We start from the raw sequence: 57,671 nt of genomic DNA, 5'->3' as shown, positions 1-57,671 counted from the left end.
TATCCCCATGGTTTCGGCAACAAACAAAGGGCCGGGCGTTGGTGGAATCAATGAATGTGCCATCACACCCCCAGCTATTACAGCCATTAAGTACAACCCAAACTTTCTCGGGTTTTTAATGCCCAAAGATTTTATTACTGGTATCATAAGATAAAAAACCGTATCGAAAAACACTGGAATGGCCAAGGTAAAGCTGCTAAATAACAATGCAACCGAACTGTTTTTCTTTCCAAGGACCCGTAATAGCCCACGGACGATTCTTTCTGCTCCTCCACTCCTCATTAAGGAAGTGCCTATTATTGAAGCCAGTGCTATTAAGATTCCTATTTTTCCACTGGTATTTCCAAAAGCTACACCTAGCCTTTTCCCGAGACTAACTTGTGAAAACTTTAAAGCTTCTTGCTCGCCCATTCCTGTGCTAATAGCAAAACCGTAAATCAGTTCGGGTGGGGTTAATAATGCCGTTACCAAAGCTGCCAATAATAATGATATTACAGCGTGTAGCCGAAGTACTAATATACAAAACAGCACAACAGCAGTGCCAATAAGAATAATTATAATTGGATCCATAATATTTTGCTATCGATCTAATTCTAGCGCAGCCAAAATAAAAGGTCCGAGCGCATGAGAATTATCTGTTAAAATAGGTTCGCTCATATAATATTCAAACGATCCATCTCTATATGGGTTTCCACCTAGGCCTGCACTTTTACATACCTGAGTAATGTGGACCTCTCCGTCATCATCAACCTTAATAAGTTCCTCAATTATTCCATCAAACCCCTTTAATGCCACATTTTTATAGCCTTCCGGCAAGTAACCTTTATTAACTCCTTTTGCAAGGGCATAGGTTAACATGCACGACCCAGAAGCTTCCAAATAATTAGGTTCTCTATTCGACATATTAGGCACTTGATACCATAAACCTGTTTCATCCTGATATTTTTCAATAGCTTCAGCCAATTGATTTAAATAGTCAATTAAAAGCTGTGTATTTTCATTATCTTCCGGAAAATAATCCAAGGTATCAACCAGTGCCATGGCATACCAACCTAAAGCACGAAGCCAAAAGTTTGGTGCAGTTCCTGTTTCCTTATTTGCCCAATCCATTTGCTTGCTTTCATCCCAAGCATGATAATACAACCCCGTTTCCTTATCCAAAGTATGGTCGTGAAGTAATTTGAAATGATGGACCACATCATCCAACTTTTCACCGTTTTCAAATTTGGTATTATATTGAGCATAAAAAGGTTGCCCCATGTACAAACCATCCAACCACATTTGATTTGGGTAAATTCTTTTATGCCAAAAACCTCCTGAGTGCGTTCTTAAATGTGTTTCTAATTGGCTTCTTAAGGTTTGTAGTGCGGTAAGGAATTTTTGGTCATCAGTTTTTTCATAAATATCAAACAGTATTTTACCTGCATTGATATTATCAATATTATAATCCTCTAGTTTATAATTTTTAATTTCTCCTTCGAAATTAATCAGTGTATCGGCATAATCCTTTCCATAATTGAAGTAGATTTCATTACCCGTTACTTTATAAAGTTTTTGAAGAGACAAACAAAACATGCCAATTTTATAATCCCATTTTGTTTCTGTTTTGTCATCAATTTGCCAAGCGTTTGGATATCGGTGAATAACCGATAAAGCCATGCGCTCAGACCATTTTAAGGAATCTGGAATTAAAATTTCTTGGACATTGCTTTGATTGCTTTGACTTTGATCTTTCTGTTTACAACCAATAGAAACAAATACAATAAATGCTAAAAAAATAGCTTTCGATAAAGTGATTGTTTTAAAAACCATACATTAAAATTAGTTCAGTTAAGCCAATGCTATATTGATTGACTAACTATTAAAAAATAGCCCGCAACAAAGTAAGTAGCGGGCCATTTTAAAATTAATTAATTGTTTTTACTACTCTAAGGCATGTCCGTAGCCTTGTGTTAAATTTCCGTTAGAGGTACTTAACGTAGTATACCCTAATGGCATAATGTAGCGAGGTGGTACACCCGCTGCATACGACCCATCTGGATACCCCAAGAAAAAGTCATCTGTATACTCTGCCTTATTGTTAACAAGGTTTATACCCCAAGGAGATAACTGGTAGCCATCAGCTAAAAGTGCTAAACCTTCTACACTTGCAGGGTCGATATATCTAAACATACCATGTTGAGCGATATGGTTCATTTGAAGCTCTGGCGTTAATGTTGCAAGATAATCTCCCCATTGATTGCTCGTACCTCTCCATCCTGGGACCAAAACTGGATAAGTTGGATCCGACTCGCTCAAACCTTCTGGTGTTTGGTAAGTCATCAAATCCAAAGAGGGATCAACATCTTTAATCTTAACTTTTTTAGTGAAAATATAACTTGAAATTTGAACACCATTTGAAAAGGTATAATACCCATCAGTTTCCAAACCAGCAATCATTGCACGCATGTTATCACGCATTTCCTGAATATGTTTTGGAAAAGTTCCAAACAAAATGGTATCCCAACGTCTTTTACCTTCTCCTCCCATTTCAAGTTTAAGCTCTTGCTCAATACCTTCTAACAGTATTTGACCAGACATAGCATCTACATAAGAATTAACCATAGTTGCTTGATTTGCAGATGAAAAAGCACGGGAACGCACTTTTTTGAAATAGGTTTTTGCAGTTGTCTCATCGCCAGTTGCCGCAGCAGCATAAGCTAAATCCAACATTACTTCGCCTAAACGAACTTGTTGCCAGTTTACCCCAGATCTACGTTGAGAAAAAACTGGAGGATCTGCCATACGAGACTCGTCAAATTTATTACTGGCTAAACCACCTCTTTCACGATTACCACGTACCCAACTCATTAATATTTCTCCAGCCTTACCAGTATTACCAGTAAAGCAAGCGGTTACATCTCGACGTTTATCTGCTGGATCAAAATCATTATAAACATAATAAGGGTTTATACGACCTTGTCCGTAAGCCTTGTTAGGATGGTCATTACTTCCCGCACCACCTGAAGGACGCCCCCAAGAATAAGGCCAATCTGAATTCTGGAAACGTGTGTATCCACACTCAAATAACGATTCAGGACTAATCTCCAAATCCAATAGGTATTGGAAGTTACGTTGGAATGGATTGTCAAATTGTGGCCCCCTATCATCGGTCTCAATTAAGTATGCAGAACCCAAATTATTAAGGGTTTCAAGAAAATATTCTTTGGCTGTAGCCATATAACTTTGCCAATTGCTATTCCTAACGTATTTAGCTTTCCATTCTGAACTTTCCTGTCCCCATTGTTCAAAAGAAATACCTTCATAATCAAAATCAGTACGACGCAATTGGAAACCAGCGGCATCAAATGCCAATCTTGCAGTCAAATAATAAGCATAAGACCCTGAAAATATTTCAGCGGTTCTACCATTCTCACCAAGATTATACATTAGCGGCGCAGCTTTTTTAAGAGCTGCTATTTCACCATCATAAATTTTATCACGAACAGTATAACCCAATGTATCTGTTTGAGCTGTGCTCGTAATAGGATATGTGTAGTATGGTACATCACCAAAATAGCTAATCAATAATTTAAAATTAGTTGCTCTATGGCAAAGAGCCTGACCATAAAGGTCAGTCCAATCATTTGCTACACCTGAGGTTAAAGCCTGTTGATATTCAGGCTTGCCTTCAATAGCAGCCATCATAATATTGGCTCTGGCAATTATTTCATACCCTTCATTCCAGGTATTAAGAGAATTACCGTCATTAATGTCATAAGGAACTGGAAAAAGACCCATTGGTATATGACGGGCTTGAGCAGAATAAGGCTCTGGATGATGTTCCGCATCAGACCCAACTGACACCACATCGTAATACAAATTTTTGTCTAAATCATGCCAAATATCATACAACCCATTCAAAACCTTTTGAGCTTCATCAGGCGTTCCAAATACAAAAGAATCATCAACACTCGAAGGTGCCTGTACTTGGAGGAAATCTTTATCACATGATGTGTTCACCAGAACACAAGCAGTGAGGATTAAATAAAACAGTTTTTTCATAATTTATTTTTTTTACATTAAAATTCAACATTTACTCCAAATGTAAATGTACGTGGACGTGGATATGCATTTAAATCAAGTCCAGGAGTTGGTAAATTAAATGCATTGAAAGCACCTCCTTGATTACTTTGTTCGTTAACATTTATTTCAGGATCGAATCCATCATAACCAGTAATGGTAAAGGCATTGTAAATAGAACCATAAACACGGAATTTATTAATGCCTACTTTGTCAATCACAGATTGAGGAATGGTATACCCCAAAGTAAATGTATTAAGTCTTAAATAAGAGCCATCCTCAATTCCAAAAGATGACGCTACGCCATTTTCAGGATAAGGCAAAAAGGTCGTTGCGTTGGCATTAAGTGCATCTAGAGCCGCTGGATCTGTAACATGCACCAAATCACCATTTACAATATCGTAAATTTTATAGGCACCTGCAAGTTCTTTGTATCTATTTCTGTACAACCCTTGCTCTTTAGTACCTCTATAGGCATTAACATGAGAGGCGTTATAGATATCATTTCCTACACTGTATACAAAGTCTAAACTAAAATCAAAGTCTTTATAATTTCCCGAAAGGTTAAAACCTCCAGTAAAATCTGGATTAGCATCACCAATTACAGTAATATCTTCGGTATTAATGATACCATCACCATTAAGATCTTTCATTTTTTGTACACCTGGATATTCAGACTGTCCTGCAGGTTTATAAGCTACGGTACCGTAAACGGTTCCTAAAATACCCGCTTCGTAAGAAGGAACACCAGCCTTTGTGGTGTGTGTGTTAGTGTTTGCATCGTAATTAAAATCATCGGTTGTATACCATCCGTCATATTGGTAACCTCTAAATAACCCTACAGGCTTACCTTCTTCAAGGAAATAATCCTCTCTAGGGCTAAAATAAACACCACCAAATCCTGAACTATATTTTCCATCGATACTTTCATCCAATTCATCAACATTACCCTTGTTGATATTGATATTAAAGCTTCCATTCAAATTAAAATCTGCCGATTTTATAATATCTGCACTCATGGACAATTCAATACCTTTGTTACTGGTTTGCCCTATGTTAGAATAAGAATATTGAAAACCTGAAGTTGGAGGCACAGGCTGAATCATGAGCAAGTCCTTAACGGTATTTTTATAAAGTTCAACTGTACCGCTTATTTTACTTCCAAATAACTGAAAATCAATACCAAGGTTTCTTGAAATAGTAGTTTCCCATTTTAAATCAGGGTTAGCAATACTGGTAGTGGCAGGCACATAACCTGGTTGCTGCACCTCCATTAAAGACCATCTAACAGTAGAAGGACGCCAGTTTTGCAGCCATAACTCAGCGCTAATACCATCATTACCTACTGAACCATAAGAAAAACGTACTTTTAAATCATCTATCCAACTTACATCTTTTAAGAAATCCTCATCAGATGCACGCCAAGCAATAGCTCCTGCAGGAAAATATCCCCAACGGTTATTTGGCGCAAACCTAGATGATCCATCCGCACGAAACGTACCTGTTAACAAATACTTCCCTTTATAACCATAATTAAGACGCCCAAAAAGTGACTGAATTCTATTTGGAGTATCCCCAGCAGAAGAAGCTGGTTCTGAAGGTGCTACCGAATATGAAGCCATATTATTCCATGCACGTTCGGCATTAAATGAAATAGGGTATTGAAATCCTTCTACACGAACTCGTTCACCTCCTGAATCAGAAACTTCATAACCGGCCAATGCACTTACTTTATGATCCTCACCTAATCCCTGAACCTCATAGTTCAAAGTGTTTATCCATCTGTAATCCCATCTTTGAATTTGCTCAACTCGAGCATCACCACCTTGACGTGGATTTCCATCACTGTCAAGACGATTTCTTGCGATTGAACCCCACCAGTTTTTATTATTTAACCAACGTGTGGCCAATTGACCCTCGGTTTTTGCAGTCAATCCGGGAATAACTTCCCAGCTTAAAGATCCGTTTCCTACCAAAGAACGTCTTAATCCAACAGATTCCGTGTCATTTAAAACAGAAATTGGACTAAAAACATCTTGAAGTACATTGTTATAATCTCCCAATTGGGTATTACTGGTTACATCGCTATCACCTAAAATGTAGTCTGAGTCAATGGGTCGGAAGTAATAAGCTTCAGAATCTCCATCATTATTACCAGATTTTAATTGGGAAAAACGCGTATTAACAGAAAGTTTCAACTTATCACCCAAATTTTGATCTATTCTAAATTGGGCATTTGTTCTTTCAAAATAAGATCTTACCTTGTTACCCTCTTGATCAAAATAATTGATAGCAAACAAATACTTCGTATCCTCAGTACCTCCTGTAACACTTACATTATGGTTATGGCTGAACGCACTATTATAGAGATCTTTGTTATAATCTCGACTAGGAACAGTTTTATAATAATCTATACCTGCCGAATTGCTACCTTCAAAATCACCGATTGCCCATAATCTCTCCCAAGCCTCACTATAACTAGCACCAATAGCCTCAGCATAGCCCCAGTTATAGGTAATGTATTCGTAACCGTCCATGATTGGCACGTACTCAGGAATCTGACTAAATTGGGTAAACCCATCATAGGTTACCTTTGTTTTGCCAATTGAACCTCCCTTGGTTGTTATTATGATAACACCGTTTGCACCACGTGCTCCATAGATGGCCGTAGCAGCGGCATCTTTCAATACATCGATGCTTTTAATTTGTTCACCAGGAATATCATCAATTCTACTAACGGTAAAACCATCTACAAGCAAAAGTGGTTGATTACTTTGAGTGATGGATCCACCACCCCTAACACGGATTGAAATATCTGCTCCTGGACGCCCATCCTGCGTTACAATACGCACACCAGGCAATTGCCCTTGCATGGCTTGGGCCGCATTGGCAACAGGAATAGCAGCAAGCTTTTCACCTGAAACCGAAGCAATGGCACCGGTAAGATCACGTCTGGTTGAACTACCATAACCAATAACCACGACCTCATCCAACACACCAGCTTCCTCTGACATCTTTACATTTATAGATGTTCTGCCGTTAACACTTATTTCTTGGGTTTTGTACCCTAAATAACTGAATACCAGTACGCCATTTGAGTCTACACTGATAGAATAATTTCCGTCAAAATCAGTAGTGGTTCCTGTTGAGGAGTTTTTCACTATAATGGATACCCCAGGTAGCGGAACACCAGCATCATCTGAAACTGTACCCGAAACATTTGTTTGAGCATAAATTGGCAAGTACAATAGCACTCCCAATAGAAAGAAATAATGTTTTAAATTCTTTTTTGTTTTCATACTTAATAGTTTAGTTTGTCTGTTTTGTAAGTTGTTTTTTAGTTAAATTTAGTTGTTGTTTTTGCATACGCATTAGTTTTAAATTAAAGTTAGTTTCGAAAAAAAAATTTTTATTGAAGTGAAGTATTTTTTATGTTATCATCAAAAACAAAATGAAGTTTCAAGAGCACAAATTTTCAAAGAACCAATTATATTGTTAAAATAAATTGTTTAAAAAATTAACACACTGACAACCAGTTAATTTGAAATTTAAAATCAATTTATTCTGTAATCGATTACAATAATATAAAAATTTCAATCTTTAACAAAATATTATGATATGTTTTATTAAATAGCTAGAAATTTAATGTTTAAGCCTCAATATTTATTGTGGATATTAAAAAAGACCAAATAATTATATTGGATTTTCCCTCAAAAGCGGCATTTCTTGAAAAATCGATAAATTTTTAACTTTCACCATGTGCATATATTAAAAATTTTACTCCATAAAGCGTTAGCAAATGCTTTTGATTCAACCTTTTCTATTCGCTTAAAATATATTTTTTTAAATTTGGCACTTTCTTTTTAAGCTCTTCAACTGCGAGTTTTGCAACTTCATTTGCTCCAAGTTTTGACAAATGGGTATTGTCTGCTTTCCCATTTTCATAATAGGGATGTTCTCCTACTTCAAAGTGCAGGTGTAATTTCTTTGAGCCTTCAACACCGTACAAATTTTCCAAATGTTCCGTAAAATATTGAAGGTCAATAAAGGGTACGTCATATTCTAAGGCAACCCATCTTGTTTCCAAAGGGTATTCTCCATGAGTGTCTATTAAAGTTCCGAATTCGTTAAAATTCCGTCTAACAATTGATGAAAACAATACAGGATTAGCACCTTTTTCTCTTGTTTCATTTACATATTTTATCAAATTATGACGATATGTAACATGTGGATTGGTGTATCTATCAGGCGATTTGTACTTCTGGTCGTTATGTCCAAATTGAATGAACACATAATCATCTTCTTTTAAGGTTTTAAGGATGGAATCCCAGCGGCCTTCACCGATAAAACTTCTGCTGCTTCTACCATTTACTGCCCGGTTATCAACCGTTACACTATCATTGAAAAATTGATGTAGAACTTGCCCCCAACCATGTTCTGGGTTTTCTTCAGGGTTCTTCTTATTGGCCATGGTAGAATCACCAATCATGTATACTGTTATCGAAGGATTTTTTTCTGTTTCGGATTCATTTTTTGAGTCTATTTCTTTGCATGCCATTGACGCAATAATCAATAAGCAAGCAATGGCTTTAAAATTTTGCATACCATTCTATTTTTGAATTGTTATTTGAATCTCCCAATATATTTTTTATTGTATATTTTTTTGCCTCCCGCTTTGTTAATTGATGTGACCAATTAACTCTTTCCGAAGGCTTAAAACCTATTCCTTTACAATTGTATTCTGCGTATAGAGTTAAAGATTCAGCATCCTTTTTAGACCAATTATGCCAACCTTCTGGTCTGATATGCCCTCCCATATCGCAATCAATAAAAACTGTTTTTGCGTATAAGCGCCACGGCCTTCCTAAATACACTTGATTGACATTTTCATCTGCAGTAAGCTTGCAACTTTTAAATACATAGCCAAACATTTGACCTTGAGGCGTTGACGCTGCCGTTATATAAGAATCTGATTTGCTGTGGATTGTACAATTTTCAAAAAGCACGGTGGCTTCTCCAAATATAAAATCTACACCACCTTCAATGTAACAATCTTTAAAATACTGTTTGAAGCCTTCCCCGGCAGTGTATATTGTGTCTTGGTATCCCAAAAATGCACAATTTTCAAAATAACATCGGTTCGCATTAACTGAAAGTACCACAGCCTGTCCAACGGGCCCTGATGTATTTTCTATGGTGAGGTTTTTGGCAATAAAATCGTCGCCTTCAACTAAAAGGGTTGATGTATGAAAAGTACTGTTTCGCCCCAAGCTTATTTTTTTAAAGAAATCATCAAAGGTAATTATGGTGTTTTCTTTACTTTCCCCAAGTAACGAAACATGCGTATTCCAAGAATAAACATGCACTTTCTCATGGTAAACACCTTTCTTAACATTGATGATTACGCGTTGGTAAGGAAAAGCCTTGGAAGCATAGATGGCTTCTTGGATGGTTGTAAAATCGCCGCTTCCATCCTGTGCAACTACCATATTATATTCCTCTTTAGGCTTTTTATTAAAATTAGGCCTGTCGTACTTGGCTTTCCATTCTGGATATTGGTTTAACACCTCGCTAGGGTCATCGGTATACCAAGCATAACCACGTCTTCGCTCCAAACCAATTTCTGCCATGGTTTCTTTTTTTATACCATCTCTATCACAAAAAAACGGTTTATTGTCTTCTAAATTCATAAAACGCGCCCATAATGGTTTCGCATCAAGGTCTTTCACAATCTTTTTATCCACGAATCTGCCTTCCTCATTTACAATGTATTCTTGCCTTATTCCAGTTAATTTTACATCATCAAACCATGCAACTGCACTATTTACTGCATCAATGATTTCTTGTGAGGGGTTTTCAATAGACATTAACAACAGTACAATTCCAGCAGATTCTTTACCACTTAGTGATGGCAACTCATAACTTCTAGCTTTTGACGGTTCAAATGTGTTTTCATCGTGCTGTGCACACCAACTTGTTAACACGCCGTTTTGTTTGTACTGCGTTCTTAAGATACATTCAATGCCTTTGTCAAAAGCTTTTTCAACTTTTGCTAGAATTTCAAGCGAAGGTTTTATTGAGATTCTTTCTGGATTATCTTTTAAATCTTTTAGAAGATTCATAATATTCACCATGGAATCGTCATTGTATGTGATATGGGTATAATAACCTTCCTTTAAAGGAAAAAACTGTGGCCACCCGCCGTTTTCATATTGTGCCTTTAAAACATAGTCTAAACCTAAGAGAAATGCTTTTTTATAGCGTTCATCTGGAACTTGACTGTACATTTTTGATAGGAAACGCATTTCCTGAATGGTGGCGCCATTATCGGTAGTGACATCTTCAGTGCTTTCCTTTAATCCCAACAATTTTTCTTTTTCACTTTCACTAAGAGGTTCCTGCATTTGAATGTTTTTGGGCCAACCACCGATATTCCTTTGATAAAGCAAAACATTTTCCGCTATTCTTTTAGCCTCGTCCGAGGCAAACCAAGGACCTTCATTTTGGTGGATGATGCGCCTCCATGACGTACGATGCACTTGGGCTTGTAATTGAGAGCAACAAAAACTCAACAATAAAACAATTGTAATCAAAAATTTATTAACCTTCATTTTTCTTTATTTTCAATATTCGATTAAAGTCTGACTCATTTCCTAATAAATTTAAAACAACAAGCTTCATTTAAATTATTACATGAAAACAAAAGGACACCTATTTAGGCATCCTTTAAATGTTTTTCTTAAAAAATTATTAGTCTTTTATTTTGTAAGCAATTTAACAGACTTTTGCCCTTCAGCTGTTTTTACCGTAGCAATATATAGCCCAGATTTAAAACTAAAATCTGTATCGTTGCTAGTTTTTAATGATTTTACCAAGGCCCCTGTCATGCTGTAAATATTGATTTCAGTGTCTAATTTAACATCAGAAACATATATTCTATTGCCTACGGCTCTAACATTAGTACTAACATTGGCCGCAAATTTATTTAAACTAAGTGTTGTAGTTCCAACATTAGCACTAACCTCAATTTTATATAAACTGAAATTATTAGAACCAAATATATAAATATTACCAGCGCCACCTGGGTAAGAACTACTAACAATATAAGGGGTACTACTATCTGTAGCAGTTTGCGATGCTAAAACCCCTGAGCCGTCAGTAACATAAAGTGTACGCTCACTTGAACCTCCAGATCGGGCCCAAACAGTGATATCACAAGGTCCAGTAACGGCAAATTTTAAATAACGTACTGTTGGCGTATATTGACCCGAAGTTGGATCTGCTCCGCCGCTTCCGTTTGTTTTTAAGCGATTTGTAGACACAAAACCATCTCCAAAATCAACACTACTTCCATCCACTTGCCCCATATTAGTATTTGAACTGTGTGGGTATAGTGCTAAATTATCAATGATAACAGGGTCTAATCCAATACCATCATTCAATGGCCAAGTGCCTTCATCTGAAAAATTCCAGGTCTTTTGGGCTTGCATTGTTACTGTAAAAAACAGTACAGGCAAAATAATTAAAAGTAATTTTTTCATCATATAAAATAGTTTTAGTTTAAATTCGACCACAATATTGTAATCGATTGCCTAATTTATGTATTTTTTTTTTTATATGAAATTGTTTTAACTATTTATTTTCCCAAAGATACCGACAAAAAAAAACCACTATTTGATATATATCAAATAGTGGTTTTTAAAAAATAATTAGCTATTAATCAGCTACTCTAAAGGTATAAGTAGCACTAATTGACGTATTTACTCCATCACTTGTCTCAATATGCCAGAAATAAATAGTTCCCGACTCGACAGCAACATCAAGACTATTATCAGTGATATCTTTATGACTTTCAGGAACTTCTTGGTTACCATCCACTGTATCAATAAAAACGGTATAAGTAACATCGTCACCATCAGCATCAGAGCTTTCCCATTCGAGGGTAACATTACCTTTTACTGGAGTTATGGTTACCCCAGAGGCTGGGCTTAACAATGTTGCAGGAAAAGGAACGCCATTTGCTTCTCCATCTCCCGACACATAGAATTTCCAAGTTTCGGAAGAAGTGATCACATCGCCCGAATTTTTAGAAGAAACAACCCAAGTATAAGGATATCCTCTTAACAGTTTTACATTTTTTGTAGTTACCTTAAGGTTAAGTCTCTTTGTTTCTTCTCCTGTAGTCATATTAGTTATGATAAGATCATATTTTTCAGTATCAGCGGATGTTTCCCAACTAAAGGACACAGTAGCCATATCGTCCACAACTTCTCCTATTTCGCATTCTTGATTGTTTACAGGCAATCCTAATACAGCTGTTCCTGGAGTTGTATTATAGAAAGGGCCTGCATATTCATCATAAGGACTTGTGTCATTAGTTACTTCATCACTCGAACAAGATATAACAAGTGTACTGGTTACAAAAACCAAAAGCGTTCTGAATTTTAATATATATTTTGTGGTTTTCATAATTGATTATTTTTTAACGATTTTAATTGATTTTCTAACAGTATCTCCATTTAGTTGAAGGTAATACAAACCATCTCCTAAATTTGACAAATCAAGGTCTAAAGTTCTGGTTGAGGATAGATCTTTACTTGAGACCATATACTGCCTACCTTGGATATCAAACACCGAAACCTCAACCCTTGAATCCTTACCGTTAACATAGACCTGAAGGTTACCTGCAGTTGGGTTAGGATAAACTAGCACTTCTTCAGATAAAAATATGCTTTCTGAATACTTACCTTGACAAGCGGAGTCTGTAGAAATCTCCAAATTGTTCTGACCTGAAACCAAATCAATAACAATTGATGATTGGCTTGTTGTTATTACCTGACCATTATGGTTAATGTTATAACTATCAGCACCAGATAATGATATCGTAACTTTATTTCCTGCCCGGCCTACTTTAGACGACACTTCGAAATTAGTTGGCCCCTCGACAGTCACGTTAAAACATTGCTCATAATTATCTCTACCATCAATGGTTATACAAACTTCATAACTTCCAGCACTTAACCCTTCAATAGTAGTAGATGATGAAAAGGCAGATGCCGCTCCTCCGTTCACAGATACGTTAAACGTATAATCTGTATTTTCGGAAGTAATATTAATCCATCCATCATTTTGTCCCTGACAACTCACGGAATGTGCTGTTATGCTGAAGTTGTTATTCGGAAGTTCAAATACTTCACATCCAAAAACATTTACTGTGGCACCTTCTGGAGAATTAGGACAATCATCCTCACTATCAAGAAAACCATCTCCATCACTATCATCACAAGTATCACCAATACCATCATTATCAAAATCCGCCTGATCAGGATTAAAGGTATCATTACAGTTATCATCGGTATCAACCACACCATCATAGTCGGAATCTTCTTCAGCATCAAGTTGCGGAATTGGATCCCAACCGTCATTGCCTTTTGTGAAATTAAAGGTACTTATCTCTGTTCCATCTGTTAGGGTCGGTGATGTCAATACTGTTGACCATCCTGCACGATTAGCCGAGTTATCTTCACCCGATTCTTCCATAGTTCCATATTCATACATTCCTGGGGATTCACCACCTAATGAACTAGTCCACCCAACAGGGTTGATTAAGGATTCCCCTTCACGACCCGGATAAGCTGATTTATCAATGGTTGTATTATAAAATACGACTTCACTTGATACCGCACTCCAAGGACGTCCAAAATAACCGGGCTTGCCCCAATTAGCAGAAGCCGTTTCAACACCTGGAATAGGTGATTTTACATGACATTCGTACATTAAGTAGCCTCTTTGACCAGTACTTTGTTGGGCAGCTGTTATGTAAGCTTCGTCGCTACTTGTATCGCTAGTATTTAATACAAAGTCTGTTTTATAGAATACCGCATTCATGGCACCATAAATATAATCAACGGCTCCCATCATCGCACCTTTATAAACTACAACTCTAGCAGGAGCAGCACCGTAGAAAGAATCTTGACGACCAATAACTCGACAGTTATTTAATATGACTTTATCTGCACTTGAAGCAATTCCTATGGCCGCTGCTTGAGTAACATAACCTGCTCCTCTATCTTGTACTGCTGTATTACCATAATCCTTTGGTCTTTCAGGAACTGCTCCTGGTTCTTTTGCTAAAACGGTATCTTCAGATTCCTTTTGAGAAATGTATTGGTTGAATGAGTTTTCAAGAATAATATCTTCAACAGTAAGCCCTGTTGATTCAACTACAACCGTAGCATTCCAGTAAGAACTACCTCCACCAGTACCTTCTCTATTTGAATACGTGGTATAGCCATTAGCCGTATTAACCGCTAATGCTTCGGCACTCCATTTATTATCTGGTCCTTGGCTAAAGAAATCATACTTTTGAGCATAATAAGAAGTAATTCTTACCGCCCCATCTTCAATATCAACGCCTTTATTCAACAAACCTATACTTGGTATGATTCCCGCATTTTTTAAAGTTACATTAGGGCTGCTTATTACAAGCATTTCTTCATAATTACCTGGGTCAATCATTACAGTTACGCGCTCATTATTAGGGCGATCCATTGTAGCTATTTCGTCTAAAGCTTCATTTATGGTAGGGTAATCTTTATCTGTACCTACCGTAATAACAGGTCTGTAAGGGGTAATTGGTACAACTTTTATTGATAAGAAATATGTATTTCCTCCAATAGCAACATTAACATACCCATCTGTGGCACCTGGATAAACATACTCCCCTATAACATTTACACTTGTACTATTTGAAGTATTTGCAATGGTTGCCCCACCTTCAATAGTATAGTTTGAAGCATAATAATCTTTAAGAATAACTTTATCTCCAACATGCACAGGAATAGCAATGGTAGCTCCAGCACCAGCATTCAAATCACCATTAGAGCCTCTAACATTAACGCTCCCTGTAAAGATAAGACCTTTATAAGCAGTAGCTGGTCTAATATCCCTATCCTGAAATACCCATTCGGTTACTGGGCTAAATGTTAAGTCTTTTGTTGTATCACTTCCTGATACTGTTAAATTTGAAGTTAATGCCATTTCTATTGGATATTCATCCAATCCACCATCATAGATTACTTTATAGACACCATCTCGTAATGCAATATTTGTCACATCTGTAAAGCTATATGAATAACCTTCTTCATTTAAATTTTCGAATGTTAAATTTAGTAAGCTTAATTGCGTGGCATCCAGATCCGGTGCATTAATAGAAACACTATATAAAGGTTTAGGCGTAAAATCTATATCGGCAGTTTGAGTTCCAGAAATAGTTATGGTATTTGCCAAAATCTCATAATCATTAACTCCCTCTGCAGTAATAGTATATTCTACATCAGCCTCAAGATCAACACTGTAAGTTGATGTTCCGGCATCTATGGTGACAATAGGTTTATAAATCTTATTAGATGCGGGATCTGGTGTATAGGTTAAGGCAAGATTGCTTAAATCTGGTAAGCCAGTAATATTACCCGTTACACTATATAGAGTAACCAGTAAAACTTGAATGTCATAATTGGTGGTTTCCTGGTTTACAGTTAAACTAGTTCCATTGGAAATGAGATATCCATTGGCCCCCTCCAAACTAAGTTTGTAAGTGTATTCAATAGGCAAATCTATACTATAAGTCCCGTTGTTTACCACTGCAGAAAATGTTTTGCCCGACTCGTTGGTAAAGTTAATCGCATATCCCGCAGGAATACCGGATGCATTCGATTCATCAACATTACCAGATAAAGTTACATAGGCAGCATCTTTTCGAAGTATTCTATAAACACTCATTTTATCATTTGAAGAAAATAGTCTATATTCTCCGGCAGCCTTTGCTACAAATGTAACCTCAGTTAATTCTGTACCTACAGAGATGACGTCATCTTGAACCGAAGGGTCCGACACATATTGAAACTGTATATTATCAACAGCCGCATCTTGACTTACCATCGCCACTGTCACTTCATCATCTTCACCTAAAGAAGCGAATGTGAAAGACCTACTGTCCGAACGACTATTACTATAAATTCTACCAGTATAATCAGGATTAGAAGTACCAAGATTTTGGTCCCAACGAGTAAGGTTAGTGTTTAATGTCCTTAAACGGTCACTTGTACTACTTGAACTGTTCCAAGTTAAGATACCTTCAGTAAAAGTGGTTGGTGTATTAATACCAGCAGTACCTGGAGCAATACCTGGATACCAGGCATTTATTTTATCTTCAGTGAGCATGTTGTTGTAAAGCACAGGGTCAAATTGTTGTGCCCCAAAGTCCCAAACATCTGTTTTAATAAGTTGCGCGTCAAGATTAGTAACCGTAATGGCCGGCGTATAAGCATTGGAACCATTAAATGTAAAATATAAGGTAGTTGGACCACCAGTATAGGTAAATTCATAAAAACCTGTTTGGTCTTCAGTAGTTTTTACATCCATCGCACCTAATTCACTTCCTCCAGAAGTCGTTCCTCCACTCATGGTTCCAGAACTATATACCGAACCATAAAAACGAACCGTACTTTGAACACCTTCAACGTCTACCTCTAAGATATTGCCCTCTTTAAAAACGATACCATAATTTTGGCTATGATAAAGCGTTGTTTCCAGTGAGGTTCGTAATTTTCCATCCGGACTGGTACCAGAAGAAAGAGGTGAAAATTGACCAGCTTCATCATGTGCAAAAGCTATTTCCCTATCAATACCACCAACCGTTTCACCAAAATAATAGGTTGTATATGGATAAATAACCTCCATTTTTGGCGTATATGCGGCATTACCACTAAACGTAAAATATAAAGTTATTGGTCCGCCTACATAGCTAAACTCATAAAAACCTGTTTGGTCTTCAGTAGTTTTAACATCAAGCATACCCAATTCACTACCACCTGAAGACGTCCCTCCACTCATGGTTCCTGCACTATATACGGAACCGTAAAACCGTACCGTTGAATTCCCCTCGACATCTACTTCTAAAACATTGCCGTCTTGAAAAACGATACCATAATTTTGACTGTGGTATTTCGTTGTTTCCGTGGAGGTTCTTAATTTTCCATCTGGACTTTCACCAGAAGAGAGTGGCGAAAATTGACCTGCTTCAACATGCGCAAAAGCGATTTCTCTTTCAGCACCATCAACCATTTCACCAAAATAATAGGTTGTAATTGTTTGTCCCTGCACTGCCAAACTGGAAAAAAACAGGGGGATTAATAACAATAAGGAAAGTTTTTTCATTTTTAAAGTTAATTTAGTTAATGTTTAGTTGTATACTATTAATCAAATCATTGATTGAAAAATAATGTTATTAAATAGGTCTTAAGAAATTTTGGGCATTTCGATCTTAAGAAACCGATAAAGAACGTAATAAATTAAAAAATCATTTTATATTAAGCAAAGAAGATAATAACTTATTAATTCTACAGGAAAATTGCAATCGATTACACAAATATATTAGAAAACTATTAATTTCCAAATTATTTGATCTTAATATTAATAAATATCACGGCTTATTATTCCATTTGAAAGTGCATTCCTAATAAAAGCTTATCGTTCAACCCTTGTAAACACTTGTTATCAGACTTTTTTTATAATACTAAAAACTCTGAAAAACATTTTTTTAAGAATACATTGAAGAAATCAAAATTCAACATTAATTTTCTTGCTAAGGGAAATATAATCCGAACACAATACTTAAGATCATTTCATTTTTGGTAAAACCATATTAATACCCTAAATCCATATATCATAAGATTAAAACATTTCTTTTTTTATTTACTTCATCGCTTTATTAGTTCATGTTCATAAAATAATTACATTTGGACAATCGATTACATCTAAATTATGCGAAAGACAATATATTGAAAAATTTATTCTTTTACTCGGCTTTTCTTTGGGTTACCTTTCATGCAGCAGCCCAAAATGTTACTATAATGGAATCTGGTGGTTGGTTAGAGTCTGCCTTCCTTAAATGGGCTCCCGTTGTTGGAGCAGACAGTTATAATGTCTACTATTCCGGTGAAGGCATTTCTAACCAAAAAATAGACGACCAACTTATCAGATGCTACGATGGTTATTTTAGAGCCGATATTTTAGGGCTAAAAGCTGGTACTTACACAATAAGTGTAGCAGCCGTAATGTCAGGTGTTGAAGGGTCTTTGACAACCACCGAAACCATTGCGCTTGAAGCTCATGACCGCACAGGTTTTGCTTTTTCCAACGGAAGAATTCCGGGTGCATATAATTTAGATGGCACACCACAAAGCGATGCTGTTATTCTATACATCACTGAAAATAGCAAAAATACCATTGAGTTAAATGTTACAGGGGCAAATGCCAATCCATGCATTGGATTACAAACCATATTGGATGGATTTAAAAAAGGTAACGACACAAGACCACTTATAATTCGCTTAGTTGGTCAAATTACAGACCCTTCCTATCTTTTGAATGGGGACATCGTCATTGAAAATAAGAATAACGCTTCAAGCCATATTACCTTTGAAGGCGTCGGTGATGATGCCGTAGCAGATGGATGGGGCATTCGTGTGAAAAATGCAACCAATATAGAAATCAGAAACCTAGGCTCAATGAATTGCAATAGCGATGAGGGTGATAATATTGGGCTTCAACAAAACAACGATTACATTTGGGTGCATAACGTAGATTTCTTTTATGGTGACGCCGGTGGCGATGCCGACCAGGCCAAGGGTGATGGCGCACTTGATTGCAAACGATCAACTTATGTTACATTTTCGTATAACCACTTTTGGGATTCTGGAAAGTCAAACCTTTTGGGCTTAAGCGAAGACCCTAATGATGACCTATACATTACATACCACCATAACTGGTACGACCATTCAGATTCACGACATCCTCGAGTTCGCTTTTATTCCGCCCATATTTATAATAATTATTATGACGGAAATTCAAAATATGGTGCAGGTTCTACAAACGGTTCTTCCTTATTTGTCGAGGCCAATTATTTTAGAAATTGCAAATACCCTATGTTAACCTCCATGCAAGGCTCCGACGTTTATGATGAAAACACGGGAACAAATGATTATTCAAATATGCCCACCTTTTCCAGTGAAGATGGTGGAACCATAAAGGCTTTCAACAATTATATGGAAGGCGCTAGACGATTTGTGCCTTATGGTGATGCTGGTTTTCCAAATTCCACAGTAGATTTTGATGCTTATGTTGTTTCAACCAGGAATGAAACCGTTCCTGCCAACGTCACATCGGCTTACGGAGGAAATATTCACGACAATTTTGATACCAAACCATCTATCATGTATGCCTACACGCCAGACTCACCAGAAGAGGCAAAATCCAAAGTGATGCAATATGCTGGACGAATGCACGGTGGTGATTTCAATTGGACCTTTAATAATGCCACCGATGACACATCTTATGCCGTGGACACAGCCCTAAAAAGTGCTTTAACAAACTATAATACAAGTTTGGTCTGTGTGCAAGGCGATGTTGGCCCAGAGCCAGCTCTTGTATTAACGGCCAATGCAGGAGATGCCTTAGTCAACTTAAATTGGACGGTCACTAATTACGGTGCTGCTTCTTATGAAGTATTTAGAGATATAGATGCCGATCCTGCAGGAAGAACCAAACTGGCAGACATTGGTGATCCAAACACATTAAACTATTTGGACAATACAGTAACCAATGGAACAACCTATTATTACTGGGTGGTTGCTGATAGCTCTTTAGAGTCCAATATAGATTCAGCAACTCCCTCTGAAGGCGGAACGGGTACTGGGGACGAAATCCATAATTTTACAGAATCTGGACTGAGCAGTACGTTTTATTCCATTTCTGGTAATCTTTCAGACTCCAAAGGTACGGTACTATATAATGGACTTACATTAACCCAATGTTTAAAAATCGAATCGAGTACCAGTATCACATTTACAACTACCGACGCATCTAATTTAACGCTTGTGTTTAATGAGGGCTATTCTGGTGCTATTAAAATAAACGGAATAAGTTATAGTATTACAGGAGGGGTACTTTCAGTACCATTAGCTACTGGCAGCTACGAAATAACTAAAGACAGTGTGGCCAACCTGTACTATATGAGTATTGAATACGACGCCTTGGGTCTGAACGAGATCTTGAAAACCAAAATTAAACTATACCCGAATCCGGTAAAAGACCAATTACACCTATACTCTAATCCAGAAATAGGCAAGGTTGAAATTTATAACCTCATGGGCGTGTTGATTTTAAACATAGAGGGCCACAATATCCATTCTATAGATTTAAGCCAGCTGAGTTCGGGGTCGTATTTAATTAAAGCCTTCACTCATGATGGTGTTACCGATAATTTAGTTATAAAGCAGTAATTTGGTGAATTATTTGCTTTTATTGATTATTTTAAGTGCTTTATTCTAATTGGGCATGAAAATCAATTTTTTCTTTCAAAAATGATGGACTTATGGAAAATTACACCTTTTTTATTTGGATTGTCAAAAAAATATAATAAATTCGTGCAATCGATTACAAATTATAACTAAAATTATTCACTAAACTAAGTAATTTATGACTAAGAGACTAATCCTTTATTGGTTCCTCAAACCCAACGTAAGAGAAACCAACAAATCGTATTTGAAAAAGTACCATTTCGTTTTGCTTTATTTTGTTTTTGCATTATGTAGTACTTATATGATGGCTCAAAATAAAACCGTTAATGGTGTTGTGACTGATGGTACTTTAGGAGGTGGGTTGCCTGGAGTATCTGTACTTGTTAAAGGCACTGCTAAGGGTGCTGCAACCGATTTTGATGGTAACTACACACTAACTGATGTTTCTCCCAATGCCACCTTGGTTTTCTCATATCTTGGGTATATCACTCAAGAAGTGCCAGTAAGTAACCAATCGACAATTAATGTTACTATGGAAGAAGATATTACATCTTTAGACGAGATTGTTATTGTTGATTATGGTTATGGAAAAGTAAGAAAAGATGATATGACCGGTTCTACGGCCAGTATTTCTAGCAAAGAACTTGCAAAAATCCCTGTAGCCAATGCGGCCGAAGCCCTTTCGGGAAGATTACCCGGTGTAAACGTAACTACCGCTGATGGTGAACCCGGAGCAGATATTCGAATTAGAGTAAGAGGAGGGGGGTCAATCACCCAAGATAATTCACCGCTTTATGTGGTTGATGGATTTATAGTTGACAATATTAATGACATTCCACCTAATGACATTGCAAGTATTGATGTTTTAAAAGATGCCTCAGCTACAGCTGTATATGGAGCTCAAGCCTCTAATGGTGTAATTGTGGTAACCACCAAAAGCCCTGTAGAAGGAAAAATTGCCGTTTCTTACAACAACTTTTTAAAGTTCAACACACTGCCTGAAGAACGTAAGTATGATGTTTTAAGCCCTTATGAATTTGCTTTGGCCAATTATGAACACTCTATCTTACAGAGCGAAGCTCGATTAAGAAGTTTTGAAAAGTTTTTTGGAGTTTACGAAGATCTGGAACTTTACAGACAAAAACCAGCTACCGACTGGCAAGATGAGTTATTTGGTAAAACAAGACTTTCACAATATCATAATGTTACAGTTGGTGGAGGAAGCGAAATGACTAAAATTAACCTGAGTGTATCTCACAACGACGAGCAAGGTTTATTGGATAACTCTGGTTATAAAAGAACAGCGATTAACTTTAAGTTAAATCAAAAAATATCCGACAGACTTACATTTGATGCCTCTACCAGAATCACCAGTACTGAGAGGGCAGGAACAGGAGTAAATGTAAAAAGTGCCGTTCAAACCAGGCCAACAAATGGTATTGCTGATGAATTGGACATTGATTTTACCCAGGTTGATGGTGATAACGATTTTCAGCAATTTATTGAAAGTCTAACAACACCTGTTGAGCAAATAACAAGACAAAACTGGAGAAGAAGACAATATAACCAATATGTTCTTAATACTAGTCTTGCTTGGGCCATAACGGATGAATTAACCGCAAAATCGACCTACACATCCCAAAAAGATTTTTATGAAGAACGAAGATTTTGGGGACCATTAACAGGAGAATCGTTTAATAATGGTGGTAGTATGCCATTAGGCCAAAGAACAATTACAGAGTCTCAAAATTATAGATGGGTGAACACCTTAAACTATAAAAAAGAATGGACTGACTCTAAACTAGATTTATTGATCGGTCATGAAGCATCGTCTGATGGAGGAAAAAGTAATTTTGCTCGTTTTGAGGACTTCCGTTTATCCATTACCCCCGAAGAATTATTCGCTAATACGGCCTTTGGTCGATTAGACCGAATCAGTTCTTCTGAATTCACAGACTCTAACAGATTGTCCTTCTTCACACGTGCAGATTTTCAATTGCAAAACAAATATGTATGGACATTAACCGCTAGAGCCGATCAATCAAGTAGGTTTAAAAAAGAAAATCGTTTAGGTATTTTCCCTGCACTAGCTTTTGCTTGGAAAATTGAGGAAGAAGATTTTATGGAAGGCGTAGGGTTTGTTGATAAATTAAAATTAAGAATTAGCTACGGAGAAACCGGTAATGATAGAATTGATCCTACTTCTACTCAATTTCTTTTTGAGGGTACCACTAATCGCGGTCCAGGTTTTGGTAATGTTTTTAATGTATACTATACCCCAAGTAGTTCCTCCCTTTACAACCCAGATTTAAAGTGGGAGACTACTACAACAAACAATCTTGGTTTAGATTTCTTATTGTTTAATAAACGTTTAAATGGTAATTTAGATTATTATAAAAACGAAACTAGAGATTTATTACTACAATCTGCTATCCCGAATAATACCGGGTTCAATACCCAATGGGGTAATATTGGTACCACTTCTAATGAAGGAGTTGAATTAGGGTTAACCGCATATCTTATCGAAAATAAAGACTTTAGCCTATCAATTAACGGTAACATTGGGGTAAATAAATTTACTATTGATAGGTTAGATGGAACCAATGAACGTTTTGAAATCTCCAATTGGGCCAGTACCGATTTAAAGGAGATTACTGATTACTACTTGCGTGTTGGTGGTCCAATTGGTGATATTTATGGCTATGTTACTGATGGCTTTTATTCCACGGATGATTTCAGGAATGATGATGGAACTCAACGATATGATCCTGCAACAGGAAAATATACACCAAGGGATGATGTACCTGATTCTGGACCAGTGGTGGGTAACGCGAATATTAGACCCGGATTTTTAAAATTAAAAGACCTCAACGGAGATGGCATAATTGATGGCAATGATAGAAAGGTAATTGGAAATACACTCCCAGATTTTCAAGGAGGTTTTGGTTTTAATGCAAGATATAAAGGGTTCGATTTATCGGCGTTCTTTAATTTCCAAAAAGGCAACGACGTTTATAACACCGGTAAGATTCAATACAACCAGTTTAGAAGAATTACCTATGGAAACCTATTAAATACTATGAATTCTGCCAACAGATTTACTTATATAGATCCTGAGGGGCAATATACAGGAACACCTGGCGCTGTCGTTACAGATTTAAACGACTTAGATGAATTAAATCAAGATAAAACCATATGGTCCCATGCCAGTCATGGTGTAGCACAAGCTGTTATCCATTCGTGGGCCGTTGAGGACGGTTCCTTCTTAAGGTTAAACAACGTTACCTTGGGGTATAATTTCCCCCAAAGCTGGATATCAAAATTAGGAATGTCTCAATGTAGACTTTATGCAACCGGAAGTAATCTATTTATTTGGACAAAATATTCTGGGTATGATCCCGAGGTGAACTCAAGCAGTAACCCGCTTACACCTGGAATCGATAACTCTTCATTCCCAAGGAGTAGATCGTACACTGTTGGTCTTAATGTAACATTTTAAAAAAATTAGTATTATGAAAATAAAGAATATTAACAAAATTTGTGTCCTGCTTACCTTGATGCTTACATTAGGATCTTGTAGTAAGGATTTTTTTGAACCCGATTCCATTTCAACATTCGATTTAGATTATGTCTATTCAAATGTTGATGACGCCAGAAATGGAGTGAACGCCATTTACTCCTATTTTAATCAAGATGCCTTTAGGTCTAGATTATCCAACAACATGACCGGTAATACCGATGTTGAAAGGCAATCTGGTTGGACCAGTGCAGGCGAAAGGTACCAAATTTGGAACCTGGAGGCTGTTGAAAGTAATCGTGATTTGGACATTGTCTGGACCTTTGCATATACCTCCATAAGAGATGCGAATATTGCCATTCAAGGCATCACAAACAGTGGCTTTTTGGAATCCTCAGATATTACAGTTAAAAACACATTCAGTCAATTGTTGGGTGAAGCGTATACGTTAAGAGCCTATTGGTACAGTATGTTAACTTTTTATTTTGGTGATGTACCATACGTTACAAATGCGCCAGTTGCCGGTGATAATTTCCTTCTACCAAAAACCCATAGAAATATCATTCTTGCAAACGAAATTCAAGCATTAAGAGATGTAGAGGAAGGTATGCAATGGGCCGACCAATTACCCTATGGTATTGAACAAGTAAATCGCGAATACACTATAGGTATGATTGCCCGTTTAGCGCTACAACGTGGCGGCTATTATTTAACACCTGAGCTTAATATGGTTAGGGATGGTGATTATAAAACATTCTATACCATTGCCAGAGATTACTCGAAAAAATTGATGGATTTAAAAGATCGTGAATTACCTAGAGATTTTAGACAAATATTTTTAAATCAATGTAAATTCATTGCCCCTACCAATAGCGATATTCTTTTTGAAATACCTTTTGCAGTTGGTAGTGGTGATGTAGGTTGGAATCATGGCATTAGTGTTGTAGGCGGAAGTACCGCTAAACATGACTATGGATCAGGGGGCAACTACATGTCTATGCCATTAACCTATTACATGTCCTTTGACAGTAAAGATTTACGCAGAGAAGTAACCTGTGGTTTATACGAAATTACGGCAGAAAGCACAAATGGTGGGGCGGTATACGAACATGTAGGAACAAACGTTTCTCAAGGAAAATGGAGTCGATGGTTTTTAGACACCCCTCCTGGTAGAGAATCGGCAAAAGGTACTGGCATTAACTGGCCCATGATGCGTTATGCCGATGTGATTTTAATGTATGCGGAAGCTGAAAATGAATTAAACGGTCCTACTTCTGAAGCTAAAAATGCTTTAAAACGGGTTCGTCAGAGAGCCTTTGACCCTGCCGATTGGAGTGCCAAAGTAGATTTATACGTTGATAGTTTGAGCGATACAGAATCTTTCTTTGAAGCTATTGTTGACGAACGTGCTTGGGAGTTTGGTGGTGAATTTATTCGCAAATATGAACTCATCCGATGGAATCTTTATTATGATAAAGTAGAAGAAACCGTTCAAGGTTTGAAAGATTTAGCTGATGCTGCATTTAATGGCACCGGCACTGGCCCCGATTATATGTATTGGAAAACTGATGAAAATGGAGATTTCGTAGTTTTAAATCCAGACTCCTATGTAGCAGCCGCAGATGAAACTTGGGAAAGACAAGCATTTTTAATCGCACTTCATGATGACGCCACAACATATGAGGATTGGATTTTAAATGACTATGAAAATTATCTTAACGGTCCTGGAGCGGCTAATAAAGCCGTAAGGTACATTTTCCCAATACCGTCAACTGCCGTTGTAAACAGTAAGGGAACTCTTGCTAATGATGGCTATCAATTTTAACAACTAATATTAAAGACATGAAAAATAAATGTAATATTTTTAATTTCAGGACACTACTGTTTTTATCCTTGATTGTTAGCATGTTTAACGCCTGTGACAATAAGGATTCCCAAACATTCGATAAAACGCGTTTGTTTCGTCCTGTCCTTAACGAAGAATTATACGCCGAAGGAAATACCATCATAGTCAATATGGGAAGTTTAAAAGAGGCTGTTGGTTATACTTTAGAAGTAAGTAGAGACACTTTTGCAACCATCGAATACACTATTTTATCTGATGTCAGTTATGTAGAAATCAATGCCAATACGGTTGGGGAAGAGTTATTCTGGAATACTTTATACCAAGTTCGAGCCACGGCTCATGCCTCCGAACCAGAATTTGACAGTAAAGTTGCCGATTTAGGCAATGTCAGAACGGAGCGGTTCCCTACTATTTTAAATGTTCCTTCAGTTTCTGATGTAACCGATGTGGGGGCCAGAGTAACATGGACAGTGCTTGGAGCTCCTGTAACAGGTATAAAGGTATTTGCTGCAAGTGATTTGAAACTTACAACACCACTTTTTGATGAAACACCAGTGACCGCAGAACAACAAGAAGCAGGTGAATCTTTTGTTTTTGGTTTAAGCCCTGAAACGGAATATCAAATAGCCATTTATAGTGGCTCTGATTTAAGAGGTTGGGTAAACTATACCACATTAACTCCAGATATTGATACCTCACTGCCAAACGTTATTGACTTAAGTGACAGTGAAGATAGAACTGCCGTAGAGACAGCTGTGGCCAGTGCTAATGATGGTGACATCATTCTAGTTAAAAGAGGAGTTGAATATGACGCCCCTGGGGTTTCACTTAATAAATCGCTCACCATAAGAGCTGCCTATGGCTTTGGAGAGCAAAAAGCAAGACTTTTATTCCCAGGTAATTTTGATTTAGATGATGGCTCTAATGTAGATCACTTGCGTTTTATTGATTTAGAACTCCGTGGAACGGATTGGGGGGGTAAATATGTAATTAATATAAGTAAAGCAGCTACATTAAATGAGTTTAGCATTGATAATTGTTACGTTACCAACTTTAGAGGGATATTTAGACAAAAGGATAATCCATCCGTGGTAAATAATTATATCATAAACAATAGTGTAGTAGATAGCATTAATGGCTATGGCGTAGCAACCTGCGACAAAGACACTGCTATTCTTAAAAATATCATGTTAACCAACAGTACTTTTAACCGTACCATATATTTCTTGGCTTCTAGAAATAATTCTGAGTCTGTATTGATTGAAAACTGTACCATGGCTAATATTAATGAATCTGGGCGACAGATGCTTAGATGGCGAGGTGGCGATGGTAAAAACAATATTACAAATGGCGTTGTTATTAAGAATAGTATTATAGGCCACTGCTGGGATAAAAGTGAATCTGGTGTAGTGTCTATACGAGGTAGAGAAGGTTTAGACAACACCCTATTTGACATAAGCAATACTTATACCGTTTCAGATTTCTCATGGACTTCTAATCCTATCGAAGCTCTACCAGTAGGTAATGCAAATAGCAGTCAGGACGATTTATGGGAAGATCCAGAAAACAATAACTTTAATATTAAAGATTCAGGTTTTCCTGGTAAATATGATACTGGCGATCCTAGATGGCGAGTACAATTATAATTCAAAACATTATTCAGGTTAATTCTTTAACCTAGTAAAGTGGATATCTCAAAAAGTGAACATACTTTAAGATATCCACTTTTTCTATAATCTAAAATTTAAAGACCTGAAACCACAGGTAAAAAATATTTATTAACACAATGAAATGATTATTTTTAACATTGAAAGTTACATCTGACCGTTAAAAAAAATAAACAGATGAAATTCTATTTTAAGACCATTATATTCTTCGTACTTCCATTTTGCTTTGCATGTAGTGGTAGCCCATCTTCCACCGATAACGAAAAGGAAGTTGAAATTGTTGAACCTGAACCTGAGCCTGAGCCTGAAACAGGAGAACAACCTGTTCAGGTTATAGAAGATGCGTTTGCTTTTCCAGGTGCTGAAGGATTTGGCATGAACACTACTGGAGGACGTGGTGGCAAAGTTCTTTTTGTAACTACGTTGAATGATTATGGTTCTGGAAGTCTTCGAGAAGCTGTTAATACCACTGGAGCTCGCTATATCATTTTTAAAGTATCCGGAACAATAAGACTTCTTTCTGAATTAAAATTAACCAATGGTAATGTTACCATTGCTGGACAAACCGCTCCAGGTGATGGAATTTGCTTAAAGAATTACCCTGTTTCCATCAATGCAGATAATGTAATAATCAGGTTCATGAGGTTTAGAATGGGTGATGAAGCCCAGCAAGAAGGTGATGCCATTGGTAGTCGTTTTCATAAAAACATCATTATAGACCATTGTTCCATGAGTTGGTCAACCGATGAAACAGTTTCAATATATAACAATGAGAACACTACGCTTCAATGGTGTTTTATTACCGAAAGCTTACGTAATTCTGTCCATGATAAAGGTTCCCATGGCTATGGCGGTATTTGGGGAGGTAAAAATGCTTCATTTCACCATAATTTATTAGCCCATCATGATAGTAGAAATCCACGCTTGGGTGAATATGCTGGCTCAGCCTTCGCACTAACCGATTTGGTAGATTTAAGAAACAACGTTATTTACAACTGGCAAGGCAATAGTGCTTATGGTGGTGAAGCGATGAACGTTAATATAGTAAATTGCTATTATAAACCTGGACCTGCAACAACAAAAACAACGCGTATCATGTCTATTGACAAAAATAAGGTTGCTGGCACTGCTGTTTATGATATCTGGGGCAAATTCTACATTGACGGAAATTATGTGGAAGGTAGCACGGAAGCAACGACAGACAATTGGACTTATGGCGTCTACAACCAATTCCATGGCAGTTATGGCGCGGTTTCGGAAGAAGACAAAGCAGCCATGAAAATATCCGAACCGCACAATATAAACAACAATGTAAATACACATTCTGCTTTTGTGGCTTACGATAAAGTAATTGCGTATGGTGGGGCCTCCCTTAAAAGGGATGCAATCGATGCAAGAATTGCAGATGAAGTAAAAAACAAAACATACACATTTGAAGGTTCAAATGGCAGTACAAAAGGTATTATCGATACACAAAGTGATGTAGGTGGCTGGCCAGAGTTAATATCTGAAACGCCTTCCACAGATACTTCTGGTGATGGCATGCCCGATGAGTGGAAACTTGCCATGAAGTTAAAAGTGGAAGATAACAACCCTAATGGGCATGAATTAAGTTCTGGTTATGAAAACATTGAGGTGTACTTAAATAGTTTGGTGGCTTTAATAACTGATAATCAAAAGTAAATTTAGAAATCAAAAAAATTATGCTAAAAAAATCAGGCTTCTTGTTAGCGCTCATTTTATTATTAATTCATACAAACCATGCGCAAGAACTTGCTTTTCCAGAAGCAGAAGGCTTTGGGCAATATGCCTCTGGGGGAAGAGGCGGATTGGTTTACACGGTAACGAATTTAAATGACGACGGTGAAGGAAGTTTAAGAAAAGGCATAGTAAAAAAAGGGCCAAGAACCATAGTATTCGCTATTTCAGGAACTATTGAATTAAAGTCTGACTTGGATGTAAACCGAGGAGATTTAACCATCTTAGGACAAACCGCTCCAGGAGATGGCATTACACTAAAAGGCTATCCATTCACTATAAAAGCTGATAACGTTATTGTACGCTATTTAAGGTTTAGAATGGGAGATGTTAGTAAAGTTGAAGGAGATGCCTTGGGGTGCAGAAACGCCAATAATGTGATTATAGACCATTGCTCCATCAGTTGGGCAACCGATGAAAATGCTTCATTTTACAACAATAAAAATTTCACTTTGCAATGGTGCATCATATCAGAAGCTTTAAACCATTCGGTGCATCATAAGGGGGCTCATGGTTATGGAGGTATTTGGGGCGGTGTGAAAGCATCATTCCACCATAATTTAATAGCAAGCAATAACAGCAGAAATCCAAGATTTAGTGGCTCTAAAACAACCCAAAATTCAGAAAATGAATTTGTAGACTTTAGAAACAACGTTATTTACAATTGGGGCGAAAACAGTATTTATGGCGGCGAAAGCGGAACCTATAATATGGTTAATAACTATTTTAAATCGGGGCCTGCGACAACCTCATCTAAACTTGATAGAATTGTAAATCCATCTGAACCTTATGGCCAATTTTATGTAGACGGAAATTATGTTGATGGCTATGAAAACATTACGAAAAACAATTGGGATGGTGGCGTGCAATGCGACAATCCTGAAGCCGTCAAATTAAACTCGCCGATATCCATAAATGATAATATAAAAACATCAAGTGCCCTTGAGGCCTTTAAAGAGGTTATGAAAAATGCTGGTGCCAGTATTTTTAGAGACGCTGTGGACTCCAGAATCGTTCATAACACCCAAGAGGGCAGTGTTAATTATGAAAATGGCATTATTGATTCACAGGAAAATGTTGGGGGTTGGCCCGCTTTAAAATCTGAAAAAGGAAAAATAGATTCTGACAGGGATGGTATTCCCGATGAGTGGGAAAAGCAGCATCAGCTTAATCCAAAAATTGCCGACTCCAATGGTAAGTCCTTAGATAAGGTCTACACAAATATTGAGGTATACGCTAACTCATTGACACGTTCAACTTCCAATGTAACAACCATCAATGATGAAACTTATCATTTTGTTATTGACTCAAATGGTAGCGGAAATTTTAAAACAGTGCAAGAAGCTATTGACGCTGTACCCGATTTCAGAAAAAAAGAAACCAAAATTTTTATAAAAAATGGTATCTATAAAGAAAAATTGGTGCTTCCCGCTTCAAAAACAAATGTAACGTTTATCGGTGAAAACAAAGAAAACACCATATTGACCTATGATGATTATGCCCAAAAAAGAAACGCATTTGGCGAAGAAGTTGGCACAACAGGTTCTACTTCATTTTTTGTGTTTGGTGATGGTTTTAAAGCAAAAAACATAACTTTTGAAAATAGTGCGGGACCCGTTGGCCAAGCAGTTGCTGTAAGGGTTGATGGTGATAAAGTAATTTTTGAAAATTGCAAATTCTTAGGAAATCAGGATACACTTTATTTGCACGGAGACAATAGCCGACAGTATTACAAAGATTGTTACATTGAAGGCACGGTAGATTTTATTTTTGGTTGGTCAACCGGGTATTTCGAAAACTGTGAAATCTTTTGCAAAAATCGCGGCTATATAACTGCTGCTTCAACCAATAAAGACACCAAATATGGTTTTGTTTTTAAAGACTGTAAAATAACAGGAAATGCGGAAGAAGGCTCATTTTTTCTTGGAAGACCTTGGCGCGATTATGCGGAAACCGTTTTTATTAATTGTTACATGGGCAATCACATAAAACCCGAGGGTTGGCACAATTGGGGCAAACCCCATGCAGAAGAAACCACTTTTTATGCAGAATACAATTCTACAGGTCCCGGAGCTTCCAATGAAAGGGTTAATTGGGCAAAAAAACTTTCACAAAAAGACATCAATTCTTTTAGTAAGGAAAATGTGCTAAAAGGTTCGGACAACTGGGTTCCTGAATTCTAAATATTAATCTTAAAATTGTTATTACTTCTGTTCTCTTTTTAATATTCTAAGTATTATCTTTGAGAAATTATGCTTTAAAATACTTATTTGCTATTTTAGTACAATCGATTACACTAAACAAAAACAAATGAACGCTAAAACACATTTTGGGCTATATTCTATCCTTTTATTTTCCTTTTTTTCTTTAACATTCAGTTCCTGCAAACAAAAAGAAAATGAAAAAAAAACCGAAGAAGCTGATGCTTTTGCTCAAGCCGACGCTATTATTGAATCTATACAAATTCCAGAATTCGCAAATAACATCATAAACATTATTGATTTAGGCGCTGTCTCTGATGGAGAAACCAATAACACAGAAATTATTGCAAAGGCCATTGATTCTTGCAGTAATATGGGTGGTGGTAAAGTAATCATTCCAAGTGGTAAATTTTTAACAGGGCCCATTGTGCTAAAAAGCAACGTAAACCTTCATTTGGAGGAAGGTGCTCATGTGCTTTTTTCAACCAATCATAACGATTATCTTCCCGTAGTTCATACATCCTATGAGGGTGTAGAGCTCATGAACTACTCCCCGCTTATTCGGGCCCATAAACAAAAGAACATTGCTGTTACAGGAAATGGCATCTTAGATGGTCAAGCCAGTAACAACAATTGGTGGCCGTGGTGCGGTAAAGACTCTTATGGCTGGGAAGAAGGGGCTCCAAAACAGCACGATTCCATTAACCTGCCAACATTACGAAAAATGAACGAAGCCCAAGTACCAGTTTCTGAACGCGTTTTTGGAGACGGTCATCATATTCGCCCATCATTTTTTGAACCTTTTGAGTGCGAAAATGTATTACTTCAAGGCGTAACCATTACCAATGCGCCGTTCTGGGTTATTCATCCATTAAAATGTAATTATGTTAGAATTGATGGTGTAACCGTTAATAGTCATGGACCAAATAATGATGGTTGTGACCCCGAATATTGCAAAAATGTACATATAACAAACTGCACATTTAACACCGGTGACGATTGTATCGCGATAAAATCTGGTAGAAATTCCGACGGAAGACGAGTTAACATCGCTTCTGAGAATATTGTTATTGAAAATTGCGACATGAAAGATGGGCACGGAGGCGTAGTTCTAGGTAGTGAAATATCTGCCGGGGTAAGAAATGTTTATGCTAGAAATTGTAAAATGGACAGCCCCAACCTAGATAGAGCCATCCGTATAAAAACGAATACGCTACGTGGTGGGTTTGTTGAAAACCTATATGTAAAAGACATTGAAGTAGGACAAGTAAAGGAAGCAGCCCTCAAAATCAACTTACATTATGGCATCTATGCCAATCAAGAAGGTGAATTTATTCCAAAAATAGATGGTGTTCATTTAGAAAATATGACTGTTGAAAACAGCGGGAAATATGGTATTATGATTAGAGGACGTGAAGAGGCCATTATAAAAAATGTAACACTGACCAATGTACACATCAAAGGCGCCAATGAAGACTTATCGGTGGAACATTCGGAACCAATTGTATTTAAAAACACAACGATTAACGGAAAAGCATATTAAAAATTTAATAACCAAACCTCATGAAACCGACATGATTAAAATAATTGTTAAACATACAGCAAAATGATTATTTTAATCATCAAAGGTTACATGTGACATTAAAAACCAATAAAAATTAACACATGAAAAAATTAGCAATTTTATCAATTGTATTTTTAAGTCTATTTTCTTGTAAAGACAAAAAATCTGTCTCCGATACTGTTATATCAGAAGAAATCTCTGACGAAATGGTACCACAAAAAACCTATGCAGAAATTTCTATTGCACAAGGCGGAGAATGGGTTGATGGCACTAGAGGGCATAAGGAATACAATGCCGGGACTTCTTTTAAAAATGTAGATTCCCTGCAGGTACCAAAAGAACATACAGATCATTCATGGTTTATTCGATATGAAGGACCAGGTTGGGAAAATAGTCAAGTTGGCTATCGTTTATATTTAGATTGGAGAAATGCCATTGATATTTTTGGTAAAAAGGTAGATTCAATTGTTTTGCCTTATGTTGGCCAAGATGGATTTGATTCTTACCACGAACCATCCCCATGGGGTCAAGATATCCTAAAGGCAGGGAATTCTATGGGTATTGGTGGCTATGGCCGTGTTGTTGCCGATTCTGTAGTTCATTTTCAAACTGTTAAAAACACTTTTGCTTATGTTGAAAATTCAGAAAAAAGTTCTTCGATTAACATTTCCTATGAAGGATGGGAATCTGGAGATGACACTATCGATTTAAAAGCCAAATTGACCATATTTCCGATTGATAGATACACAAAAGCTGAACTTTCACCATCAGACGAAATTACAGGTATTTGCACAGGAATTGTAGACCACGGTGTTACTTTCCACAAAAAAGAAGGTGAGACATGGGCTTACATTGCCACTTACGGGCAACAAACGTTGGCAAGTCCACCAGACAATTTAGGGATGGCCCTCTTTTATAAACTTGATGAAGTTGCAGAGCAAAAAAAGGGTGACTATGAACATTTGGTAATTTTTAAACCAACCACTGCAGCCATTACCTATTACTTTTTGGCTGCTTGGGAGCAAGAACTTAACGGCATTAAAACCGAAGATGCTTTCCTGACAGATTTAGACCTGAAGCTTCAAGCTTTAAATGAAACAAATTCAATTAACTAAACTATAAAAATGACATCTAAAATTAAATATTTTGCCGTTTTAGCATCGGTTGTCGCATTATTTACATCCTGTAAAGACTCAAAAAAACAAAACACCCTAGAAGAAACGGCAACCGTTGAAAAAGTTGTCCCCGAAGATTTAAAATGGTCTGAGCGCATGATGCTTTCAGAAATTGAACGTTTCCCAGAAGCTACCAAACTAGATTTTGCAACAAGGGCACGTTGGACATATACACCAGGTTTAGTTTTAAGTGCTTGCTCCAGAGTTTACGAACAAACAAAGAGGCAAGAGTATTACGATTATATTTACGATTATGCCGATACGCTGATTGACAGTACAGGAAACATTGATACATATAGCTTAGAAAAGCAGAATCTTGATATGATTAAATCTGGAGATGTTTTGTTATTCCTCTACCCTATTACCAAAGAAGAACGCTTTTTAAAAGCCATGCAAACCCTGGATAGCCAATTGGAATCGCAACCGACTACATCAGATGGTGGTTATTGGCACAAGAAAGTTTACCCGCACCAAATGTGGTTGGACGGACTTTACATGGCGGAACCCTTTCACACGCGTTATGCAAGGGAATATGTTGAAGACGAAGCTAAAAAGCAAAAAATTTACGACCATGTTGTACTTCAATTCGATTTAATACAAAAACACAGTCGTGATGAAAAATCGGGCTTACTTTACCACGGTTGGGATGAAAGCAAGGAACAGCGTTGGGCAAACAAAGAAACAGGAAACTCACAACATTTTTGGTCTCGTGGTATGGGTTGGTACGGTATGGCCATGGTAGATGTCTTAGATTTTTTACCCGAAGACCACCCCGGTCGTGAGCGCATTATTAAATATCTTAATCAATATGCCGAAGCTATTACCAATGTTCAAGATGAATCTGGTTTATGGTGGCAAGTTTTAGATCAAGGAGACAGAGAAGGCAATTACCTCGAAGCCACAGGAACATCAATGTTTACCTACACTTTTGCCAAGGGTGCTCGCAAAGGATATTTGCCAAAAAAATATTTAGATGTAGCCAAAAAATCATATCAAGCTTTGCTTGACAAGTTAGTTTCTGTTGAAGAAAATGGCGTAGTAAATCTAAACCAATGTTGTGCCGTTGCTGGTTTGGGCGGAAACCCTTATCGTGATGGTTCTTTTGAATACTATATAGGTGAAAAAATTCGCTCTAACGACCCAAAAGGCACAGGTCCGTTCATCATGGCTAGTTTAGAACTGGAAAAATAAAATACGCTCGAGCATATATTTCAATGAAACTAAACGCTTTTCTAATTTCACTTTTCTGTTCTACAATTTTATATGCACAAACCAATAAACCTTATGTTTCTGAAGTTTGGGTAGCCGATAACGGAGATGGAACTTACAATAACCCCATTATTTATGCTGATTATTCCGATCCTGATGTGGTTCGCGTTGGCGACGATTATTATATGACGGCTTCTAGCTTTAATGTCGCACCAGGATTACCCATACTGCATTCAAAAGATATGGTAAACTGGACATTAATTAACCATGCGCTAGAAACTCAAGTACCCGAGGAGACATTTAATATTCCTCAACATGGTAACGGTGTGTGGGCTCCGGCCATTCGTTACCATAAAGGTGAAATCTATATCTACTGGGGCGATCCGGATTTTGGTATTTACATGGTCAAGACTAAAGATCCTTACGGAAAATGGGATGAACCTGTTTTGGTAATGGAAGGCAAAGGGCTGATTGACCCCTGCCCGCTTTGGGATGACAACGGCGATGCTTATCTGGTACATGCTTATGCTGGAAGTCGTCGTGGTGTAAAAAGTTTATTGACCGTCAATAAAATGAATACCGAAGGGACAAAAGTTATCGATAAAGGCATCCACGTATTTGACGGACACGACAACCACGATACGGTTGAAGGTTCAAAATTTTACAAACAAAACGGTTATTACTACATATTTGCTCCGGCAGGAGGCGTAGCCATAGGCTGGCAACTAATTTTACGCTCAAAAAACATTTATGGGCCTTATGAGGAAAAAGTAGTTTTAGAACAAGGAAGCACAAACATAAATGGACCCCATCAAGGTGCTTGGGTTGACACCCCTAATGGGGAATCCTGGTTTTACCACTTCCAAGATGTTGATGCCTACGGAAGAATTGTTCATTTGCAGCCCATGAGTTGGAAAAACAATTGGCCAATTATGGGAAAAGATTATGATGGAAATGGCATTGGCGAGCCTGTAAAATCGCATAAAAAACCAAACGTTGGAAAAGCCTATCCGATAGAAACACCCGTTGAAACTGATTATTTTGATGGATTTAACATTGGGTTACAATGGCAATGGCAAGCCAATAGCGATGTGGTTTGGCATGCCAAATTACCTGGGAACGATTACTTGCGTTTGTTTTCAATAAAAGTACCCGAAGATTGCGCTAACCTATGGATGGTTCCCAACTTATTGTTACAAAAAATTCCTGCACCTGGCTTTACGGCTTCAACAAAGATTACGCTAATCCCCGAAGAAGCAAAGAGTGGTAAAACTGCAGGACTCATTGTTATGGGTATGGATTATGCTACCTTGAGCATTTCGAACAGTGAAAATGGTTTCTATCTTAAGCAAACAGAAACCCTTAAGGCTGTTGATGGCGCTGCTGAAGTTACTAACGAAACTGTAGAACTAAAATCAAATACGGCTTATTTTAAGGTTGAAGTCACAGCGCCAAATGCCATATGCCAGTTTTTATATTCTGAAAATGGTAAAAAATTCAAAAAAATAGGCAAGCCGTTCAAAGCCAAAGAAGGAAAATGGATTGGAGCTAAAGTAGGCCTATTCTGTATTAGCACACAAGACGCCAAACGTGGCGGATATGCAGATGTAGATTATTTCACAATAACTAAATAATTATGCAATCATCAATATTAAAACTAGGGTTAATTTGTTTAACCCTTTTTTGTTCAAAACTTTTAGAAGCGCAAACAACGAACTTTATAAACGAAAACGAAATATACGAAGGTATTGAGTTTGAAATGCCTAAGGTGAAAACAACTAGTTTTCCAAAATATAAGGTCAACATCAATGATTTTGGCGCTAAAAGCGGTGGTCTGTTTATAAACACTGAGGCTTTTGAAAAAGCTATAGAAAATGTAAACTCAAAAGGCGGTGGAAAAATAATTGTCCCGCGTGGTATTTGGTTAACCGGTCCCATAACTTTTAAAAGCAATGTTAATATTCATTTAGAGGACGGTTCCCTAATTCTATTTAGTGACGATTTTGACGATTACCCGCTTATAAAAACAAGTTTTGAAGGCTTAAACACGGTTAGAAACATTTCACCCATTAATGCCAATAATGTTGAAAACATTGCTATAACCGGCAGTGGCATAATTGATGGTAATGGCGACGCTTGGCGCCCTGTAAAAAAATCCAAAATGACAGATGGCCAATGGAAAAAATTAGTGAGTTCTGGGGGCGTTCTTTCAACCGATAAAAAAATCTGGTTTCCTAGCGAAGGTGCTAAAAAAGGCTATGAAAGTACCACAAACTTTAACGTTCCAGATTTAATTAGTGATGCAGAACTACAAGCAGTTAAAGATTATTTACGACCAGTTATGGTAAGTGTGGTTAATTCTAAGCGCATTCTTTTAGATGGCCCAACGTTTCAAAATTCACCAGCCTGGAACATTCACCCGTTAATGAGCGAAGATATCATCATAAGAAATTTAAATGTTAGAAATCCTTGGTATTCACAAAACGGCGATGGTTTGGATTTAGAATCGTGCAAAAATGTTCTGATTTACAACAATACTTTTGATGTTGGAGACGATGCCATCTGCTTTAAATCGGGCAAAAACGAAGATGGTAGAAAACGAGGTATGCCCACCGAAAATATTGTTGTTAAAAACAATATAGTACATCACGCCCACGGTGGTTTTGTTATAGGTAGTGAAATGTCAGGCGGAGTAAGAAACGTACATGTATCAAACTGTACATTTTTGGGTACGGATGTAGGTTTGCGGTTTAAAAGTACGCGCGGCCGTGGTGGAGTTGTAGAAAATATTTACATTTCAAATATTGATATGATTAATATTCCAACTGAAGCTATTCGTTTTAATATGTTTTACGGTGGAAACTCCCCTGTTTTAGAAGACGATCAAAATGCTGAAGATGAAAAACGCGATGAAACTATTGTTCTTGTAACGGAAGAAACCCCGTCATTCAAAAATATTTTCATGGAAAACATTAAAGTTTCCAATTCTGAAACGGCAGCCTTTTTTATGGGATTGCCCGAAATGAGCCTTAAAAATGTTTCACTTAAAAACGCCATTTTTCAAACAAAAAAAGGAATAACAGCTATTGACACCGATGGCTTAACACTATCAAATGTGAAAGTTATTGCCTCAGAAGATTATGCCCTGACTATTTATAACAGTAAAAATGTAGTTTCAGAAAACTTCAGCGTTGAAGAAAGCAAAAACCCTATAAAAGTTTTAGGGGCAAAAACTGAAAACATTCAATTTTTAAAATCAAATATATCATCGAGTAATATCAAACAGAGCGAAGAATTAAACAAAAAGGCCATTAAAGTCAGAAACTAAAATGAAAACCATTCCATTAAATACGTTTTATAAGCTTTTAATATTAGTACTAGTAGGTAACCTCGTTTCTTGCGATAAAACCGCGACACCAGTTAAAAACTATAGCAATATTTTATGGTATTCAGAAGCCGCCAACAATTGGAATGAAGCCCTACCCATTGGAAATGGCCGTATTGGAGGTATGCTTTTTGGCGGTGTTGAAAACGATAGAATTCAACTTAACGAAGAAACTGTTTGGGCCGGAGAACCGGGCAACAACATAACCAAAGATTATTTTAATGAGGTTGAAGCCATTAGAAAACTTCTTTTTGACGGCAATTACGAAGAAGCCCAGAACCTGGCTTTGGAAGTTTTCCCTAAAAGCACTCCTGAAAACACCAACTATGGCGTGCCGTACCAAACGGTGGGCAACCTCAACTTGCATTTTGAAGGTGTAAACAACTTTGAAAACTATAAAAGGGTTTTAGATATTGAAAATGCGATTTCAACGGTTACATATACTGCAAAAGGCGTTAATTACAAACGGGAATATTTTGTATCGTTCACAGACCAAGTGATGGTGATTCGCCTTTCGGCCGATAGGTCTAAACAATTGAATTTTGAAGTATCGATGGATATGCCTCAAAAAAAGCACAACATTTCCACCGAAAACGGCTTATTGAAATTAACAGGGAAAAGCGGCGACCACGAAAACAAAACTGGTAAAATTAAGTTTGAAACTTTGGTTTATCCTAAATTAACGGGCGGCGAATTAGTTCAAAACGATACTTCACTATCGGTTAAAAATGCCGATGAAGTTTTACTTTTTGTCAGTATTGGCACTAACTTTAAAAGCTATAACGATTTAAGTGGTTCTGCTGAAAAAATAGCTCAAAATCATTTAGAAAAAAGTCAATCGAAACCTTTTTATGAATTAAAACAAGCCCACGTTTCAGATTATAAAAATCTTTACGACCGTGTGTCGCTTCAATTGGGAGACGACGATACGAATAGTGTATTACCAACCGACAAACGCTTAGAAAACTTCGCTACTACCGAAGATTTATCATTGGTTTCACTTTATTTTCAATTTGGCAGATATTTATTGATTTCAAGCTCAAGGCCTGGAGGGCAGCCAGCAAATCTTCAAGGAATTTGGAATGATAAATTGTCTCCACCTTGGGACAGCAAATACACGGTGAATATCAACACCGAAATGAACTACTGGCCTGCTGAAGTTACTAACCTTTCAGAATTGCATCAACCACTTTTTTCTATGCTGGAAGACCTTTCTGTTACTGGACAGGAAAGTGCGCAAAAAATGTATCATGCCCGCGGTTGGAACATCCATCATAATACAGATATTTGGCGCGTTACGGGTATGATTGATGGTGGTTTTTATGGCTTTTGGCCCATGGGCGGCGCTTGGTTAACGCAACATATTTGGCAGCATTATTTATTTACAGGAGATAAAGAATTTTTAAAGAAATACTATCCGGTTTTAAAAGGCAAGGCACAATTTTACGCCGATGTTTTACGGGAAGAGCCCGAACATAATTGGTTGGTTGTTGCGCCTTCCATGTCACCAGAAAACAAATACATCAACAGTGTTGGGGTTAGTTATGGCACTACCATGGACAACCAATTGGTTTTTGATGTATTCAGCAATGTCATTAATGCATCAAAAATTTTAGACATTGATACCGAATTCGCAGATTCCATAGCTGTTTTAAAGAAGCGTTTACCACCGATGCAAATTGGCAAATATGGTCAACTACAAGAATGGATTAAGGATTGGGACGACCCCGGCAGCAAACACCGCCACATTTCCCATTTATATGGTTTACATCCATCCGCACAAGTATCGCCTTTTAAAAACCCTGAATTATTTAAAGCGGCCGAACAAACTTTGGAGTTTAGGGGTGATGTTTCAACAGGTTGGTCTATGGGTTGGAAAGTAAATTTTTGGGCGCGCATGCTAAACGGCAACAGGGCTTATAAGCTCATAAAAACCCAACTTACTTTAGTTGAAGATGGAACAGAATCAGGTGGAACTTACCCCAATTTATTTGATGCACACCCTCCTTTTCAAATTGACGGTAATTTTGGTTGCACTGCTGGTATTGCTGAAATGCTTATTCAATCGCATAACGAGGCACTGCATTTGCTCCCAGCCCTTCCAGATAATTGGAGCAATGGAGAAGTTAAAGGACTTAAAGCAAGAGGTGCTTTTGAAGTGGATTTAAATTGGAACAATAACACTTTAAATACGCTAAAAATAAAATCTGAATTAGGTGGAAACTTAAGGTTAAGAACCACTGAAGTTTTAGTTGATGAAAACGGCAATGAGCTTACCAAAGCATCAGGTGAAAATGAAAATGAATTTTATCAAACTCCAGATATCAAAACACCTTTAATTTCAAGTGAAGCCAATATTAAACCATTGCAACTTCCTGAATACCATATTTATGACGTTTCAACCGAAAAAGGGAAAACCTATGAATTCCATGCGCAAAATTAAAATGATACCTTACAATTTCATCCCTGTTTTTTTGACTATTCTTTTTCTTAACCTCACCTCTTGCAACTTAAAAAAGCAATCGGAAATCGTTGAAGAAGAAGCGAAAACCGTCACCACGGTTTACCTTATCGGCGATTCTACTATGGCCGATTATACAGGTGATTACGATATTGGAAAAAATTATATGAAAACCCGATACCCCGTTACTGGTTGGGGGCAAGTTTTTCAGTCCTTTTTAGTTTCTGATAGTTTGGAACAGATAAAAAATCTTGTTAAAACGGACAGTGCTTTAGTTAATGATAGAGCGCGCGGCGGAAGAAGCACACGTACTTTTTTTCAAGAAGGTAGGTGGCGTTCCGTATTTGTAAACCTTAAAAAAGATGATATCGTTATCATGCAATTTGGGCACAACGATGCTGCCGAAAACAAACCAGAACGCTATGTAAATATTGAAGGTTACAAGGAATTTTTAAGGTTGTATGTTAGCCAAACAAGGCAGAAAGGCGCCATACCAATTATTTTAACTCCTGTTGCACGAAACTACCCTTGGAACGATGATAAGCTGGAAGATGTACATGGAGAATATGATATAGCCCCAAAAGATGTTGCCACAGAAATGAATGTTTATCTAATAGATTTAAACTTAAAGTCTAGAGAATTTTTCACAAGGAAAGGAAAAGACTTTGTATCTCAAAATTACTTTATGAATTTGCCTCCCAATACTTACGAAGCATACCCTGACGGACAAAGCGATAACACACATTTTCAACCTAAAGGCGCAACTGTTGTCGCTGGTTTGGTTTTTGATGGTTTAAAAGAAATAAATTCAGGTTTAAACAATAAATAATTGATGAATAGGTTTCTTTGCTCATTTGGGGTTTTATTAATTTTTGGAAGCATGCTTTCCGCCCAAAAAAAGGAAGACTATCAACCTTATACCATAGAAAATACCTATCGAAAACTAATAAAAGACTACCCAAGTGTCACCCCAATTGTTTCACTAGTTTCAAAAAAAATCAAGTATAAGGAAGATGTTGTCTACAAAAAGACGGCCACGTCAAAACTGAAATTAGACGTTTATATTCCTATTACAAATAAACGAAAAGTAACATTTCCAGCGGTTTTACTTATTCATGGAGGCGGTTGGCTTACCGGAAGTAAAGAAAATGAACGTGTCATGGCGCAACATTTAGCCTTAAATGGTTATGTGGGTATTTCTGTTGCTTACCGGTTAGGATTTGAAGCCCCCTATCCTGCAGGAGTAAACGATTTAAAAGATGCCATTGTCTGGACAAAAAAGCATGCTAAAAAATATAATATAAATCCAGATAAAATTGCCGTTTTAGGAGCATCGGCAGGGGCACAACTTGCCACACTTATTGGAGTAACTCCAAATTCTAATTTATATAACACAAATTCAAAAATTTCAAATGAAGTACAAGCCATTGTAAATGTTGATGGCATTGTATCGTTTATTCACCCAGAGGCTGCAGCTGAGTCTAAACCGGGAAAGAAATCGATGGGAGGAATTTGGTTAGGTGGTGAAAAAGAAGAAAATTTTAAAACATGGAAAGAGGCCTCGCCGCTGGAATATGTTGGAGCAAATACACCTCCTATTCTTTTTATTAACAGCTCACACTCTCGCTTTCATGCTGGACGGGATGATATGATTAACATATTAAACAAACATGGCATTTATAGTGAAGTCCATACGCTTCCTGAAAGTCCACATTCCTTTTGGCTAATGCATCCGTGGTTTGAAACCACTTTAAGCTATACCGTAAATTTTCTAAATAAAACTTTAAAAAATGAAAAATAACGTTCTAAAATACATTTTGCTCCTATTTTTCTTTTCGCATTTAGCCTATGCCCAAGAAGAACAAAAAGTCAAAATTTATCTTGTGGGTGACTCCACCATGTGTTTATATGACGAAAGCCAATTTCCCCAAGAAGGTTGGGGCATGCCGTTTGTACATTTTTTTGATGATACCGTAATTATTGAAAATCATGCCAAAGGCGGAAGAAGTTCGCGCTCTTTTATTGAAGAAAACCTTTGGCAACCTATTATTGACTCTTTGAAAACTGGCGATTATGTTTTGATTCAATTTGGACACAACGATGCGCAAAATTCCCAAAACCATCCAAATAGAAAAACGACACCAGAGGAGTATAAAAAATACATCGAAAAATACATTAACGAAACGCGAGCAAAAGGCGCCAATCCTATAATTATAAGCCCTGTTACCCGATGGAAATTTGATTCTGAAGGTAAAGCTGAAGAATCTCATGCACCATACTTACAGGCCCTTTTGGAGGTTGCAAAAGAACTCAATCTACCATTCATAGATTTGGATACAAAAAGCCGTGAACTTCTAGATAAAATGGGCAAAGAATGTTCTAGATACTTATTTATGTTTTTCGAGCCAGGTGAGTATTTCAAATTCCCTGATGGCTACCCAGACAATACACACTTTACAGAATTTGGTGCTAGAAAAATGGCTGAAATTGTATTGAATGATATTATTGCGCAAGATTTAGAATTGGCCAAACATATCATCAAACCCTACAAAAGGCAATAAAAGGTATGAAATTTAATTTTCAAATAATTCAACTTACGTGCTTTTTCATTTTATTATTTTTAAATGGCAAAGCACAAACAAAAAACAAAAAAATCCCTAAAGATACTTCATATTCGATTATGGGACAGTATCAAAAATACGTAAAGTACTATCCCGAAATAAAACCAGGTAAAGACTCACTTCCAGCAAATGTTGTTGCATATCGGGATATAGTTTACACAACACTTAAAGACACCCCATATGGAGCTAGGGATTTACATTTAGATATATTCTCTCCAGAAAAGCCAGGAAAATACCCAGCGCTAATTATGGTGCATGGTGGAGCTTGGTTGTCTGGTGATAAATCCATGCAAATACCTATGGCACAAAAACTTGCTTCGAAAGGTTTTGTAACGGTTTGCGTTGAATATCAACTTTTACTGGAAGCCAAATATCCTGCACCTGTTTTCAATATAAAAAGCGCTATTCGTTGGATGCGTGCAAATGCCAATACCTATAACATAGATTCCAACAAAATTGCAATTTCTGGCTGCTCCGCAGGTGGGCAATTAGCCATGTTGGTTGGTTTGACAAATGGCGTCGAAAACAAGGAAGGCAACCAAGGTAATTTAGGATTTTCAAGTACTGTACAAGCCATAATGGATTTGGATGGTGTCATTAATTTTATGGCTCCAAGGTCATTAAATCTTAACAGGACCCCAAATTCATTTGATGTGAAATGGCTAGGTGGTACTTTTGAGGAAAAACCAGAAGTTTGGAAAGATGCATCGAGTATTTATTGGGCGAATGAAAACTCTGCTCCTATTTTATTTATTAACAGTAATTACCCAAGATTTCATGCTGGGCAAGACGAACTTATCGCTATGATGAGTGATTGGGGAATATATACGGAAGTAAGAAGAATGGAGCTTAACGCTCATGCTTTTTGGCTATTTGAACCATGGATTGGTACCACCGTAAACTATATGGATACATTTTTAAAAAAAGTGTTTGATCAATAAAAAAGCCGCTTAATAAAGCGGCTTTTTTCAACTACTAACTCAAATAAAAATTAAATACCATGCTTGTTTTTCCAAGCTGCGTATTCAGAACCTATTAAATTTTTCGGCCATGTGCCATACCAAGCATAACCGTTTCTACGCTCGAAACTTATCTCTGCTATTGTTTTTCTAGGAATTCCATCCCTACTGCAGAAAAATGGCTCATTAGGACCAAAAGAAGCAAAATTTGAACCATATGAATAACCTGAATAATCCTCTAAAGTGTAAAACCTTGCCCACATTTCATTGCCCGGAGCTTCTACCAATACTTTATCACCACCTTGGTCTACTAAAGCATAGCCAATAATTTTAACAGCTTCAAACCAAGCCACTGCACTATTAACAGCGTCAATCACCTCCGATGAAGGATTATCCAAAGTCATAAGCAATCTAGTTACACCCACAGACTCAGAACCACTATTGGACGCCAACTCGTACGACCTAGCCATTCTTGGCACTAAAGTAACTGCATCGTGCTGTGCACACCAAGCTGTTTTTTGCCCATTAATAATCACTTGGGTTTGCAGAATGACATCAATTCCTTTATCAAAAGCTGTTTGCGCTTTAGCAATATAACTTTCATCTATTAAATTTAGATTGTTCTGCTTCAAGAAAATATCCCGCATCAAATTCATAACATTGGTCATGGCATTATCATTAAATGTTATGTGTCTGCTATAATCTGTTGGCTCAATCGGATAAACTTGAGGCCAGCCCCCATTATCGTATTGAGCTTCGAAAACCCAATCTATACCCCTTATAGCTGCATCTAAATATTCCTGATTACCTGACGCCTGGTAAGAGGTTAGCAAAATTCTAATTTCACCAATGGTATGACCGTTATCTATGGTCGTATCTACCTTATCTTTCAATGCTGCTTCAGCAAGGTCTGCTGCGGTTTGTTCTCTATCATAACCGGAAAAATCATTATGGTACTTTGGCCAACCTCCATTGTTTCTTTGGAACAATAAAACATTCTCAGCTCTTAATATTGTAATTGCAATTCCAGAAATAGTAACATCCAACTCACCTTTAATACCACTGCCATCAATAGAGGTAGCAGTAACCTTTACGGTACCATTCTTTTTTGGAGTCAATAACCCGTCACTACTAACGGCCGCAACAGTACCATCTGAAACTGACCAAACAACTACTTTGTTTGTAGCATCAACAGGTAAAATCTCAGCGGTTAATTGCAGAGGTTTACCATCATCAATATTATTTCCAATAATGTTTATGCTTTCTATGAGAACCACTGGGCCGGCAACCCCAGAAATTTTAATTGTCTTTTCAGCGCTAACACCGGACCCATCATTTGCCACAGCCATAACTTTAAGCGTTCCATTTTCAAGGGGCGTTAAAAGACCTGTATTAGAAATAGACGCTACAGTTTCGTCTGAAACACTCCATGTAACAGTACGATCGGTCGCATTGTTGGGCAACACTGCTACCGTTAATTGTTTTGGAGCACCATTATTAATGTCACTTCCATTAATAACAATTGTTTTTACCTTAACATCGCCCGTTCCTTCAACAACATCGCTATCACTACTACAAGCAGTTAAAACCACTAGACCAATCGTGAATATTAATAGTCCTTTTAGCTTTTTCATTTAGTTTATCAAATTAAAATTACAATGATGCAATTAAAGTGCAATCGATTACAATATTAAGAAAATTTAATTTCTAAAAAAATAAAATAACTGTTAAATTTTATGATTTTCGTTGTTTGACTTACTATTAAAGTTGAAACAGAATTAAGACTACCTTTTTAAATACAAATACCCGAAATTGCCAGTAATTTATTGAAGTTACAAGTATTCCTTCAGAAACTACTCCATCTATTTTTTATAGCAAATCTCAATATTTATTTTGATTTAATTTGAAATTAAAAATAAAATATTATATTTATGTAATCGATTACTTTAAAATCGATAAAAAACGTTTCTATAACACTGTGTTTACATTATTTCAAAAAAATGTAATTTTGCGCCATCATTTTAGAGCTTATGAGCAAGAAAACAACCATTTACGATATTGCTAAAAAACTTAACATTACCGCTGCTACAGTTTCAAGAGCATTAAACAACAACCCGAAAATAAGTGAGGCTACAAGAGAGCTTGTACTTAAAACGGCTGCAAAAATGAATTATGAACAAAACAGATTGGCTCAAGCATTAAAAAGCGGTAAAAGCTATAATGTTGGTGTTATTGTTCCTCGAATTGATTCTAATTTCTTTGCCTCAGTAATTCGTGGAATTGAAGAGGAATTGTACCCTATGGGCTACCATGTTATTATTTGCCAAACCCACGATCAAAAAAGTCTGGAATTAACAAACATTAATTCTTTACTAAATGCCCAGGTAGATGGTGTAATTATGTCTATATCTAATGTAAACGATGCCGACGACGAAGCCCATGTCATTGCGCCAAAGGTATTGGAAGATGATATTTTTAACAATCTCATAAAAAAGAATGTACCACTTATATTTTTTGACAGAAAGAAAGATATTAAAGGCGTAAGCTCAGTGGTTATTGATGATTTTAGAGGGGCTTACGATGCAACTCAACACCTAATTGATCAAGGAAAAAAACGAATTGCCCATTTATCCAATAATAGGGAGATGGAAATATTCAAAAATAGATACTTAGGTTACAAACAGGCCTTAATTGACAATGGAATTGAATTTGATGAAAGTCTAGTTATTGAATGCTATAGTAAAGTGCCCGATGGTAGAAAAGTGACCCAAAAACTTTTGGCTTTGGATACACCACCTGATGCCATTTTTTCTGTAAGCGATTTTTCGGCACTTGGAGCCATTAAGGAAATTTTAGCCCAAGGGTTGAGAATTCCTGAGGATATTAGCGTTGTTGGTTTTAGTAATGAACCCTTTACAAAGTTTATGGAACTTTCCATAACTTCAGTTGACCAATCCCCAACTGAAATGGGTAGAATTGCAGCGAAAGTGTTTTTAGAGGAAGTTGAAAATGGCAATAACGTAAAATCCGAAAAGCATGTTGTTCTTAGCCCCGAATTAATGATTAGAAAATCTTCTCTTTCAAAATATTCTGCCATAACAGTCTAAATTTGAAACCTTTAAATAAACAAAAAGCCAAGATTAGTCTTGGCTTTTTGTTTTAACACTTAATTTTATTTTATAAAGAAACTCCCCTTTTCCAAGGAATAAAGTCGTCTTGGCTCAACAGTTTGGCTTTGGTTTTTATTCTTCCGCTAGCCACCTCAATAATGAAATCTAACATTTCTTCAGCCATTTCATCAATAGTTTTTTCGCCACGTATTACTGCTCCTGTTTCAATATCTATAATATCAGACATTTTTTCTTTTAGTTCGGTATTTGAAGATACTTTGATTATTGGAGCAATAGGATTACCAGTTGGTGTACCTAAACCTGTTGTAAACAACACTACATTTGCTCCAGAACCTACTAGACCAGTTGTGCTCTCTACATCGTTTCCTGGGGTACACAATAAGTTCAACCCGGGCTCATGTATATATTCAGCATAGTCTAACACACTAACTACAGGCGAAGTCCCTCCTTTTTTGGCGGCTCCGGCCGATTTCATTGCATCGGTAATCAATCCATCTTTAATATTTCCTGGTGACGGATTCATATCAAAACCAGAACCTGCAGCAACAACCGATTTTTCATAAGACTTCATAAGTTCCAAAAACTTCTCACCATCTTTGTCGTCCACACATCGGTTAACCAATTCTTGCTCAACACCACAAAGCTCTGGGAATTCAGCCAAAACAGCAGTACCCTTTAAAGCTACCAATAAATCTGAAACTGCTCCCAAAGTCGGGTTTGCTGAAATTCCTGAAAAACCATCAGATCCTCCACATTCTAAACCTACTTTTAATTTTGATAACGGTGCGGGTTTACGCTCAATTTTATTGGCTTCTTTCATGGCCAAAAACGAATCTTTAACTATAGTTGACAGCATTTCATCTACCGTACCCATTTGCTGCTGTTCGTATATTAAAACTGGCTTATTTAAGTTTGGGTTAATGGCATCTAACGCATCCTTAAAAATACTTATTTGTAAATTCTGGCATCCTAAGCTTAGTACTGTAGCACCAGCTACGTTAGGATTGTTAACGTAACCAGCCAAAAGCCTAGCCAATACTTCTGAGTCTTGACGAATACCTCCGCAACCTCCAGGGTGTGTAATAAATTTTACGTCCAGATTTTCAAAAACATCTTTAGATTCTTCAACAACCTCAACATCATCACCTCCACTTACTAATGAACGCAACAACATTTGGTGTGGATTTACTTTTTTCCTTAAAAGTTCCTTTTCAAATATTTCCTTTAGTTTTTCAATGTTTTTGTTCTCGCAGAACACTAATGGAAAAAATAACCAAACATTTTCTGTTCCCACTTGTCCGTCTTCCCTATGGTAGCCCATAAAAGTACGGCCTTTCCATTTTTCAACATTTGGTGGCGTCCAACTAAATGATTCAGTTTTTCCGAAAACCTTTTCACTTTGGTGCTTTACGTTTTCGGTAGTCAACACGTCGCCTTTTTCAATAACTCCGTTTGCAGAACCAACCAGAACACCATACATGATAATCCTATCTCCAGACTCAAACTTTTCCAAAGCTATTTTGTGCTTTGATTTGACATCTGAAAGAATCTTAACGTCTTCACCTTGAAAATGTATAACCTCTCCCGCCTTCAAATTAACCAAGGCAACAGCAACATTGTCTGATGAATTTACTTTTATAAGTTTCTTTTGCATCCCTAAAATTGCATTAATTTTTACTTTTCTCTAGTATGTTTTATTGTAATTAGCAAAACCTTCTTCTATTCCATTAGCTTCAATTTCTCTTAAAGCTAAGGCAACGGCATCGGATAAGTTTGCAACTTTTGTTAAATCTTGCCCCCAATATTCTTCTATACTGAGCGTTTCTTTTGCCACTTTATCAAATTCATTCGATTCCCAGATTTTAGCAAATTTAGCAACAATATCTTCTCCATCTTGTACCGGAAGTGTTTCACCTTTCCAAGTGCCCTTATAAAACCGTATTAAACAAGCAAAGGCAAATGTTAAGTTAGTTGGGATTTTACCATGAACATCAACATAACCCAATAAACTAGGTAATACCCTTACGGTAAATTTTGAAATAGAGTTTAAGGCAATGCTTGATAAGTTATGAATTATAAATGGATTTCTAAAACGATCGAAGATTTCATCAGCGAAACTGTTCAATTCATCTCTGTCCATTTCCAAGGTATCAATAATTTCATTGAATACAGCCTCATTGATAAATTTACCCGTAAAATCATTATCTACAGATTGTTTTACAGTTCTATTACCATAAAGATAAGAGAATGGTACCATTGCAGTATGTGCACCGTTTAAAATACGCACTTTTCTGGTACGGTACGGTTGCATGTCATCTACAATCTTAACGTCTAAATCCGTTTTATCAAATGGCAATTTAGCTTTCAAGTCATCACCGCCTTCAATAACCCACAATAAAAATACTTCCGCAGCTACTATTAAATTATCGGCATAATCCAACTGAGCGTTATAATCTTCTATTTCATCTTTTGGATAACCTGGTACAATTCTATCCACCAATGTACTATGGAAAGCATTACTTTCTAAAATCCAGTTTTTAAAATCATCACCCAAATTCCAATCAGAAATGTATTTTAAAATGATTCCCTTTAAAGTTTCGGAGTTATGGTTAATCAATTCACAAGGTATAATGGTCAAACCTTTACCCGAGTCACCATTAAAATGCTTAAATCTTTCATGCAAAAGCAGAGTTAGCTTTGCAGGAAATGAACTTGGCGGCTGCATGTTTGGAGTATCTGAGCCGACGTATGCAATTCCAGCCTCAGTTGTATTTGAAATAACGAATTCCAGCGACTCCTCTTTGGCCAAGCTAAGATATTCTTCAAAGTTTGCATAAGGGTCTACTCCCTTTACAATGTTATCAATCAGTTCAATTTCCTGAATTTCCTTTCCTTTTTTTACACCTTTCATAAAAAGGGTGTATAAACCGTCTTGGTCATTCAACATCTTTACAAGACCTCTATCTATAGGTTGAACTACAGCAATCCCAGCATTGAAATTTGCTTTTTTGTTCAATTCCTGGAAAGCATAATCAATAAAGGCTCTTAGAAAGTTACCTTCTCCAAACTGCACTATTTTAATAGGACGTTTTGCTTCTAATCCTACATTTGCTCTATTTAGTTTTTTCATTTTTCTTTAAAACTCTAAAATAAAAAATTGTTTAATTTGAATAAACCTATCGTTCTTATTCTGTAACCAGATTTAAATTTTCATCAAGTGGTGTCATTTTAGGCATTAATAAATGTACCAATCCTAATATGATTAGGTAACATGAACCGGCTACCAAAAATGCCCAGAAATAGCCAGAATTCCCAGCTTGATCTAAAACGGAACCCAACAAAGCATCGGCCACAATACCCGCAACAGCACCAATCATTCCTCCAATACCTACAACAGAAGCTGTGGCTTTTTTAGGAAATACATCAGAAGCCAAAGTAAAAATATTGGCAGACCATGCTTGGTGACCGGCGGCTCCAAGTCCAATAAGGAAAATGGCCAACCATTTATTGTCTGTAATAGCCACTATAGCAACCGGTAAAATGATTAAAGCACATATCAATAATGTTAGCTTTCTAGCCTTATTAACTGACCAGCCTTTACGCATAAATACCCCTGAAAGGTAACCCCCTAAAATACTTCCACCATCGGCCATAATATAAATCACAAAGAACGGCAAAGCAATATCATGAATATTTACACCAAAAGTATCGTGCAAGAATTTTGCTCCCCAAAACAAATAGAACCACCATACAGCATCTGTAACCTTCGCCAAACCAAATGCCCAAGTTTGACGTTTACCCAATACACTGCTCCAAGGCAGTTTTTCTTCAGACTCCGCTTTACCTGAATCACTTTGTATATAATCTAGTTCCTCTTTAGATAAGCGGGGATGAACTTCTGGTTTTTTGTAGGTTCTAAACCACAAAAACACCCACAAGGCACTTAAAGCACCTGTAATCAAAAATGGAATTTGCCAATTTTTACCATTTTCGTGTACAATCCAACCCACTACAAAAGGAGCCGCAATGGCACCCACACTGGTTGCTGCATTGAACAGACCTGTTGCAAAAGCACGGTCCTTTTTTGGAAACCATTCAGCAGTTGTTTTTATGGCTGCAGGAAAGTTTCCTGACTCACCGAACCCTAAACCAAATCGAGCTGCTGCGAAACCTATAACACTAAATCCTGGACGGACTGCAGCGTGCAACATACCAAATAAACTCCAAAGCCCAATTGATAAAACATATCCTTTTTTGGTTCCCAATCGGTCTATTAATCCTCCCATTGAGAGCATACCAATGGCATATGCTACCTTAAAAGATATCATAATATTGGCATAATCACTGTTTGTCCATCCGAACAATTTTTCAAGAGTTGGAGCCATTACCCCAATAATACTTCTATCAAAGTAGTTAATGGTTGTAGCAAACATTAATAGTGCTAAAATCCTGTAACGATAGTTTCCTATCTTAGTTGTTTCACTCATAATTAATTTAGTTTAGTTGGCACAGCTAATATGGTAAAAATTTACTTTCCTTGAGCAATGCTTTATTTAAAATTGAAATATTCTTTGGCGTTATTATAACTTATATCGGAAACCATTTTACCAATCCATTGCATTTCTTCTTTTGGTAGCTCACCACGTTGAATTTCATCACCTAATAGATTGCAAAGTAAACGTCTGAAATATTCATGCCTTGGAAACGACAAGAAGCTACGTGAATCAGTAAGCATACCAACAAAACAACTTATTAGGCCCATATTTGAAAGAGCATTCATTTGTTTGGTCATACCATCTTTTTGGTCTAAAAACCACCATCCGGAACCCCATTGTACTTTTCCTTTTACGCTGCCATCATTAAAGTTACCAATCATAGTGGCCATAACTTCGTTATCAGCAGGATTTAAATTATAGAGAATGGTTTTGGTTAATTTATCCTTAGTGTCCAAAGCATTTAGAAATGCTGATAGTTTTTCGGCTTGTGGATAATCACCGATAGAATCCCATCCTGTATCTGGTCCCAAAATTCGGTGCATACGGGCATTGTTATTTCTTAATGCCCCTAAATGAAACTGCTGAACCCAACCAAACTCATGGTAAGTTTCAGATAAGTAAACCAGCACGGCACTTTGGAATTTCAGTTCTTCTTCATTTAACAAAGTTTTTCCTGAAAGATACTTTTTGAGAATTGAATCAACCTCGTTTTCTGTATAGTTCTCAAAGTAAATTTGATTTAATCCGTGATCACACAGTCTACAGCCATTATCATGGAAAAACTGTATTCTGTTTCTTAAGGCATCACATAAAGTTGAGAATGATTTTATCTCAACTCCCGCTGATTTTCCCAATGCCTCCAAATACCCTTTATAGCCTTCTGCTGAAATTAAAATGGCTTTATCTGGTCTAAAAGCAGTACTGACCTTAAAGCCCAAATTTTCTTTGGCCATTTCTTGGTGATGCTGTAAAGTGTCTATCGGGTCTTCAGTAGTACAAACCAATTCCGCATTAGCTCTTCTGAGCAAGCCTCTACAACTGTACCCATCCGAATTCAATTTTTCTTGGGTGATGTCCCATACTTTTTCGGCTGTTTTCTCACTCAATAAATCGGTAATTCCAAAATATCTGGCCAATTCTAGATGTGTCCAATGATAAAGTGGATTACGCATAGTATATGGTACTGTTTTGGCCCAGTTCAAGAACTTATCCTTATCTGAACCGTCTCCGGTTATAAACTTTTCGTTCACTCCAAGAGTTCTCATGGCTCGCCACTTGTAATGGTCGCCATTAATCCAAACATTGGTAATGTTGCTAAACGTTTTGTCCTCTGCAATTTGTTGGGGCGGCAAATGGTTGTGATAATCTATTATTGGTTGATTTTTCGAATAATTATGATATAATTCTTCGGCGTATTTATTTTCCAATAAAAAATTATCGTGAATAAATGTCTTACTCATTTTTTAATGAAATTAGTTTATTATTTAGTTTTCGTTAGCTGGTTTTCCAATAGTTGCCAAAATACCTCCATCAACATATACAATCTGTCCACTTACAAAATTGCTAGCCTTTGAGGCAAGAAAGATGGCTGCTCCCTGTAAATCTTCCGGGTCGCCCCAACGTCCTGCTGGAGTTCTTCCGATTATAAAATCATTAAATGGATGACCATCAACTCGAATTGGCGCAGTTTGACTTGTCGCAAAGTAGCCTGGGCCAATGCCATTTACTTGAACATTGTGTTTGGACCATTCTGTTGCCATATTTCTGGTTAACATTTTTAACCCTCCTTTTGCAGCCGCATAGGCCCCAACAGTATTTCTGCCTAGTTCACTCATCATAGAGCAAATATTGATAATCTTACCTTCTCCTCTACTTATCATGCCCTTCACGACATGTTTAGACATGATAAACGGACTTACCAAATCAACTTTTAAAACTTGCTCGAAATCGGCAACTTCCATATCTTCTAGAGGAGTTCTTTTAATAATACCTGCATTGTTTACCAAGATATCGATTTGGCCAACTTCCTTTTCAATCTTGTTGATATTTTCAATTACTTGAGCTTCGTCAGTGACATCAAACAAATAACCATGGGCGTTTAGTCCTTCTGACTTATATTCGGCTACTGCCTTATCCAATTTTTCTTGAGAAGAAGCACCGTTGACAACCAAAGTTACACCCGCTTTACCAAGTCCCATGGCCATGGCCATTCCCAAACCATGTGTCCCACCCGTTATTAAAGCTACTTTACCTGTAAGGTCAAATAAATTTATAGACATAATTTTACCTTAATTCATTTATTTTACAAACATCCATATCACCATAATCCAAGTTTTCTCCCGCCATTCCCCAAATAAAGCTGTATGCACTTGTTCCAGAACCTGCGTGAATTGACCATGGAGGTGAGATTACAGCTTCGTTATTGCCCATCCAAATATGTCTAGTCTCGGTTGGCTCACCCATGAAATGGCAAACAGCTTGATCGGAAGGAACCTCAAAGTAGAAATAAACCTCCATTCTTCTGTCATGCACGTGGGCCGGCATGGTATTCCAACTGCTGCCGGTTTTTATAGACGTCATACCCATTTGCAACTGGCATACATCTACCACGCTATTTACTATATATTTTCTTAATGTACGGGCATTAGCCGTTTCAGGAGAACCAAGTTCAATGGTCTCAACATCTTCCTTACCTATTTTTTTATTTGGATATGCTTTGTGCGCTGGAGTTGAATTGATGTAGAATTTTGCAGGACTACCTGAAGATTTACTCGAAAAAACAACATTTTTATTTCCTTGGCCTAAGTAAAGTGCTTCTTTATTATCTATTTCGTACGTTGTTCCATCTACAGTTATCGTTCCAGCTCCCCCAACGTTAATGATACCCATTTCCCTTCTTTCCAAAAAATAAGAAGCCTTTAAGGGGTCAATGGCCTCGAGTGAAACATCTTTCTTCACTGGTATAACACCAGCTACCATAAACCTATCATAATGGGTATAAACCCAATGGATATCGTCCTCTCTAAAAAGGTTTTGAATTAAAAATTCGTCGCGTAGTTGTTGTGTGTCGTATCGTTTAACTGCCTCAGGACCCGAAGCATACCTCATGTCATATTCTTTCATTGTTCAGATAATTTATGTAATCGATTACACAAAAATAATACATTTAAGTTAAAAAGCAAGTGTTTTTTATTATGTTTATTGTTTTACAATCGAAATTACGGTTATTAGTTTAGTTTATTTGATTTAAAAGCTCGTTATCGAAATCTTCCATTTGAAAAATGGGCGATTCATTATTTTACGAACGACCAGTTTTTAAGAATCCTCAAGATAAAAGATATTTTTCATTTTAAGTTAATAATGTTGAATTATCTTCTTCATTATTAAGAGTCTTTGAGTTGCTTTTCAATTTCTAATTATTACGAGGAATAAAGTTCGGAAACCACTTCTTGAAATCACAAATACTTGTTAACTTCTGGTCAACTTTTTTCGTTAACAACTTTTTAATTATAAAAATTGATAAGTTAAATAGGTCACCCAATAATTTCTATTTTTATTCCTAGTTTTTTAACTTTTTAAACCAAAAACATTTATACACATGATGAAACCAACCAATGAACCACAAAAAAGTAATCTGTTCTTATGTTTACTTTTATTATTGTTCAGTTCACAGTTATTTGCTCAAGGCACCTTGAGCGTATCTGGAAATGGCAATATAATTTCTAATGGATCTTCCTCTCCCTCCGTCTCAAACAATACTGATTTTAGCAATGTGGGGGTAGGCTCTACCAAGAACAATACTTTCGTTTTAAACAATACTACCAATGGTGGAAACCCCAGGTTAAGACTAAACGACATTATAGTGACTTTATCTGGATCTACTGACTTCAGTACTGATAGTTCTAATTTAGGTAGCTTAAAAGGAGGTGATACACCAATCAGTCACATCATCACGTTTACACCAAGTTCTATAGGATTAAAAACGGCTTTGGTCACTATAACCTTTTCAAATGGAACCAATGCTCCATATACATTTTCAATTCAGGGAACTGGCACAATGCCGCTACCAGAAATTGATATAACAGATAGTTCAGCTTCTTCAATTAGCAATAATGGAAGTTTTGATTTTGGAACAATTCCCCCAAATAATTTTGCATTCGAATCATTCTCCATAAAAAATATTAGTTCGTTAAATACAAATTTAAGTTTAACTGGGTCACCTGATTTAGTCGCAATAACTGGAGATGGTGAATTTACCATTAGCGCACAACCTACTAGCGCTTCAATAGCAGGTGGTACAGAATCTACTTTTATTGTGCAATATAACCCACTTACCGCTGGCTCACATAGTGCAATAATTAGTATAGCCAATGATGATTCCGATGAGAATCCATACATTATAAATTTGTTTGGGAATGCAGAAAACACAACTTACACACCTACCACAAGTGGCCCTGATTGGAACGTTACAAACATTACTCCTGATAATGAATTAAACTACCCAAACACCATAGTTTATGGACCTGATAATTATTTGTGGATTACAGAGCGTGTGGGAAAACAAGTTGTAAAAGTCGACCCGGTTAACGGGGGAAGCAAATCTGTGATGCTGGATTTAACTTCGGTTGTGTACCAAACAGCCGGACAGGATGGACTAATGGGTATGGCCGTTCACCCAGATTTATATAATGACATCAATACCTCCAACAATCTTGTTTATTTGGCATACACTTATGATTCAGGAGGAAGAAAATTACGAATTGAAAGCTATAGATACATATCTTCTACAGGCACACTGGATGCTTCTAGTGCCACAACCATACTTGAAGGCTTTGACGCGAGCAACGACCATAATTCAGGCAAGCTTCAAATTGGGCCTGACATGAAATTGTATTACACTGCTGGAGACCAAGGTTATAATCAATTTCAAAATGCCTGTCTGGAAATAAGGGCTCAATATTTACCAACAAGCCCTTCCGATTATTCTGATTATAAGGGCAAAATATTACGGATGAACCTAGATGGCTCCATACCTTCTGACAACCCTATATTAAACAGCGTGCAAAGCCATGTATATACCTACGGGCACAGAAACCCCCAAGGTATTGTTTTTGGTTCTAATGGAGCCTTATATTCATCGGAACATGGTCCAAAAGTAGATGATGAAATAAACATTATTACAGCTGGTAAAAACTACGGTTGGCCACAAATTGCAGGTTATTATGACAACTTGGGTTATGGTTACTGCAATTGGTCCA

Annotated in this window: 34 protein-coding genes (1 of these 34 running past the window's edge); 18 read left to right on the top strand and 16 right to left on the bottom strand. The window is 37.0% G+C overall.

Annotated features, from left to right (window positions below):
* From ACB104_RS12380 to ACB104_RS12340, 9 genes are all read right to left on the bottom strand, one after another.
* Positions 1–570: the 5' end (the start) of a GntP family permease gene (locus ACB104_RS12380; RefSeq protein ID WP_370479169.1), read on the bottom strand. 861 nt of this gene lie to the left of the window's left edge; only the first 570 of its 1,431 coding nucleotides appear in the window; its start codon is at positions 568–570; its stop codon lies beyond the left edge, outside the window.
* A gap of 9 nt (positions 571–579) precedes the next feature.
* Positions 580–1,812: a glycoside hydrolase family 88/105 protein gene (locus ACB104_RS12375; protein WP_370479167.1), complete on the bottom strand. Its 1,233-nt coding sequence runs from the start codon at positions 1,810–1,812 to the stop codon at positions 580–582.
* Between the two features lie 111 nt (positions 1,813–1,923).
* Entirely contained in the window at positions 1,924–4,044 is a 2,121-nt protein-coding gene (locus ACB104_RS12370; protein ID WP_370479165.1) for a RagB/SusD family nutrient uptake outer membrane protein, read from the bottom strand.
* 17 nt (positions 4,045–4,061) lie between these two features.
* Positions 4,062–7,361 (bottom strand): SusC/RagA family TonB-linked outer membrane protein, encoded by a 3,300-nt coding sequence (locus tag ACB104_RS12365; protein WP_370479163.1) that lies wholly within the window; start codon positions 7,359–7,361, stop codon positions 4,062–4,064.
* 521 nt (positions 7,362–7,882) lie between these two features.
* Positions 7,883–8,665 carry a rhamnogalacturonan acetylesterase gene (locus ACB104_RS12360; protein WP_370479161.1) on the bottom strand — a complete coding sequence of 261 codons (783 nt, stop codon included), beginning with the start codon at positions 8,663–8,665 and terminating at the stop codon, positions 7,883–7,885.
* On the bottom strand, positions 8,652–10,673 hold the full coding sequence (pelA, locus tag ACB104_RS12355) for a pectate lyase (protein ID WP_370479159.1): 2,022 nt from the start codon (positions 10,671–10,673) through the stop codon (positions 8,652–8,654). Before pelA (ACB104_RS12355) ends, ACB104_RS12360 begins: the two co-directional genes overlap by 14 nt.
* Positions 10,674–10,820: 147 nt before the next feature.
* Entirely contained in the window at positions 10,821–11,603 is a 783-nt protein-coding gene (locus tag ACB104_RS12350; RefSeq protein ID WP_370479157.1) for a T9SS type A sorting domain-containing protein, read from the bottom strand.
* 175 nt (positions 11,604–11,778) lie between these two features.
* Positions 11,779–12,531 carry a hypothetical protein gene (locus ACB104_RS12345; RefSeq protein WP_370479156.1) on the bottom strand — a complete coding sequence of 251 codons (753 nt, stop codon included), beginning with the start codon at positions 12,529–12,531 and terminating at the stop codon, positions 11,779–11,781.
* A 6-nt stretch (positions 12,532–12,537) separates the two neighbouring features.
* Positions 12,538–17,280 carry a pectinesterase family protein gene (locus ACB104_RS12340; RefSeq protein ID WP_370479154.1) on the bottom strand — a complete coding sequence of 1,581 codons (4,743 nt, stop codon included), beginning with the start codon at positions 17,278–17,280 and terminating at the stop codon, positions 12,538–12,540.
* Between the two features lie 623 nt (positions 17,281–17,903).
* On the opposite strand from ACB104_RS12340, the gene ACB104_RS12335 reads away from it, so the two are divergent.
* The 16 genes from ACB104_RS12335 to ACB104_RS12260 all read left to right on the top strand — a co-directional run bounded on the left by ACB104_RS12335 (position 17,904) and on the right by ACB104_RS12260 (position 44,768).
* Positions 17,904–20,405 (top strand): pectate lyase family protein, encoded by a 2,502-nt coding sequence (locus tag ACB104_RS12335; RefSeq protein ID WP_370479152.1) that lies wholly within the window; start codon positions 17,904–17,906, stop codon positions 20,403–20,405.
* 196 nt (positions 20,406–20,601) lie between these two features.
* Positions 20,602–23,922, top strand: a complete 3,321-nt coding sequence (locus ACB104_RS12330; RefSeq protein ID WP_370479150.1) for a SusC/RagA family TonB-linked outer membrane protein — start codon at positions 20,602–20,604, stop codon at positions 23,920–23,922.
* A gap of 13 nt (positions 23,923–23,935) precedes the next feature.
* Positions 23,936–25,765 carry a RagB/SusD family nutrient uptake outer membrane protein gene (locus ACB104_RS12325; protein ID WP_370479148.1) on the top strand — a complete coding sequence of 610 codons (1,830 nt, stop codon included), beginning with the start codon at positions 23,936–23,938 and terminating at the stop codon, positions 25,763–25,765.
* Between the two features lie 17 nt (positions 25,766–25,782).
* The gene (locus ACB104_RS12320; protein ID WP_370479146.1) at positions 25,783–27,432 is read left to right on the top strand and encodes a DUF4957 domain-containing protein; all 1,650 of its coding nucleotides are present in this window, start codon (positions 25,783–25,785) and stop codon (positions 27,430–27,432) included.
* Positions 27,433–27,630: 198 nt separating this feature from the next.
* Positions 27,631–29,136 (top strand): pectate lyase family protein, encoded by a 1,506-nt coding sequence (locus ACB104_RS12315; protein WP_370479144.1) that lies wholly within the window; start codon positions 27,631–27,633, stop codon positions 29,134–29,136.
* 20 nt (positions 29,137–29,156) lie between these two features.
* Positions 29,157–31,394: a pectinesterase family protein gene (locus ACB104_RS12310; protein WP_370479142.1), complete on the top strand. Its 2,238-nt coding sequence runs from the start codon at positions 29,157–29,159 to the stop codon at positions 31,392–31,394.
* A 127-nt stretch (positions 31,395–31,521) separates the two neighbouring features.
* On the top strand, positions 31,522–32,955 hold the full coding sequence (locus tag ACB104_RS12305; protein ID WP_370479140.1) for a glycoside hydrolase family 28 protein: 1,434 nt from the start codon (positions 31,522–31,524) through the stop codon (positions 32,953–32,955).
* Positions 32,956–33,077: 122 nt separating this feature from the next.
* Positions 33,078–34,091, top strand: a complete 1,014-nt coding sequence (locus ACB104_RS12300) for a DUF4861 family protein (protein ID WP_370479139.1) — start codon at positions 33,078–33,080, stop codon at positions 34,089–34,091.
* A 9-nt stretch (positions 34,092–34,100) separates the two neighbouring features.
* Positions 34,101–35,342 carry a glycoside hydrolase family 88/105 protein gene (locus tag ACB104_RS12295; protein WP_370479137.1) on the top strand — a complete coding sequence of 414 codons (1,242 nt, stop codon included), beginning with the start codon at positions 34,101–34,103 and terminating at the stop codon, positions 35,340–35,342.
* A 23-nt stretch (positions 35,343–35,365) separates the two neighbouring features.
* On the top strand, positions 35,366–36,994 hold the full coding sequence (locus tag ACB104_RS12290; RefSeq protein WP_370479135.1) for a glycoside hydrolase family 43 protein: 1,629 nt from the start codon (positions 35,366–35,368) through the stop codon (positions 36,992–36,994).
* Positions 36,995–36,996: 2 nt separating this feature from the next.
* Positions 36,997–38,688, top strand: a complete 1,692-nt coding sequence (locus ACB104_RS12285; protein WP_370479133.1) for a glycoside hydrolase family 28 protein — start codon at positions 36,997–36,999, stop codon at positions 38,686–38,688.
* A 1-nt stretch (position 38,689) separates the two neighbouring features.
* Positions 38,690–41,188 carry a glycoside hydrolase family 95 protein gene (locus tag ACB104_RS12280; protein ID WP_370479131.1) on the top strand — a complete coding sequence of 833 codons (2,499 nt, stop codon included), beginning with the start codon at positions 38,690–38,692 and terminating at the stop codon, positions 41,186–41,188.
* A complete protein-coding gene (locus ACB104_RS12275) occupies positions 41,175–42,035 on the top strand; it encodes a rhamnogalacturonan acetylesterase (RefSeq protein WP_370479129.1) in 861 nt (286 codons plus the stop codon). The genes ACB104_RS12280 and ACB104_RS12275 overlap by 14 nt, the downstream gene beginning before the upstream one ends.
* Positions 42,036–42,038: 3 nt before the next feature.
* Entirely contained in the window at positions 42,039–43,007 is a 969-nt protein-coding gene (locus tag ACB104_RS12270; RefSeq protein WP_370479127.1) for an alpha/beta hydrolase fold domain-containing protein, read from the top strand.
* Complete coding sequence (locus tag ACB104_RS12265; RefSeq protein WP_370479125.1) at positions 42,997–43,767, top strand: rhamnogalacturonan acetylesterase; 771 nt, start codon at positions 42,997–42,999, stop codon at positions 43,765–43,767. The genes ACB104_RS12270 and ACB104_RS12265 overlap by 11 nt, the downstream gene beginning before the upstream one ends.
* Positions 43,768–43,772: 5 nt before the next feature.
* Positions 43,773–44,768, top strand: a complete 996-nt coding sequence (locus ACB104_RS12260) for an alpha/beta hydrolase fold domain-containing protein (RefSeq protein ID WP_370479123.1) — start codon at positions 43,773–43,775, stop codon at positions 44,766–44,768.
* Between the two features lie 50 nt (positions 44,769–44,818).
* Here ACB104_RS12260 and pelA (ACB104_RS12255) read toward each other — a convergent pair whose 3' ends face one another.
* Positions 44,819–46,420 carry a pectate lyase gene (gene pelA, locus ACB104_RS12255; RefSeq protein ID WP_370479121.1) on the bottom strand — a complete coding sequence of 534 codons (1,602 nt, stop codon included), beginning with the start codon at positions 46,418–46,420 and terminating at the stop codon, positions 44,819–44,821.
* A 396-nt stretch (positions 46,421–46,816) separates the two neighbouring features.
* Between pelA (ACB104_RS12255) and ACB104_RS12250 the strand changes: the two genes are divergently transcribed.
* Positions 46,817–47,893 (top strand): LacI family DNA-binding transcriptional regulator, encoded by a 1,077-nt coding sequence (locus ACB104_RS12250; RefSeq protein ID WP_370479119.1) that lies wholly within the window; start codon positions 46,817–46,819, stop codon positions 47,891–47,893.
* 70 nt (positions 47,894–47,963) lie between these two features.
* Here ACB104_RS12250 and ACB104_RS12245 read toward each other — a convergent pair whose 3' ends face one another.
* The 6 genes from ACB104_RS12245 to kduI form a co-directional block, all read right to left on the bottom strand.
* Positions 47,964–49,571 (bottom strand): UxaA family hydrolase, encoded by a 1,608-nt coding sequence (locus ACB104_RS12245; protein WP_370479117.1) that lies wholly within the window; start codon positions 49,569–49,571, stop codon positions 47,964–47,966.
* A gap of 30 nt (positions 49,572–49,601) precedes the next feature.
* Positions 49,602–51,047 carry a tagaturonate reductase gene (locus ACB104_RS12240; protein WP_370479115.1) on the bottom strand — a complete coding sequence of 482 codons (1,446 nt, stop codon included), beginning with the start codon at positions 51,045–51,047 and terminating at the stop codon, positions 49,602–49,604.
* 55 nt (positions 51,048–51,102) lie between these two features.
* The gene (locus tag ACB104_RS12235) at positions 51,103–52,404 is read right to left on the bottom strand and encodes an MFS transporter (RefSeq protein ID WP_370479114.1); all 1,302 of its coding nucleotides are present in this window, start codon (positions 52,402–52,404) and stop codon (positions 51,103–51,105) included.
* Positions 52,405–52,466: 62 nt separating this feature from the next.
* A complete protein-coding gene (gene uxaC / locus ACB104_RS12230) occupies positions 52,467–53,873 on the bottom strand; it encodes a glucuronate isomerase (protein WP_370479112.1) in 1,407 nt (468 codons plus the stop codon).
* A gap of 24 nt (positions 53,874–53,897) precedes the next feature.
* Positions 53,898–54,692 (bottom strand): gluconate 5-dehydrogenase, encoded by a 795-nt coding sequence (locus ACB104_RS12225; protein WP_370479111.1) that lies wholly within the window; start codon positions 54,690–54,692, stop codon positions 53,898–53,900.
* A 4-nt stretch (positions 54,693–54,696) separates the two neighbouring features.
* A complete protein-coding gene (gene kduI, locus ACB104_RS12220; protein WP_370479109.1) occupies positions 54,697–55,536 on the bottom strand; it encodes a 5-dehydro-4-deoxy-D-glucuronate isomerase in 840 nt (279 codons plus the stop codon).
* Positions 55,537–56,011: 475 nt separating this feature from the next.
* On the opposite strand from kduI, the gene ACB104_RS12215 reads away from it, so the two are divergent.
* Positions 56,012–57,671, top strand: a 1,660-nt coding sequence (locus ACB104_RS12215; RefSeq protein WP_370479107.1) for a PQQ-dependent sugar dehydrogenase, incomplete at its 3' end; no start/stop codon positions are given.

Origin of the sequence: Tamlana flava, assembly GCF_041287255.1 — a bacterium.
In the GTDB taxonomy this organism is placed as follows: Bacteria; Bacteroidota; Bacteroidia; order Flavobacteriales; family Flavobacteriaceae; genus Tamlana; species Tamlana flava.
Note: the sequence above shows the minus strand (reverse complement) of the source record. Positions and strands in the feature narration are given on the sequence as shown.

Excerpts from the sequence above, each read along its gene's own strand:
- ACB104_RS12305 (WP_370479140.1), top strand. The coding sequence starts at position 31,522 with ATGAACGCTAAAACACATTTTGGGCTATATTCTATCCTTTTATTTTCC.
- ACB104_RS12325 (WP_370479148.1), top strand. The coding sequence starts at position 23,936 with ATGAAAATAAAGAATATTAACAAAATTTGTGTCCTGCTTACCTTGATG.
- ACB104_RS12225 (WP_370479111.1), bottom strand. The coding sequence starts at position 54,692 with ATGTCTATAAATTTATTTGACCTTACAGGTAAAGTAGCTTTAATAACG.
- ACB104_RS12360 (WP_370479161.1), bottom strand. The coding sequence starts at position 8,665 with ATGCAAAATTTTAAAGCCATTGCTTGCTTATTGATTATTGCGTCAATG.
- ACB104_RS12290 (WP_370479135.1), top strand. The coding sequence starts at position 35,366 with ATGAAACTAAACGCTTTTCTAATTTCACTTTTCTGTTCTACAATTTTA.
- ACB104_RS12265 (WP_370479125.1), top strand. The coding sequence starts at position 42,997 with ATGAAAAATAACGTTCTAAAATACATTTTGCTCCTATTTTTCTTTTCG.
- ACB104_RS12285 (WP_370479133.1), top strand. The coding sequence starts at position 36,997 with ATGCAATCATCAATATTAAAACTAGGGTTAATTTGTTTAACCCTTTTT.
- ACB104_RS12240 (WP_370479115.1), bottom strand. The coding sequence starts at position 51,047 with ATGAAAAAACTAAATAGAGCAAATGTAGGATTAGAAGCAAAACGTCCT.
- ACB104_RS12350 (WP_370479157.1), bottom strand. The coding sequence starts at position 11,603 with ATGAAAAAATTACTTTTAATTATTTTGCCTGTACTGTTTTTTACAGTA.
- ACB104_RS12340 (WP_370479154.1), bottom strand. The coding sequence starts at position 17,280 with ATGAAAAAACTTTCCTTATTGTTATTAATCCCCCTGTTTTTTTCCAGT.
- ACB104_RS12375 (WP_370479167.1), bottom strand. The coding sequence starts at position 1,812 with ATGGTTTTTAAAACAATCACTTTATCGAAAGCTATTTTTTTAGCATTT.
- uxaC (WP_370479112.1), bottom strand. The coding sequence starts at position 53,873 with ATGAGTAAGACATTTATTCACGATAATTTTTTATTGGAAAATAAATAC.
- ACB104_RS12320 (WP_370479146.1), top strand. The coding sequence starts at position 25,783 with ATGAAAAATAAATGTAATATTTTTAATTTCAGGACACTACTGTTTTTA.
- ACB104_RS12280 (WP_370479131.1), top strand. The coding sequence starts at position 38,690 with ATGAAAACCATTCCATTAAATACGTTTTATAAGCTTTTAATATTAGTA.
- ACB104_RS12330 (WP_370479150.1), top strand. The coding sequence starts at position 20,602 with ATGACTAAGAGACTAATCCTTTATTGGTTCCTCAAACCCAACGTAAGA.
- ACB104_RS12245 (WP_370479117.1), bottom strand. The coding sequence starts at position 49,571 with ATGCAAAAGAAACTTATAAAAGTAAATTCATCAGACAATGTTGCTGTT.
- pelA (WP_370479121.1), bottom strand. The coding sequence starts at position 46,420 with ATGAAAAAGCTAAAAGGACTATTAATATTCACGATTGGTCTAGTGGTT.
- ACB104_RS12250 (WP_370479119.1), top strand. The coding sequence starts at position 46,817 with ATGAGCAAGAAAACAACCATTTACGATATTGCTAAAAAACTTAACATT.
- ACB104_RS12300 (WP_370479139.1), top strand. The coding sequence starts at position 33,078 with ATGAAAAAATTAGCAATTTTATCAATTGTATTTTTAAGTCTATTTTCT.
- ACB104_RS12295 (WP_370479137.1), top strand. The coding sequence starts at position 34,101 with ATGACATCTAAAATTAAATATTTTGCCGTTTTAGCATCGGTTGTCGCA.
- ACB104_RS12370 (WP_370479165.1), bottom strand. The coding sequence starts at position 4,044 with ATGAAAAAACTGTTTTATTTAATCCTCACTGCTTGTGTTCTGGTGAAC.
- kduI (WP_370479109.1), bottom strand. The coding sequence starts at position 55,536 with ATGAAAGAATATGACATGAGGTATGCTTCGGGTCCTGAGGCAGTTAAA.
- ACB104_RS12260 (WP_370479123.1), top strand. The coding sequence starts at position 43,773 with ATGAAATTTAATTTTCAAATAATTCAACTTACGTGCTTTTTCATTTTA.
- ACB104_RS12235 (WP_370479114.1), bottom strand. The coding sequence starts at position 52,404 with ATGAGTGAAACAACTAAGATAGGAAACTATCGTTACAGGATTTTAGCA.
- ACB104_RS12310 (WP_370479142.1), top strand. The coding sequence starts at position 29,157 with ATGCTAAAAAAATCAGGCTTCTTGTTAGCGCTCATTTTATTATTAATT.
- ACB104_RS12275 (WP_370479129.1), top strand. The coding sequence starts at position 41,175 with ATGCGCAAAATTAAAATGATACCTTACAATTTCATCCCTGTTTTTTTG.
- pelA (WP_370479159.1), bottom strand. The coding sequence starts at position 10,673 with ATGAAGGTTAATAAATTTTTGATTACAATTGTTTTATTGTTGAGTTTT.
- ACB104_RS12365 (WP_370479163.1), bottom strand. The coding sequence starts at position 7,361 with ATGAAAACAAAAAAGAATTTAAAACATTATTTCTTTCTATTGGGAGTG.
- ACB104_RS12345 (WP_370479156.1), bottom strand. The coding sequence starts at position 12,531 with ATGAAAACCACAAAATATATATTAAAATTCAGAACGCTTTTGGTTTTT.
- ACB104_RS12315 (WP_370479144.1), top strand. The coding sequence starts at position 27,631 with ATGAAATTCTATTTTAAGACCATTATATTCTTCGTACTTCCATTTTGC.
- ACB104_RS12270 (WP_370479127.1), top strand. The coding sequence starts at position 42,039 with ATGAATAGGTTTCTTTGCTCATTTGGGGTTTTATTAATTTTTGGAAGC.